Origin of the sequence: Tsukamurella paurometabola DSM 20162 (genome assembly GCF_000092225.1) — a bacterium.
Lineage (GTDB): Bacteria > Actinomycetota > Actinomycetes > Mycobacteriales > Mycobacteriaceae > Tsukamurella > Tsukamurella paurometabola.
Genome location: NC_014158.1, coordinates 3,870,746 through 3,927,789, shown reverse-complemented (window position 1 = coordinate 3,927,789; position 57,044 = coordinate 3,870,746). Strand labels below are relative to the sequence as shown.

Here is a 57,044-nt window from a genome sequence, read left to right as displayed (position 1 = left end):
CTGTGGTCGGCGGCCCAGGCGATCTTCCAGTTCCGCAGCTTCAGGTATTGGGCATGCGCGTAGACCCGGGCGAGGTGCGTCTGCACCCACTCGGCGTCGATCACGCGGGAGCCGTCGGCCAGCTTGGTGTTCTGCGCCCAGTGCCGTACCTGACGCTCGGAGTCCAGCAGTGGCGCCGCGGAGGTGAGCGCGACGCGCTCGTGGTTGAGCTGATTGGTGATCAGCTTCCAGCCGCCGTGCAACTCGCCGACCAGCGACGCCGCGGGGACGCGCACGTCCTCGTAGTAGGTGGCCGAGGTACCCGGGCCTGCGACCGTATGCACCTTGGTCCAGGAGAATCCCTCGGAGGCAGTGGGCACGATGAGGATCGACAGGCCCTTGTGTCGCGCGGCCTCCGGGTCGGTACGAGCGGCCAGCCAAATGTAGTCCGCGTACTCGATCAGCGAGGTCCACATCTTCTGGCCGTTGATCACGTAGTCGTCGCCATCACGCACCGCGCGGGTCCGCAGCGCGGCGAGATCGGTGCCCGCCTCGGGTTCGGAGTAGCCGATGGAGAAATGCGTTTCGCCCGCCGCGATGCCCGGCAGCAGCTTCGCCTTCTGTTCGTCGGTACCGCCGGTCATGATCGCGGGGCCCACGGTGTTCACGGTGAGAAAGGGAACCGGTACCCCGGCGATCGCCGCCTCGTCGGTGAAGATCAGCTGGTCGAGCATAGGGCGGTTCTGCCCGCCGTACTCCTCGGGCCAACCGATCGCGAGCCACCCGTCGTGCCCCAGCTTGCGCGTGATCTCCTTGTAGACCTCGCCGTCGCCGTATTCTCCAGAAGGGCCGCCGATGATCGCCTCGCGCCGCTCGGGCGTCATGAGCTGCTCGAAGTAGCTGCGCAGTGTCGCACGCAACTCCCGCTGCTCCGGGGTGTGATCGATCCGCATGGCGTCACTGTAGAACAAGTTCTAGAAATGCGGAGCGAATCGGTGTCTATCGCGGTAACTTTCCCGGTGTAAGCGAGTTGTGAACACGTTCTCTTGAGAGGTGGCGCGATGACACAGGGCGGGCTGGCCGGCCTCGATGGCAAGGTGGCGATCGTGACCGGCGCGGGTGCCGGGCTCGGCCGCGCGGAGGCCCTCGCCCTGGCCCGCGGCGGCGCCGCCGTCGTGGTGGGCGATGTCGCTCCGTCAGCCACGGAGGTGGTCGAACAGATCCGGGCGGACGGTGGCCGTGCCGAACTCGTGCTCGGGGACTCCGGTGACCGCGAGACCGCGGATGCCCTCATGGCTGCCGCCGAGAGGTTCGGAGGCCTGCACATCGTGGTCAACAACGCCGGCTTCTGTCGCGACAAGATGCTCTTCTCCATGTCTGACGATGAGTTCGACTCCGTGGTCCGCGTGCACCTGCGGGGACACTTCCTGCTCTCCCGCAACGCCTGTGCGTATTGGCGGGCGAAGGCGAAGGCCTCCGGTGAGTCGGTCTACGGACGGGTCGTCAACACCTCATCCGAAGCCTTCCTGTTCGGCTCCGTCGGGCAGCCGAACTACGCCGCCGCGAAAGCCGGCATCGCCGCGCTCACCATCGCCACCGCCCGCGGTCTAGGCCGATACGGTGTGCGCGCCAACGCGATCTGCCCGCGCGCCCGCACCGCCATGACCGAGGGTGTGTTCGGGGACGCGCCCGACGGCACCGTCGACCCGCTCTCGGTGGATCACGTCGCCCGCTTCGTGCGCTTCCTCGCCGGGCCCGAATCGGACGAGATCAACGGCCAGGTCTTCGTGGTGCACGGCGGGATGGTCGCGCTGATGGCGCCGCCCAGCCTGGAACAGCGCTTCGACGCCCCGTCCGGACAATGGGACGAGGCCGACCTCGCCGCCGCAGTGGGTGGCTATTTCGCGGACCGCGACGACCGCATGTTCGTCGCGGCACAGTTGGAAGGATGACAGCGATGACGCGATTGGCGGGCAAGCGGGCGCTGGTGACGGGCGGCGCCCGCGGGCAGGGCGCCGCAGTGGTGCGGCGCTTCGTGGCCGAGGGAGCGCAGGTGTTGTTCGGCGATGTGCTCGACGAACAGGGGCAGGCGCTGGCCGATGAGCTCGGCGAGGCGGCGATCTACCGCCACCTGGACGTGACCTCCGAGGACGACTGGGGGACCGCCGTCGCCGCGGTCCGGGAATCCTTCGGCGGCCTCGACGTGCTCGTCAACAACGCCGGCGTCCTGTTCTTCTCGGCGTTGGAGCAGACCGCGCTGGCCGACTACGAACGGGTGATTCGGATCAACCAGTTCGGCTGCTTCCTCGGCATGCGTGCCGCGGTCGAACCGATGAGGGCCGCGGGCGGTGGGTCCATCGTGAACACCTCGTCGGTCGAGGGCCTCGGCGGCATGCCCTACCTCACCGCGTACACCGCGAGTAAGTTCGCCATCCGCGGGATGACCAAGGCGGCGGCCATGGAGCTCGGGCAGTATGGAATCCGCGTGAATTCGGTGCATCCCGGGATGATCGACACCGCCATGGTGGCCGATGCCCTGGGCGGTAACGAGCCGCCGACGGACTGGCTCAAGCAGCGCCTACCGATCGGCCGGCAGGGCACCGCCGACGAGATCGCCGCCATGGTGCTGTTCCTGGCCTCCGATGAGAGCAGCTACAGCACCGGCGCCGAATTCGTCGCAGACGGCGGTGCTACGGCGACGCATGCGCTGAAGCTGTAAATGCCGACCGCCGAAGCGATCCGCACAGTGGTGGAGGCGTCGCCGGCCGCCGTTGCTGCGCACGACAAGCAGGCGTGGACGGCCCTGTTCGCCGCCGGTGGTGCTGTGCATGATCCGGTCGGGTCGCGTCCGCAGACCACTCCCGAGGCGATCTCGCGGTTCTACGACATGTTCATCGCGCCCAACCGGATCGTTTTCGATGTGGAGCACGATATTGTCGACCAGGACACGATGATCCGTGACCTGACCGTGCATACGACCATGAATCCCGGTGTCACCCTCCATATCCCGATGCATCTGCGCTATACCATCGTCGATGGTCCCGACGGTGCACGCATCAGCGCACTGTACGCACATTGGGAACTGCGCGGCATGATCGCTCAGCTCCTGCGCTCCGGTGCCAGTGGGATGGTAGCCGGGAGCATGGTGGGGCCCAGGTTGTTCCGCATCCTCGGCCGCGAGGCCGCCCTCGGCTTCCTCGCAGGACTCCGCGGTGTCGGCGCCGCCGGGCGTGATCGCGCTGTGCGCCTCTTACGCGGCCGGGGCCTGCGGGTCGAGAAGGTGCTCGCGGCCGGCGCTACCGTGACTGCCACGGTCTACGACGGTGCGCGCCGTGGTGTTGCCGTGGTGGACTTCAGCGACCCCGCGGAACCGGAGGTGGCCCTGCACTTCTGAGTGCGGTGGCCGATCATCCGGGCTATCCCCGTGAGCCGGCGACGCGGGACAGGGTGAGCGCCGCAGCGCGGACCGCCGGAGCCACGCGCTCGGGACGCATCCGGTTGCTCCAGCCCGCCACGGAGACGGCAGCGACCGGCGCGCCGTTGCCGTCGAGGATCGGGCACGCCACACACACCGTCCCGTTCCCGGATTCCTCGCGCTCGTACGCCACCCCGTCGTCGCGGATCCGCTGCAGCTGCCTCCTGAGCAGGGCGGGGGAGGTGATGGTGCGCGTGCTCAGCCGCGGCAGTCCGGCGGCGAGAACCGGACCGAGGGCATCGTCGCCCGCGAACGCCAGGATCGCCTTGCCCACGCCGGTGGCGTGGGCGGGCATCCTTCCGCCCACCCGGGATCGCAGGTTCGGGGCGTCCGGACCCGGAAGCACCTCGAAATACACGACTTCGGCGCCTTCGAGCCGAGCCAGGTGCACGGTGCTGCGGGTGGCGGAGCGGAGGTCTGCGAGGACGGGCCGAGCGGCGTCCACGAGGTCGCGGTGTCCGGTGGCCAGCTGCCCGATTTCGAAGAGTCGAAGCCCCAGGCGCAGCGCGGTGCCCGAACGTTCGAGGAGCCCGGCATCGACGAGGTTGCCGGAGAGCCGGTGAACGGTGGACTTCGGTAGGCCGGTGCGGCGAGCGAGTTCGGAGACCCCGAGCGCGCCGTCACCCGGACGGTACGCGCAGAGCAGTGCGGCGGCTCGAATGACCACCGCACCGTCGTTCCGCTCAGCGGGACACATGCGTTGAGTCTGGCAGCCGTCCGGCCGCATCGTGGGCATATGACGGAGAAAGTGACCGCGGCGATCGTCGGCCCGGGGAACATAGGCACGGACCTACTGGCCAAGCTGCGGCGCAGCGAGCACGTGGACGTGAAATACATGGTGGGCGTCGACCCGGGATCGGATGGTCTGAAGCGGGCCGCCGAATGGGGTCTGCGTACCTCGGCGGATGGCGTGGATTGGCTGCTGGCGCAGTCGGAACCCCCGCAGATCGTGTTCGAGGCGACCTCGGCGAAGGCGCACCGCGCCCACGCACCCCGGTACAAGGAGGCGGGCATCGTGGCCGTCGACCTGACGCCGGCGGCGGTCGGACCACTGGCCTGTCCGGTAGTGAACCTCGAGTCGCAGCTGGATGTGCCGAACATCAACATGATCACCTGCGGTGGGCAAGCCACGATCCCGATCGTGCATGCGGTCAGCCGGGTCACGCCGGTGAGCTATGCGGAGATCGTCGCATCGGTGTCGTCCCGTTCCGCAGGGCCCGGGACGCGCGCCAACATCGATGAGTTCACCGAGACCACCGCGCGTGCGATCGAGGAGGTCGGCGGCGCCGCCAAGGGTAAGGCGATCATCATCATCAATCCGGTCGAGCCGCCGATGATCATGCGCGACACCGTGTTCTGTGCCATTGATCCCGAGGCCGACCGCGACGCGATCACCGCCTCGATCGAGAAGATGGTGGCCGACGTCCAGGTGTACGTCCCGGGTTACACGCTCAAGGCCCCGCCGCAGTACGACGAGGCCCGCCCGGGCTGGGAGGGTAAGGCGCGCGTCGCGGTCTTCCTGGAGGTCGCGGGCAACGGCGACTACTTGCCCACCTACGCGGGCAACCTCGACATCATGACCGCCGCCGCCGCGCGCGCCGGCGAGCTGCTCGCGCAGCGCATCCTGGCAGGAGTGAACGCATGACCGGCATCAACGGCGACCTCTGGAACGACCCCGACCGGGACGTGCGCATCGTGGACACGTCGTTGCGTGACGGCAGCCACGCGATGGCCCACCAGTTCACCGAGCAGAACGTGCGCGACACGGTCCGCGCGCTCGACGACGCCGGCGTCTCGCTCATCGAGGTGACCCACGGAGACGGCCTCGGCGGCAGCACCTTCAACTACGGATTCTCCCTGGTCGACGAGCGCAAGCTCATCGCCGCCGCCGTCGACGAGGCGCAGCAGGCCAAGATCGCCGTGCTCATGCTCCCGGGGCTCGGCACCGTCGAGGACATCCGCGTGGCCGCCGACCTCGGCGCCGGTGCCCTGCGCATCGCGACGCATTGCACCGAGGCCGATGTGTCCATCCAGCACTTCGGTGCCGCACGGGAACTCGGGCTGGAGACGGTGGGCTTCCTCATGCTCTCGCACATGTCCGCACCCGAGGCGCTGGCGAAGCAGGCCCGCATCATGGCCGATGCAGGCTGCCAATGCGTCTACGTTGTGGATTCCGCGGGTGCGCTGATCCTCGAAGACGCCGCTGATCGCGTGGCGGCGCTGGTCGCGGAGCTGGGTGCGGATGCCCACGTGGGCTACCACGGGCACCAGAATCTCAGCTTCGGCGTGGCGAATTCGGTTCTGGCGTACCGCGCGGGAGCGAAGCAGATCGATGGCTCACTGCTGGCACTGGGCGCGGGAGCGGGCAATTCGCCGACCGAGGTACTCGCCGCCACGTTCGAGCGTCTCGGCGTGCGCACCGGCACTGACAAGGATGCACTCATGGCCGCCGCGGAGGACGTGGTCAAGCCGTACATCACCCGGCTGCCGGTGATGGATCGAAGCTCGATCGTGCAGGGTTACGCCGGCGTGTACTCCAGCTTCCTGCTGCACGCCGAGCGCGCCGCGGCTCGCTACGGGGTCCCCGCGCACGAGATCCTCTACGAGTGCGGTCGCCGCGGATACGTCGGCGGGCAGGAGGACATGATCATCGCCATCGCCGTCGAGATGTCGGCGGCGCAGACGGCGTGAGAGCTGGGGCCCGGCGTGCGCACCGTCGGACTACCGCCCTTGACGTAACAGCGTTAGCCCATACCGTCACCTGCGGGTTCGGTAGGGGCTAACGCTGTTAAGGCGGGAGTGGCTCAGTTCTCGATGCGGATCGCCTGGGTGGGGCATTGGGAGGCGGCGTACTCGATGTCCTCGCGGTCGGCGTCGGTGAGGCCCTCGTCGGTGGCCTCGGCGAATCCCTCGTCGTTGACCTCGAAGACGTCCGGACGGATACCCTCGCAGACACCGAATCCGGTGCAGGCGTCGCCGATGATGATCTTCATGTTTTCTCCGTTCGTGGGACTCAGGGGGCCAGGACCGCGGTCACGGAACCCAGCGGCCCCATGTCGGCGATGATCGTGTCGCCCGGCCGGACCGATTCGGCCCTGGTCATGGAGCCGGGCAGGACGACGTGCCCGGGTTCGAGCGTCGTTCCCAGCGGGCCGACCGTGTTGGCGAGCCACACCAGGGCATTGATCGGCGAACCGAGCACGGCGCCACCGGTTCCGGTACCGACCTGTTGCCCCCCGATCCAGAACGTGCAGCCCACGTCGATGAGGTCGAGGGCGTCGATTCTGGTGGGCTTGCTGCCCAGCACCACCCCGCCTGACGAGGCGTTGTCGGCGACCGTGTCGACGATGGAGATGTTCCAGTCGCGGATCCGGGAATCGACCACCTCGAGTGCCGGGACCACGTAGTCGATCGCGCGGATCGCGTCGGCGACGGTGACGCCCGGACCTGTCAACTCGCGGCCCAGGATGAAGCCGATCTCCGGTTCGATCCGCGGCTGCAGCCATCCGGATGCGTCGATCGGGAGATGCTCCAGGTGGAACATCGAGGCCGTGAGATGGCCGAAGTCGGGTTCGTAGACGTTCATCTGGCGCTGCATGGCGAGTGAAGCGAGGCCCACCTTGTGGCCTTTGACGTGGTCGCCGGCAGCCTCCCAGCGACGCACCTGCTCCTGTTGGATCCGGTAGGCGTCGGTGATCGTGGCGTCCGGGTAGGTACCGATGATCGGGTCGATCGGCGCCCCGGCGGAGTAGGCGCCCAGCAGGGCGTCGGCCGCGGCGGCGACGGCGGAGTCATCCATGGCGCCATACTAGAACACGTTCCAGTGGATGTGGGGTGGATCCGGCGAGCTTGGTAGCACTCGTCGCAGACGAACTCGCTGGTCGGCGAATGGGCTAACGCTGTTATGTCGGAAGTGGTTAGGAGCGGGGGAGGCCGAGCAGGTGTTCCGCGGCCACGTTGCGGAGGATTTGGGAGGTGCCGCCGGCGATCGACAGGCAGCGAGTGAGGAGGAACTCGTAGCGCTCGTCCTCGGGGTCCTCCGGGCCGGCGACCGCCCCGTCGGGGCCGAGGCACAGCAGGGCGGCCTCGGCCACGGACTGACGGTGCTGCACGCCCACCAGCTTGCGCACGCTGGACGATGGTCCCGGATCCTGGCCGCCGACGCTGGCGATCACCGCGCGCAGGTCCAGCAGTGCACACGATGCGGCCTCGGTGATCAGCTCGCCCAAGTCGGCGTCGTCGATCTCCGGCCGCCCGATCAGCGCCTCGAGCCGCGCGCCGAGCCCGTTGCCGCTCATCGCGACCCGCTCGTTGGCGAGCGTGGTGCGTGCCAGACGCCAGCCGCCGTCGACATCGCCGACCACGCACTCGTCGGGTACGAAGACCTCCTCGAGGAAGACCTCGTTGAACCGTTCATCACCGGTGATCTCGCGCAGCGGCCGGATATCGATTCCGGGGGAGCGCATATCGACCAGGAAGTACGTGATGCCCTTGTGCTTCGGCGCCTCCGGGTTCGTGCGGGCCAGGCAGATGGCCCAATCGGCCGAGTGCGCCAGTGAGGTCCACACCTTCTGCCCGGTGAGCCGCCATCCGCCCTCGGCCCGGACGGCCCGGGTGCGCAGCGCCGCCAGATCGGAACCCGCCTCCGGTTCGCTGAACAGCTGGCACCAACTGATCTCGCCCAGCAGAGTGGGCCAGACGAAACGTTGCGCCTGGTCGGCAGTGCCGTGCTCCAGGATCGTCGGAGCCGCCCACGCCCCGATCACCAGCGGCGGACGCTCCACGCCCGCGGCGTCGAGCGCGGTATCGAGCACGATCTGCTCCGCCGGTCCCGCTCCGCGGCCGTACGGCGGATCCCAGTGGGGCACCAGCAGTCCGGATTCGGCCAGTGCGCGACGGCGGTCCGCCTCGGGGAGCGCGGCGATCGCCTTCGCTTCCGCGGCCGCCCCGTCGTGGTCGCCCTCGACGGACACGTCGTACCGGCGCCGCACCCCACTCCGGGCCAACTCCGCGGCGCGGCGCCGCAGCCCGTGGGTGCCACCCGCGAGCTGCCGCAGAGCGAGGGCTCGGCGCAGATAGAGGTGCGCGTCGTGTTCCCACGTGAAGCCGATACCCCCGAGTACCTGGATCACGTCCTTGGCGTTGGCGACCGCGGCTTCCAGTGCCCCGGCCGCGCCGACGGCCGCCGCCAGCCGATGCTCCTCGCCGCCCCCAGCGCTGCGCGCGGCGTCCCAGGCCAGCGCGGCCGCCTGCTCGGACCGGCACAACATGTCGGCGGCGATCTGTTTGATCGCCTGGAACGAACCGATCGGCTTGCCGAACTGCACCCGGACCCGGGAGTACTCCGCTGCGGTGCGCAGCGCCCAGGCCGCCACCGCGGAGGCCTCAGCGGCGACGAAGGTCGCGACCCACGCCTCGGCGTCGGCGAACGTGAGTCCGGGAACGGCGGTGGCGTCGTGGAAGACGACCTCTGTCAGGTGAACCCGGCCGAGCGGGCGTGAACCGTCCAGACCCGTCTGCGGTTCCACGCGGACTCCGGGGTGGCCGGGCGGCAGGAGGTGCCACATGCCGCCGGGGGCCTCGATCAGCAGATGCGATGCGGACTCCGCATCGGCGACGAGGGTCCCGTCCCCGCCGAGTACCACCGCGGCGCGGGCGTCGCCGGCGGCCAGGGCCGCTCGGGTCGCGGCCAGGTGGTCGTCATCGCGCAGGAAGTGTTCGAGCAGCGCCGCGACCGTGACGGTGCCACCCACCGGGCCCGGTGCCAGCACCAGCGCCGCCGCCTCGACCGCCGCAGCGGCATCCTCGGCGGAACCACCCATGCCGCCCAGCTCCTCGGACAACGTGATCCCGAAGACGCCGATATCGGCGAGCCCGCGCCACGCCTTCTCGGTGGCGCCCGGGTCGCCGGAACGGGCGGCGTCGATCGGATGGGCGCGTTCGGCCCAGTCGCGGATCGACTCGGCCAGGGCGAGCTGGACGTCGGTGACGGCGAGTGCCACGGTTCTCCTTCGGCTCTGGTCAGCGAGGTTTGGTGGGCGAGGACGAGGTGGCGGTCCGTTCCGCCGGCCGCGGACCGGACGACGATGCCGCGGAGGTATTCCCAGACGGCACGGGCGTCGCGGACGGGGCCGGTCCGGGTGCCGCGTCCCGCGGAGCCAGGCGCAGCGTGACGCCGTCACGGCCGCGCACTGACCCCAGTGCGGTGTCGAGGAGCGCGCCGGCGTTGATCGTGGACAGTGGTTCGGCGATCGCCCGCGCCGACGGTAGGACGAGCTCCGAGAGGTACTTCACGCTGGGCGCCGCATCGTCCTCGAACTTCTGGATCACCTTGAACAGCTCCAGCATTCCGTTCTTGATGACGTTCGGGTAGTCGCCCTCCATGATGTACGACACCGCGAACGGCGCCATCTCGCCGTAGCCTTTGCCGAACGTGCGCAGCGGTGCGTCGAGCGAGAGCAGCAGTGGGCCGATCTGCTCCGCGCGCGGGGTGATCGAGTTGAAGGACTTGAGGATGTCGCCGATATCGGGCAATTGCCTCAGGATCGACGTTGCGGTCAGTACCGCGCCGGCATCGATCGTGGGCACCGTCTGCTGTTGCGCGGGCAGGGCGGCATCGGCGCGCGTGAGCAACCGCTGCACCGTGCCCGGATCGAGCTGGCTCATCAGCCGTGACAGCGAGCTCGACAGCGCGCCGATGGTGGAGTCGGAAGTGTCGACGACCCCGGTCAGCCGAGCACCGTCGGGCAACGGCGCACCGTCGCCCTGGGACAGCGTGAGATACGTCTCGCCCAGGCCCGATAGATTCTGCACCCTGACCTTCGCCCCGGACCTGATCCGCGTGTCCCGGTCGTAACCGACCTCGACCTCGACCCGCTCGGCGTCGACTCGCAGCGCCCGCACAGTGCCCACCTCCACACCGCGGTCGAGGACGCGAGACCCCTGCATCAGCCCGTTGGCGTCGGTCAGCTGGATGTATGCGGTGCGCTGATCGGACGGCAAGAGCCATTGCACACCTTGCTGTCCCAGCAGCAGCACCGATACCACGACCAGTGCCACCAGTCCCAGTGCGGAGGCGATACCCGAGCGCGTCATCGTGCCTGTCCGATCATCCGCAGCAGCTTCACCGCAGCGGGCGAGAGGTCCTGGCCGCCGGGCCCGGTCACTGACTCCACCTTCACCGTGGGCTTGGCGAGGAATGGGGCGAGGTTCTTGTTCACCAGGATCGAACCGCCGTGGATCGCGCTGCCCAGCGAGACCATATCGGCGGTGAGCAACTCGAACAGGTCCGATGAGGAGTTCATCAGGGGGATCAGCCAGTAGCCCTGCTGCAGCATGCCGCCGACGGCGGGGAGCAGCACACCGATGTTCGACATCAGCTTGCCCTGGTTCTTCCAGTACTTCATGTTGTACGGGTTGAGCGTGTATGTGAAGTTGGCTTCCTGCTTGGCCGTTCGGTCCGCCATATCGGAGACCGAATCGAGCAGGCGGTTCACCTCGGCGGTCGACGCACCGATCCCTGTGACATCGCGGCTGAGCTGTGTCGAGAGCTGATCGAACTGTGGGCGCTCCTTGGGGAGCGAGGTGTTGAGCTTGGTGATGGTGCGGCTGATGTCCTGGACGGAGCCGCTACCGAAGTAATCGGCCAAGATGGTGAGCGTGCTCTCCACCGACCGCGGCGGACTGGTCTGCGCGAGCGGCAGCGTCGCGCCCGCCCGCAGCGAGGTGGACGACGGTGACGGCTGTTCGGGCGCCTCCAGCCGGACGTACGCCTCGCCGAGCAGGGTGTCCTGCAGCACCGAGGCATGGATGTCGGTGGGGAGGGTGACGGTCTTGTCCACGCGCGCCGTGACAGTGGCCGCGGTCTCCGACAGTGACACCGCTTTGACGCGGCCCACTGTGAGCCCGCCGAGCGCGAGACGCGCGCCGACGGGCAGGTTGAGCACATCGGCGAACTCCATCGTGAGTTCGTACTGGTCGCCGTCGGCGAGCGGATTGCGTAGATCCATGTTGGCCGGGCTCACCGTGCACCCCGCAAGCGTGACCGCGCCGATCACGGCCAGCGCCGCCGACGCGGGACGAGGTAGCCAGCGCACCGTACGCGTCATCATCGGCCTCCCCCGAGAGGGAGTTGGAGCAGGTTCACGGTGGCCACCTGGGCCGAGCCGCCGGTCACCGCGCACGCACCGGGCACCTCGGCATTGACCCGGGCGCACAGCGCCTCCGGATCCCGTGTGGCCACCGTGGTGACCGGCACGCCCGCGACGGTGGTCTCGGCGCCATCGCCGCGCGGCAGGTAGGGCGCGATCTGCGCGCCGAACACCGGGAGCATCTTCGCGAGCGCCTCGTTCGAGCGGACCGAGGTGGCGGCGAGCTTCACCGCATCGGCGGCGACGGTGCCGCCCGGGCGCAGGATGTCGCCGTACCGACGCATCATGTCGTCGCCCACGAGGAAGAAGACCGGTAGCGTCTGGAAGATTTCCGATACCGCGGGGAAGGTGACACGGCCGTACTGCTCCATCACGTTGCCCGCGTGCTGCAGGGTGAGCAGCATCTCGCCCCACTGGCCGTCGAAGCTCTGCATCAGCGGCCGGACGTTGCCGACCACCGTGGTCACGTCGCCGAGGAAGCCTGCGGGATCACTGAGCAACGTGGACAGGTTGGTGAGGCTCCGCGCGGCCTGCGGCGGGACGCTGGGGCCGACCTGGGTATCGAGCGTGGTCAGCAGCTTGCCGAGATCCGCGGACGCGCCGCCCTCGGTGACCGAATCCACCAGCCGGGTAGCCGATTCCGTGGTCTCCGAGATCGACTTCGGGGTGGCCGTGTTGGCGCGGCCGATGCACGTCTCCGGTCCGAGCGTGGGGCCGGATGCGTAGTTCCCGACGAGTTCGAGCGTGCGGTCGGCCAGGATCGAGGTGGAGCGGGTGACTGCCTTGACGGATGCCGGAAGCGTGCGACCGGACACCTCGAAGGTGACCTTGACCCCGTCGTCCTGCGGCTCGACCGTGCGCACCGAGCCGATCTTCACGCCCATTTGCGTGACATCGTTGTCGGGGTACAGGCCGATACCGTCCGCGAGGTAGGCGCACAGCGTGCTGGACGAGGCCGCCTGCGCCGTTCCGGCGGTGAACGGGACCGCCGTCAACGCGAGCATCGTGACCACCGTGAGCAGGCCGATCCTTCCGGGCCGCATCAGCAGCTCACCGTCGCGCTCGGGAAGCACAGCTTGCTGGCCAGCACGGTGTCGGGAGCCATCGGCGTGCCCTGCTTAGCCAATCCCTGCTGCATCGCATCGATCGACTTCTGCAGTTCGCCGATCATCGCGGGGATGGTGACGTTCGTGGTCTTGAGTGCGGATTCGACGGTGGTGAAGGCGTTTCCGAGCTGCTCGCGGTACTTCCAATACAGATCGAGGAAGGGTTTGATCTTGCCGAACATCCCCGCGAGACCCTCGTACGCCTTGCCGAAGTTGACCGCGGTCTGATCCAGCGTCACGATCGCCAGGGAGGCCTTGCGAATCATGGCCATGATGGTCTCGCGCTGATCGGCGAAGGCGGTGGCGTACTGGGTGCTCACGTTGATGATCCGGCCCACCTGGTCGCGTTGCTCGGTGAGCTGGCCGATCAGCGCATTGACGCCCTCGACGATGTTGTCCACGGAGCCGGGATTGGCGTCGAGCCCGGTGCTGAGTGCCTTGATCGACGAGGCCAACTGGGTGCGGTCGATCGGCACCAGCTTCTCCGGGACGTCCTGCAGCAGGTCGCCGATGCTGTACGGCAGATTCACCCGTGAACTCGGAATAGGCTTGTCTCCCAACGCCGCCTTTCCCGCGGAGGTGACGGCGACGTAGAAGCCGCCCGCCACCGTGAGCATGCGGACCGCGACCGAGGTCTGATCGCCGACGAAGACCCCGTCGTCGATCCGTGCGGTCACCTTGACCGAATCACGATCCAGTTCCACGGATTTGATAGTGCCGATGCGTACCCCGGAGGCGCGGACCTCCACGCCGGACTTGATCAGCGCCGCGTCCTGGGTGGTGAAGGTCAGTTCCTTCTGGCCCGGCGGACGCAGGTAGACGTACGCCAGGCCGGCGGTGATGAGCAGCGCTACGGCGACCGCGATCGCACCCAGCTTGACGCTGCGGGTCATGAGTCCCCGGAACGGGGGACGGCCGGTGAAGATCATTTCAGGCACACCGTCACATTCGTGCCGCCGAGCAGCACCGTGGTCGACTTCGGAAGCTTCGCCTCGCCCTTGGAGCACGAGGTGGGGGGAGTGCCGAGCAGTGCGGCGACGCCGGTGAACAGGCCGGGGAGCTTGCTCATCGCTTGCACCGCCGCCTGCGGATCTCGGAAGGCGGTGGTGAACAGCCGTTCCACGTCGAGCTCCTTGGACAGGCCGAGTGCCGTGAGCGTGCGGTTGGTGGCGGCGCCGAAGCCGGGCCCGTAGGTGGCGGTGCGGCGGAACTCGTCCAGATTCTCCAGCACCTTGGTCAACAGCAGGTCGAAGTTGGTGACGAATTCGACCACCTGGGGCGAGTAGTCGTTGATCATGTTCGCCACGCGGGTCACGTTGTCGATCAGCGTCTTGATCACCGTCTGCCGGTCGGCGAGGTTCGCGGTGATCTTGTCGATGGCGCTGAAAGTCTCGGCGGCCGTGGTGTCGTCGCCCTGGAGCAGTCCCAGCAGGTTGCGCGTCAGTTCGTTCACATCGTCGGGACTGAGCGTGCGGAGCACCGGCGCGAGCCCGTTGAACAGCGTGGTGATGTCGAACGACGGCGTGGTCCGCGCCATGGGGATCGAGGTCGTGGGGATGCCGCCGCCCGAGGTGCCGGGCTGCACCTCGATGAACCGCTCACCGGTGAGGTTGCGGTACTTGACCGCGACCTGCGTCGTGGACGTGACCGGATGCTGGTTCTGCGCGGTGAATCCGACCACCGCCTCGTTACCTGTGTCCGTGCCGCGCACGTCCACCGACGTGACCTTGCCGATGAGCACGCCGCGCAGGCGCACATCGCTGCCCACCCGGAGCCCGGAGGCGTCCGAGAGGTGCGCCTCGTAGCCGCGGGTGTCGCCGTCGACGGGGTTGCGGAGGGCGGCGTAGATGCCCGCCGCGACCAGAAGGGTGATCACGAGGGCGACCGCGAGCCAGATCGCGGCGCGAGTGTTTTTGGCGCGCATGGGCTCAGCGACCTCCCTTCGGGAGGACGGAGGCGGCGGCCGGGAAGCGGTCGGCGACGATGTTCATACGCAGCGCGGTGCCCTCCGGGACGGTGACGAAGGCCGAGTTGAGACCCGAGATGACGGGCACGACCTGTCGCGGGATGCTCACCGTGCGCATCACCTTGGTGGTGGCGTCCATGACCACCTGGAGCAGAACGGTGCCGGGTTTGAAATCGGCCTCGTGCGAACCGAACATGTCGGCCAGCGGGGTGAAGAAGCCGGTACCGAGCAGGGTGGTGGTGGCGTCGACCTTATCGTAGGAATTCACCACGAAATCCAGTGTTCCGGCCTTCTCGCCGCCGCGCAGCTGAGGCACGAACCATCCCTCGAACGCTGCCTCGATCACGCCGGGCACACCGTCGACGGTGCTGCGCACGGTGCGCAGGGTGGTGCCGATCGGCACCGTGGTCGACTGCGCGTTCTGCCGCTCGACGGCGAACGCCACCTCGAGGAGAGGCGTGATGGCCTGGGTGTACTTGGTGGCCTTCGTGGTGACGTCGATCAATTTCGGCGTCATCACGCCGCTCACCGAAACCGAACTGCGCGTGAGCAGATCGGAGATGGTGTCGTTGCTGGACGAGGGACGCAGCACCCCACCGGAGCGCAACGCGGCGCCGCCGGTGCGGGGGAGCAGTGCCATCTCGGTGACGCCGAAGTAGTTGCCGGGCTGGTACCGGACCGCGAGTGCGTCGGTGAGACCGCGGATCCCGCCCTGTTCGAGCCGGATCGCGACGCGAGCCTGGCCGGGCCGGGGGATCTCGACGGATTTCACCTCGCCGACCGGGACGCCCCGCAGTGTGACCCGGGTTCCCGCCTTCACCCCCGGTCCGACGTCCGCGGATTCGACGGTCAGCGCGAGCCGGTCGTCCGAGTCCGGCAGGCGGGACGACAGGACGGCCACGAGAACCCCGATCACGACCACCGCGACGGCGGCGGCGCCGATCGTGAGAAAGATCCGTTGTTGACGCTGGGGGGTACCCCCGAGCAGTTCGTACATCGGTCCCCCTATCCCTTGAAGATGATCGTGGGGGTGACGCCCCACATCACGATGGTCAGGATGAAATCGAGCGTCAGTACCGTTACCAGGCTGGCCCGGACCGCGCGTCCACTGGCCAGGCCGACACCCTCGGGGCCGCCTTTGGCGAAATACCCGTAGTAGCAGTGGATGATCGTGACCGCGGCGCAGAACACCACGGCCTTGACCGTGGACAGCAGGATGTCGCCCGGGCTGAGGAACTGCTCGAAGTAGTGGTTGTAGGTGCCCTGGGCCTGACCGTGGAAGACCACCACGATCAGCTTGCAGGTGAGGAAGGCGAGCAGCAGGGTGAGCAGGTAGGCCGGAATCACGACGACGATGCCCGCGATCAACCGGGTGCTCACCACGTAGGGGATGGACCGGATGCCGAGCGCCTCGACCGCATCGATCTCCTCGGCGATCCGCATGGAGCCGATCTGGGCGGTCATCCGGCAGCCGGCCTGGGCGGCGAAGCCGATACCCGCCGAGATCGGAATCATCTCCCGGATGTTCGCGAGACCGCCGATGACGCCGGTGAGGGGCCCGAAACCGATCAGGTTCAGGCCCGCGTACGCCTCGATCGCGACGGCCGCGCCACTCGCCGCGCCGAGGATCACCATCATCACCACGACGCCACCGTCGACGATCACCGAGCCGCGGCCCCAGGCCAGAGTCTTGAGCACGCTGGAGGTTTCGCCCCGGTACTTCCGCAGGGCCACCGGGATCAGGTAGATCGACTGCGCGACGAACAGGACGGCCTCGCCGATCCGGGCGACGGCGCCGACCGCGCGGGGGGCGCGCGGTTTCGGGGGCGCGGCGGGCTTGGGAGCGGACTCGGTGGTCATCACGCCACCTGGCTCGGGAAGAACATCGTCTGGATCTGGGTGAGCCCCAGGAAGGCGAGGAAGATCAGCGTGATCGAGAGCACCACCGACGAGTTCACGCCGTCCGCGACGCCGCGCGGGCCGCCGCTGGCCTCGAGCCCGCGCAAGCCGGCGACCAGGCCGACGATCATGGCGCCGGTCTCGGCCTTGAGCACCGCGAAGGCGAGGTCGGACGGGGCGGAGAACGCTCCGAAGGACGACCAGAAGCCGCCCGAGCTGAGGCCGAACTGCCACACCGAGACGGTGAGCGCGACCATCATCGCGACCGCGACGATGGCGACCAGCAGCATCGGCGCGATGATCATCAGTGCGAGCATCCGGGGAGCGATCAGACGCGCGATCGGATCCACGCCCATCACCTGCATCGCCTGCAGTTCCTCGCGGACGGTGCGCGAACCGAGATCGGCGGCGATCGCGGAGGCGCAGACCCCGCCGAGCAGGACGCCGGTCGCCAGCGGTGCGCCCTGACGGATGATGCCGATGCCGCTGGCCGCGCCGACCAGCGAGTTCGCCCCGACGGTATCGACGAGCGCACCCACCTGGACCGAGACGACCGCGCCGAACGGGACGGCGACGAGGATCGCGGGCAGGGTGGTGACCCGGAGCAGCGTCACGGCCTGCGTGATGGTCTCGGCGACGGCGAAGTTCCCCTTGACGATGCCGCGCACCGTCCAGGTGACGATCGAGCGCGCCAGCACCACGGACTTGCCGATCGTGGCCAGGCTGCGGGTGAAGATCGCGACGAGCTGGTACAGCCGGTACAGCGCCGCGGCCCTCACGCCACGTCTCCGAACTCCAGCATCGCGCTCCTCTTCCGCTAGGTGCGAAACGGAGCGTAGCAAGCGCCGGGCAAAACTAGTACGTGTTTCAGTTGTTTACCCGGTGAGCTGCAGTTATGGGGTGTCTTTCTCAGTCTTTTATCAGCAATTTGACCGCGACGCCGAGCCGCTTCTGCACTTCGGAAGCCGAGGCGCGATGGGTCACCCAGGCGACCAGATTGGCCATCCACACATCGGCGATCAGGTGGAAGGTATCGCGCTGCTCGTCGGTGGGGTCCTCGACTCCGAGGGCGTGCGCGAACATACCCTCCAGCAACCGGCCGACGCGCTCGACCTCGGCGGCGGCGGTGGCATCGGCGAACATGAAGGCGCGCACCATGGCCTCGGTCAGCAGTGGCGCGCGTTGCAGTGCTTGCGTGTTGCGTTCGAGAACGAACATGAGCCGCTCGGCGGCGGTATCACCGGGCACCGTCGCCTTGCCGATCCGCTCGCCGGCCCGCTCGAACTGGCTCACCAGACCCGCGACCAACAGGTGCACCTTGGAGGGGAAGTAGCGGTACAGGGTGCCCAGAGCCACGTCGGCCTTCTTGGCGACGGCGCGCATCTGCACCGCGTCGTAGCCGCCCTTGCGAGCCAGTGCCAGCGTGGCGTCGATGATCCGCTTGCGGCGTTCCCGCTGTCCCGCGGTATCCAGTTCGTCGCGGGCGGGCGCGGCGGGAGCTACCGGTGCGGCTGCGGTTGTGCCTTCGGGCGGCATGGAGAGTCACCTCTGTTTCGATCGACATCGTGCCCGGGCTGCCTGATCGAGGCGCCCGGCGGTTTTGACAATTGAAACAGGTTATCGTCCGATACCTGTGGTTTCCGAGCCCTATCGGACGAAAATCACACCCCGGTGCCCTCGCGGCGCGCGTATCCGGCCTCGACCCCATCCTTGGCCTGCTCCCACCACGACCGGTTCGCGGCGTACCACTCGACAGTCGCGGCGAGGCCTGCCGCGAAATCGGCGTGCACCGGTTCCCAGTCCAGCTCGCGACGGATCTTCGCGGAGTCGATGGCGTACCGCAGGTCGTGCCCGGCGCGGTCGGTGACGTGGTCGAAGTCGTCCGTGGGCCGCCCCATGACCTCCAGGATCAGAGCGAGCACGTCGCGGTTGGATCGTTCGCCGTCGGCGCCGATGAGATAGGTCTCGCCGATCGCGCCCCGGTCGAGGATCGCCCAGACCGCGTCATTGTGGTCGTCGACGTGAATCCAGTCCCGGACATTGACCCCGGTGCCGTACAGCTTCGGCCGGATACCGCTGAGGATGTTGGTGATCTGCCGGGGGATGAACTTCTCGATGTGCTGATACGGACCGTAGTTGTTGGAGCAGTTGGAGATGGTTGCCCGCACGCCGAAGCTGCGGACCCAGGCGCGCACCAGGTGATCCGAGGACGCCTTCGACGCGGAGTACGGGCTCGACGGACGGTAGGGGGTGTCCTCGGTGAACCGTTCGGGGCTGTCGAGGGGCAGGTCGCCGAAGACCTCGTCGGTGGAGATGTGGTGCAGTCGCACGTCGTGCCGGCGCACGGCATCGAGCAGCACTGCGGTGCCGCGGATATTGGTGTCGAGGAACGGCCATGGATCCGACAGCGAGTTGTCGTTGTGGGTATCGGCGGCGAAATTGATCACCGCATCCGCGCTCGAGACCAACTCATCGACCACGGCGGGGTCCACGATCGAGCCCTTGACGAAGTCGACCCGGTCGCGCACGTCGTCGAGCGAGGACTCGTTGGCGGCATAGGTGAGCGCGTCGAGCACGGTGACGGCCACATCGGGCCGGGTGGCGACGGTGCGGCGGACGAAGTTGGCGCCGATGAAACCGGCACCGCCGGTGACCACGATCTGCATGCGTCCAGGGTAGTGCGGCTGCAAGCGCGGCGCGCCCGCTACCCGGTAGCCGACCGCGACCGTGCCGCCCGGTCCGACAACAGCACGCGCTCGCCGGCGTTGCGGGTGCGGCCGGCCGCCTCCTCGAACGCGATGGCGGCCTCCTCGTGCCGCCCGGCGCGTTCGAGCAGATCGCCGCGGACGCCGGGAACCAGCGGGGAATCGCCGAGCGCTGCCGGATCGACGGCGTCGAGCACCGCGAGGCCGGCCTCGGGCCCGTGCGCCCGGCCGTGCGCGACCGCGCGATTGACCTCCACGACCGGTCCGGGCGCGGCGAGCGCGAGCGCGTCGTACAGGGCGGCGATGCGCCGCCAGTCGGTATCGGCCGCCGAAGCGGCTCGGGCGTGCTGTGCGGCAATGGCCGCCTGCAGGTAGTAGCGGCCGACGGGACGGCCCGTGGCGGCGAGCTCCTCGGCGCGGTTCAGTGCGCAGAGGCCGCGGTGGATCAGTAGCCGGTCCCACCGACCGCGGTCCTGATCGTCGAGCAGTACGGACGCGCCGTCGGCATCGGTGCGTGCATCCATCCGCGAACCCTGAATCTCGAGCAGGGCCTGTAGTCCGTGCGTCTCCGGTTCCTCGGGTGCGAGGTGGGAGAGCATGCGGGCCAGACGCATCGCCTCGCGAGCGAGTTCGGGACGCATCCAGTCGTCGCCGGTGGTGGCGGTGTAGCCCTCGTTGAAGATCAGGTAGATCACCGCCATCACATCGTCGAGACGGCGTATTCGTTCCTCGCCGGTGGGCACCTCGAACTCGGCGCGGGCGCTGGCGAGAGTCTTCTTGGCGCGCGAAATCCGTTGTCCCATTGTCGCTTCGGCGATGAGAAACCCTCGCGCGATCTCGGCGGTGGTGAGACCGCCGACCACCCGCAGCGTCAGTGCCGCCCGCGACTGCGGGGTCAGTGAGGGGTGGCAGGCGAGGAAGATCAGGCGCAGGGCGTCGTCCTCGATGAAGTCGACCTGGGCGTCGAGGCCGGGCATGCCGTCCTCCTCCCGCAGGTCGCGGCCGAGCTCTTCGGTCTTGCGGCGCAAGGTCTCCGCGCGCCGGATCTGATCGATCCCACGGCGCTTCGCGGTGGTCATCAACCATGCCGCAGGGTTATCCGGAATTCCCGTCTCCGGCCATCGCTCGAGCGCTGCGACGAGTGCGTCCTGGGCCAGGTCCTCCGCGAATTGCAGGTCCCGGGTCATCCGGGTGAGCGCGCCGACGAGGCGGACCGATTCGGCCCGCCACGTGGCGGTGATGGCGGCGGCGGTGGTCCCGGCTGGCACGGACTCCAGCCTAGGACCACCGCGGCCGCGTCAGGCGTCGGACGGTGTGGGCGGCTCGTCCGAGATCTGCCGCAACGTGGCCACCATGGAGACCTCCGGCCAGTACTTGGCGTGCAGGTCCGCGAAGTCCTGCTGCCCGGCCACGGCTTCTTCGACGGTGTCGTACTGGAGCAGGGCCCAGCCGCCCACCACCTCCTTGGCCTCGGCGTAGGGGCCGTCGACCCGGGTTACCTCACCCTGGCGAACCACGAAGTTCACCGCGTCCTCGGTGCCGAACAGGCCGCCGCCGTCGAGGAACACGCCTTTGGCGGCCTGCTCGCCGATGTAGGCGTCCATCGCGTCGAACAGGGCCTGCGGCGGAGTTCCTACCGCGGCGCCCTCTTCCATCCGTACCAAACCCATGAAACGTGGCATGTCGATCAGTCCTTCTGTGAGCGGTGAATTGCACTGTCGCACGGACGTCGAACGGGACACCGTCATTTCGACATCAGCCGGAGAATTTCTTCGTCGGTCGCGGCGAAGAGCGGTTCGGTCAGTCGGCCGGGGCGTCGAACCAGCGCAGCAGCCGCAGGTCGGAGTCGGGTTCGGCAGCCGCCAGCGCCCTCCACGCCTGATCTGCGAGCGCGCGGGCCCGAGTCCCCGCCCAGTCCGGGGGGAGTAGCTCCGGCGGCAGGAGTGGATCGGCCTCGTGGGCACGGGCGAACTCGGTCACCAGGGTCACCGTCATCGCGAGGCGATCGGCGTGATCGGCGCCGCCGACCCGGGCGAGCACATCCCGGGCCTGCGCGGCGAGCCGCCGGTGTCCGTCGGTGAGCTCGTTCAGCGGCCACAGCCGGGCTGCGGCCGCGGGGCCTCGGGCGTCGCCCACGTCGAGGTCGGTGGTGCTGAGCGTGGTGAGGTAGAGACCGGCGCCGAGCTCCTCGGCGACGGCGCGTATCGCGCCCTCCCATGGGTGCGCGGACGCGTACAGGCCGCCCTGCACCGGGGCGCCGCCGAGCGCGAGTATCGCGTCGCGAAGGCCCGTGCGAGCCTCGCGAGCCGATTCGGGGACCCCGAAACCGGCGAGGTGCCACACTCCGTCCCAGGGCGCTCGCCCGCGGTCCTGCGCGTACATCAGCCGTACGTGGTCGCGGTCGGGCTCGATGGTGGCTCGCGTGCTGTCGGTGGCCGAGAGTACGGCACTGCGGCCGCGTCCGGACTGGGTGAACCGGCCCTCGGTGACCAGCCGCTTGATCGCAAGCCGCACTTGCTGATCGCTCATTCCCAGTAGTGCGGCCACATCGAACAGCTCGCCGGCGTCGATCGTGGCATCGGCGCGCAGCATCGCCTCGATCAGCGCGCGGGTTCCGATCACAGTGTCAGGCATCGGGTTCCTCCTGGATTCTCCGTGCAGCCCTCATCGGTCGTCCCGAGCCTTGGTGTACTCGGTCAACAGGTCCAGATAGCCGGGGGCGTAGATCGAGCGAGGCGCGGCGACGGCGCGGACGATCACGCCGAGGTCGCCGGACCGGTACTCGATGTCGTCCCTGGTGAGACTGTGCGTGGCACCGGGGAACCGGCGCTCGGTGAGCAGCCCCGGACGCATACCGTGCGCGTAGGCGCGGGCCGACTCGTCGACGTCGACATTGCGGTCGGAGTCACCGAGGATCAGCAGGGTGGGAACGGTGATCTTCGGGATCGTCGGGGTGACGTCGGCGCGATAGTTGCGTTCGACGAATCCCCAGCGATCCGCGGCCATCGGCGGATCATCGAGCGTGGCGGCCAGGTATGCGGTGTAGCCGGCGCCCTGCTCGAGCAGCGCGATGTCCTTCGCGCGCGCGTCGAGTGCGCGTGCACGCGCGGTGTCGGAGGCCTGTTCGGCCCGCAGGGTCGCGAGGGTGTTGTACTCGCCCTGCCGGAGCCAGTTGATCGCGGCGCCGACCAGAATAAGGAATCGAATGTCGGGGCGACGCACCGAGATCTCCGGAAGCACCCAGCCCGCCTGGCTGACGCCCCAGGCGCCTATTCGGCTGCGGTCCACGTCCGGTCGCTGCTTCGTCCAGTCAAGGGCGGCTGCCACTTCGGCACCGCGATCGGCGAGTGACTGGTCGAGCCAATTGCCGGGCGACCCGTCGACCCCCGGCTTGTTCGAGGCGAGGGTGGCATAGCCCGCCTTGGCGAACGCTTCGGACAGGGGTTTGTAGTTGTCGTCGCGGGTGGCGCCCGCGGCACCGTCGCCGTGCACCATGATCACGAGGCCGTACGGTCCATCGCCGTCCTGAGGAGTGGTGAGCAGCCCGTCGAGGCGGCCGCCGGTGTGCGCATCGGGTGCGGACCCGCCCGATGCCAGGGCATCGGTGACGGGAATGCTGACGCGCTGTTCGTGGTAGCCGAAAGTGTTGGCCGTGATCACCCAGGCACCGCCGCCGAGCACTACGACGACCACGAGGAGCGCGCTGAGCGCGGAGTACCGTTTCACCACATAGTGATCGTATCAATAACGATCGAATTGAAAAAGATAGTTCTAGACGTGATGCTCCAGCAGTGCGACCATCAGTGCCTCACAGTCGGCGAGCACTGTCCCTTCCTGATCGCTGAGTGTGGCCGCGACGTAGATCTTGCGGCCCTCCACGCGGTCGACCCAGCCATCGACGATCAGCTCGGGTCCCACCGGTGCCACCTGCTTGTACGAGACGTTGAGATACGCCGTGCGAGCCAGTGGGTGTCCGCCGCTATAGACGATCCATCCGAGATGCTCATCGAAGACGTTCGCGATCATGCCGCCGTGCGCCGCGTTGTTGCCGCCCACGTGGGCGCGTCGGAAGCGCAGCACGGAGCGGACCCCGGTTTCGTCGAATTTCACCATCCGCCAGGGCGTCTGCATGGCACTGCCGCGACCGGGTAGGTCAGAGACGCGATTGGCGGGACCGTCGCCCTCGTTGACCTCCCGGTAGGGCTCCAAGGTCGCCACCGCGTTGCGGATCTGTTCGGTAGCGGCGGCGTAGGCGTCGTCGTCGGCGTCCGCGGCGACGGACAGATCGAGCAGATCACGCACCGATTCGACGAACCCGCCGAAGGAGGGCGGTGCCTCCCGCGGATTGAACTTCGGGAACTCGGAGCGGCGATCGACGCGGTGGGGGCTGTCGGAGTTGCTCACCCGTCAGAGGTTATCGCAGAGAAAACGGTCCGCGACTCAGAGGGATTCGAGCGTCGGCAACGGCGGCAGCCCGGTCTCGTACAGCCAGGTTCGCCACAGGTCGCGCAGCGGTTCGGGACTGTGCTTGGCCGCGAGCGTCACCAGGTTCTCCGTGGTCACCGACTCGTGGGCGTACTCCGAGGTCCACTCGTGCAGCAGCGTGAAGAAGACCGGGTCCCCCAATGCCACACGCAGGGCGTGCACGGTCATCGCGCCCCGCTTGTACACCCGGTCATCGAACATGTCCTTGGGACCGGGATCGCCCACCACGATGTCCTGGGGCGAAGCCGCGAGCTTCGCGTAGTACCGTGCCACCATCTGCTGCGTGGTGGCCTCACCGCACTCCTGTGCCCACAGCCACTCGGCGTAACACGCGAAGCCTTCGTGCAGCCAGATGTCCTTCCATCGGGTGAGCGTCAACGAGTTGCCGAACCACTGGTGCGCGAGCTCGTGCGCCACGAGCCGTTCCGCGTGACGAGTGCCGTCGCAGTGATTGGCTCCGAAGATCGACACGGTCTGCGCCTCGACCGGAATCTCCAGCGTGTCGTCGGTGATCACCACGGTGTACTCGGGGAACGGGTACGGGCCGAACCAGCGGGTGAAGGCGCGCATGATGCGCTCCTGGTTGCCGAAGCTGCGCTGGAAATCGCGCTTGAGGCGGGGCGGTAACGCGGCGCGGATGGGAACCGGCTTCTCGGCGACCTTCACCGATTCGTAGGCGCCGATCTGGATCGTCGCGAGGTAGGTCGCCATCGGCGCGGCCTGCTCGAACACCCATGTGGTGTGGCCGGCGGCGACCTTCCGGGAGGTGAGTACCCCGTTGGACACCACGCGGTAGGGGGAGTCGGTCGTGATCGCGATGCGATACGAGGCTTTCGACCCAGGATGGTCGTCGCAGGGGAACCACGACGGTGCGCCGCTCGGTTGCGAGGCCACGATCACGCCCTCGGTGAGTTCCTCCCATCCCACCTCGCCCCAGTTGGAGCGCACTGGGCGCGGTGTCCCGGCGTACCGGATCGAGACCGTCATCGCCGCGCCCGCGGGGATCTCGCCCGGCAGTGTGATGTCGAGCTTGCCGCCGCGTTGGGCGTAGCGCGCGGGACGGCGGCCGTTCACCGAGACCTTGGACGCGGCAAGCGCATCGGACAGGTCGAGGGAGAACCGGCGCAGCGGCTCGTTCGCCGTCGCGGTGATCTCGGCCCGGCCCGCCAGGCGGTTACTGGCCACCTTGTATTCGAGTTCGAGGTCGTACCGGGAAATCCGGTAGCCGGGATTACCGTGCCCCGGGATGTATGGATCGACCGCGCGGGCATGCTGCGGATTCGGTGCGGCACCGAGCTTCGGCCTCGCCGACTTGCGCACCACGAATCGCACCTGCCTTTCGTCCTGGGTTCGGATGATCACCTTACCGGCGGGGTAGCCGCATCGTTGACCGGCGACCCGGCCGCACGTCGCTGCGAATCCGGTGGGCTGCGCCGGCCCGAGAAGATCGTGAACGAATGCATCACGATAGCAAGGGTCCGTCAGGTGCGCGGCTTGCGCAGGGTGACGGTGGCGACGCCGTGGCCCGGCGGTGGGACCTCGGGAGCGGAGGCGCGATAGCCGGCACGTTCATACGTGCGGATGTTCCGCGTGCTGCCTGCACCGGTGAACATGAGGAACTCGCGGGTGCCCTCGGGGGCCAGGGCCTCCATCAGCGCGATGAGTTGGGTGCCGAGTCCCCGGCCCGCTAGATCCGGCGCGACCATGAGGCGGCCGATGTGCCACGTCCCGTCCGCCTCGGCGCGCCCGCGCCCGGCGCCGACGAGCCGCCCGTCGAACCGCATCACCACCGTGGTCCATTCGCTCGCCCACGCCAGGATGTCGTCGTGGGTCTCGTGGAGCGGCGGGATCTGCAGGCTGTTGTTGGCGAGCGCCTCCTGCACCCAGCAGCAGCGCTGCAGGACCAGCAGCTCCGCCACATCGTCGGGCGTGAACGGCGCGATCTGCAGTCCCTCGGTCACCCCCTCACCGTAGCGGCGAGCGCGGGATCGGTGAGTACAGCGGGGATCACGAACCGCCGCAGCAACTCCTCCTCGGCGCTGGCATCGGGTTCGGGGTGCGAGAGCAGTGAGACCACCACGCGCACCAGCCAGCGCGCCGCTGCGGGCGCAGATTCCGGGGCGTCGGCGCCCGTGATCTCGGTGAGCAGGCCGAAAGCCACCGCCTCGATGCCGGCCGATCGCGACGCGATGCCGCCGGCCGGGGGCTCGTCGACCGCGAACCAGGCGGCCAGCGGCGGTGCCCCGCGGACCTCCTCGACGGCGATCTGCAGCGCCCGCAGCAGGCGTTCGCCTGGATCGGCGATACCGGACGTCCGGTCGCGGACCGCGACTGCCACGGCTCGGGCTTCGCGCTGGATGAATGCGGCGTGCAGTGCCTGCCGGTTCGGAAAGTAGCGATACAGCGTGGCCCGGGAACAGCCTGCGGCTTGCGCGAGCTCCGCCATCCCCACCGCGGCCACGCCGTCCCGTGCGAACAACTCGGCCGCAGACGCGAGAATCCGATCCGCGGCGTCGCGCTCGCGCGCCGCCTGCCAGTTCACGTGCGCACCTGAAGCGACAGTGGTCGCCGCACGTAATTGCCGGGTGCCCAGGTGATCGAATCGGGGTCAACGTCGAGATCGGGCAACCGGGTGAGCAGTTCGTGCAACGCCACCCGCGACTGCATCCGCGCCGCCGCGGCACCGAGACAGTGGTGGTTGCCCTGGGCGAAGGTGAGGATCTCGCGGGGCCGGCGGGTCACGTCCAATTCTTCGGAGCGGGTACCGAATACGCGCTCATCTCGATTCGCGCTCGCGTACAGCAAGAGCGCTTTGCGGCCGGCGGGGATGCACACGCCCTCGATCGTGGTATCGCGGGTGACAGTGCGCGCGAGACCCTGAACCGGCGATGTGAGGCGCAGGAACTCCTCGACCGCATCGGGTATGAGGCCGGGGTCGCCGGCGAGCAGGCGCCACTGATCGCGGTGCCGAGCGAGCAGCTCGGTCGCGCCGCCGAGCATGCCGGTGGTGGTGTCGTTGCCGCCGGTGACCATGGTGAACGCGAAACCCAGAATGGATAGCAGACCCGCGGTGTCGCCGTCTGCGCCGTAGCCTGCCGCCACCAGATGACTCACGGTGTCGTCACCGGGCTCGCGACGGCGGCGCTGGACGAGTTCTCCGAAATAGCCCATGAGTTCACCGATCGCGGTGGCGACCTCGGGGCCCATGGCCGCGATATCGGTGCCGGCCTCCGCCGCCGCCCCGACGATGCGCTCGGTCCAGTCGTCGAACCGGGGGCGATCCTCCTCGGGGACACCCAGGTAGTGCGCCACCACCATGCTGGGCAGCGGTTTGAACAGCGACGCGACGATGTCGCCTCCGCCCTCGGCGCGCAGTCGTTCGATCCGTGTGACGACGAAGTCGCGGACCGCGGGCTCGATCGCGGACACTTGTCGCGGAGTGAAACCGCGCGAGACCAGTCGTCGGAACTGCGTATGGTTCGGCGGATCCTGCATGACCATCGGTGGATTATCTTGCAGTCCGGTGCGTTCCAGCTCGCCATACACCGTGGTGAGTCCGGTTGCGGAGGAGAAGGTAGCGGGCTCGCGTAAGGCGGCCGCCACATCGGCATGGCGGGAGAGCACGTAGTAGTCCGCCCCATCGCCGTTGTCGACGTGGTGCACCGGGGAGTGCGTGCGAAGCGCGCGGTACATCGGCCAGGGGTTCCGCCAGGACTGCGCAGAGCACGGCGCGAAGACGGGGTGAGACATATCAATGCTCATGTCTCGATCTTTGGATCAATTCCCTATGTTGTCAAGGCCTCGACGTAGTGGCTGATCCGGCCGCGCGTGATCACGGGCTGGAACCGGTCACGCGCCTCGCGGTGCGGTACGAGCGCGGGGCGTCCGTCGCTGCGATAGACGAGTACCGCATGCCAGGGCGTCGCCCACGAGCCGTCCGCGGCGTCGATGAGCCGGATGCCGAACTTCTCCGCACCGGGCGGCTGCGGATGGATGGACAGTCGCACGGCATCGGGATTCTCGTGGGCCAGGAGGTCGCCCCAAGCGCGACTCAGGCGCAGGAGGTCGTAGGCCTTCCGCTTGGCCGTGCGCTGCAATTGCGCCCGTGATCCCGACCATTGCGCGGTGTCGCCCACCATGAACCTCGTCATCCCTCGGAGCATGCGCGCGGTCTGGGGCTCGGCGAGTACATCGGCGCGCACGTCGACGAGCGGCGGCGCCCACTCCTGCTCCAGTCGCTCGCGTTTAGCTGCGAAATCGTCATTCTCCCAGATGGAATCGAGGCCGAACGTCGTGAGCCGGGTGAGCCCCTCGGCCTCGATCATGTCGCGAAGTGCTGCGTTGTACGCGGTGACCACGCTGTCCGAGACGCCGATCACCTCGGTGAAAACGTGGCCGTCGGAGCACACGATGACGCGAGCCCCCGGCGGATGGATGCGGCCGATAGCCTCGCACCAGGCGTTCAGGTTGCGCAGCGCGAGACGCTCGCCCTCGTCGGGCAGGTGTCCCGCCACCTTGTCGGGGTTCGGCGACTTGCACGGAAAGGCGGGGAGCACGAAATCGATCGGCTCGTTCCGCTCGATCCGGTGCCCGATCGCTGCCAGCTGCACCGGTCAGTCCTGCGGCCGCTCACCCCCGTCGCCGGCGACCCGCCGCCAGGGCAGCAGCACCGCGAGCACGCGTTCCGCGGCGGTCATTCGACGATCCGGTCGTAGGACACCGGCAGGCACCGGACGCCCCGCGCCAAAGGGGCGTGGAAGAACTCGAGATCCGCGTCGGTACAGGCGAGACGGAGACCGTCGAGGCGGCGGAGCACGGCCCCGAGTGCCTCCTGCAACTCGATGCGTGCGAGCGCAGCGGCGGGACAGTAGTGCGCTCCGTGCCCGAAGGCCAGGTGCGGATTCGGTGAGCGCTGCAGGTCGACCGCGTGCGGGCAGTCGAATCGCGCCGGGTCGCGGTTGGCGGCCATCAGGGAGACGATCACCGAATCACCCGCGGGTACAGTGTGTCCCCCGAACTCGGTGTCGCGGTCGAAGAACCGCCAGGTGGTCAGCACGAAGGCGCTTTCACGGCGCAACAGCTCTTCGACGGCGGCGTCGATCCGATCGGGGTGGGTGCGCAGCTCGTCGAGCTGCGCGGGATGCTCCAGGAGAGCGAGTATCGACAGGGCGAGCTGATTGGTGACGGGATCCTGCCCCGCCGCAAGCAACTGAAAGATCATCGATCGCAACTCGTCTCGATCGATCTCACCTGACTCCTCCGCCGCGACGAGCTTTCCCAGCAGGCAGTCGGGATCGCCCCCGCCGCTGGCGAACCGGTCCATCACCTCCGCGATGTAACCCTCCAGACCGAGCAGCAGTTCCTCGTATCGAGGGCGCCGTGGATCGTCAGGGCCCACGGGTGCGACTACACCGCCCCATGCCGGATCGAACCGCGCGACCAGGTCCGCGGGCAGACCGATCGCATCGGCGAGGGCGCGCAGCGGTAGCTGCGCCGCGAACGCCGAGACCAGATCGACGGTGCCGGATGCGGGCAGTGCATCGATCAGCTCGGCCACGTGCCGGGTGATGGACGGACGCTGCTGTTCGGTCCGGCGCGCGGTGAACGCCCCGGTCACGAGCGCACGCATCACGGTGTGCCGCGGCGGATCCTGGTGCAGCAGATGGGCCTGCAGACGGCTGTGTTGCGGCTCCGCCATCACCGACGCCCGGGCCCGCCACCGCGCGTTCCCTCGTGAATGATCCTTGCCGAGTCGCTCGTCGGTGAGTGCACTCACGGCCGCGTCGTAGCCCGTGACCAGCCAAGCGGGCACCGCGGGGAAGTCCACCGGGTGCACCGGTCCTGCGGCGGTCAGGGTGTCGAAAACGGTGTGCGGGGCGCGGTAGTAGGCGTCACCGTGCAGCGGGAAGCGGGCCGGAGCGGCTGAAGGGTGCATGCACTAGGAGTCGGATCCCGGGACCGGAAAGTTCCCGTGCCTTCACGACGGCGGGCTGCCGCCGGGCATGTCGCGGAGATAGTCCACGGCCACCAGCAACCGGCCGGTGACGGGGTGCTCGATCACCTCGGCGTGAACGGAGAAGACATCGTCGAGCAGGTCGCGGGTCAGTACCTCGGCCGGGGTGCCGCCGGCGACGATCCGCCCTGCGGACAGTACGAACAGTCGATCACACACCGCGGCAGCGGTATTGAGGTCGTGCACGGTGATCAGCGTGGTCGCCGATCGCCGTTTCAGCAGCGTGAGCAACTGCGCCTGATGGGCGAGATCGAGATGGTTGGTGGGCTCGTCGAGCACCAGCACCTCGCCGCCCTGGGCGAAACACCGTGCGAGCAGCGTCCGTTGCCGCTCGCCGCCGGACAGCGACGCGAAGCTCCGGTGCGCCAGGGCGGTGAGCTCGGCATCGGCGAGGGCCGTCGTGATCCGATCGCGGTCCACGGCTGACTCGCGGCCGAACCCGCCCTGGTGCGGGATCCGGCCGAGCGCGACCACATCGCGGACCGTCACGTCGAAATCGGAGCCGCGCTCCTGGGGCATCGCGGCGATCCGCCGGGCGGCGGCGGCGGGCGAGAGATCGCGCAGATCGTCGTCACCGATCAGCACCCCGCCGGCCACAGGTTTGAGGTGTCGGTAGACGGTGCGCAGCAGCGTGGATTTGCCGCTGCCGTTCGGACCGATCACCCCGGTGATCTCACCGGGCCGGGCGACCACGGAGACCCCGTCGATGATGGTGGTGCCATCGAGCACGACGGTGACCGCGCGGACGTCGATGCCGCTCATGCGATCCCCCGCCGGGACCGTGACACCAGGTACAGCAGCACCGGGGCGCCGATCAGTGCGGAGACCACGTTGATCGGTAGCTCCTGGTCGATGACCTGCGTGGCCAGCCGGCACAGCAGGTCGACCGCGGACAGCAGGATCGCTCCGCATACCGCGGCCGCCGGGATCACCCGGCGGTGATCAGCACCCACGAGGAACCGGGCGATATGCGGAATCAGCAGGCCCACGAAGCCGATCGCGCCGGAGAAGGCCACCATCACCCCGGTCATCAGGCTGGTCAGTACGAAGACGACGCCGCGCACGCGACCCGCCCGGACGCCGAGTCCATGTGCCGTCTCATCGCCCATCGTGAGGGCGTTGAGCGACCGGGCCAGACCGAACAGAGCGACGGTCCCGAGCAGAACCGCCGCCCCGACGATCGGTACCGCCGGGCCGATCGCCCCCGCCAGACTGCCCATGAGCCAATGCAGGATTCCCTGAGTCTGGGTGATGTCCTTCGACTGGAGCACCAGGAAGCTGGTGAACGACGAGAGGATCTGACCGATGGCGACGCCCGCCAGCACCAGCCGTAGCGGGGCGATGCCCGGCCCACGGGCACCGACCAGCCACACCGCGGCGAAGGCGACCATCGCACCGGCGAAGGCGGCGACGGGGAGCGAGAACATCGGGGGCAGAAGTGCCCCGAGCGCGCCCCCACCGGACACCAGAGCCGCGACGGCGCCGAGTGAGGCTCCGGAGGAGATGCCGAGCAGGTACGGATCGGCGAGTGGATTGCGCACGATGGCCTGGACGGCGGTCCCGACCACGCCCAGCCCGGCGCCGATCAGCGCCGCCAGCACGGGCCGGGGGAAGCGCACCCGCCAGACGATGATCTCCGTGCTGCCCTCCGCCATGGGACGGCCCGTGACCTGGTGCCACAGGATCCGCCAGACGTCGCCGAGTGCGATGTCGGTGGATCCGTAGCTGACCCCGAGTGCGATGAGTACGGCGACCAGAGCGAGCCCGGCGACGAACAGCACCGGGAGGCGCGCGGAGCGGATCACCGAATCCCGTTGAGGGCGCTCGACAACGTGCTCACCATCGTCGCGTTCTCTACGCCGGGCAGTGACATGTCCTCGGCGAAGGCGCGCACGAACCGGTTCTCCCGCACCGCCGTCAGGCCCGCCGTCCGCGGATCCGCGCGCAACGTGGTGACCGCGGCTTCGTAGGCGGCGTCTACCTTCGCCTGGGTGTCCTGCCGTGTCACGGCCACGACGATCACCTCGGGAGCGGTGGCCACCACTGTTTCCCAGGGCGCGGCGAACTGCGCCTTGTCGGTGCGGTCGAAGACATTCCGCCCGCCCGCCATCGAGATGATCGCGTTGGCGATCTGACGATTGCCCACGGTGGTGGCCTGGGCATCGTCGCGGCCCGGCGTCAGGTAGAGCACCGACGGGCGGTGCGAGGGCGCCTTCGGTGCGCCGTCGACCGTGGTGCGCATCGTCGCGATCAGCCGGTCACCGTCTGGCTTTCGGTCGACCAGGGCGGCGAGCGAGCGGATATCGTCCTCCACCCCGCCGAGATCGGTGACGGGCCTGTCCTGGGTCGCCGCGCAGGCGGACGAGCGCAGCACCACTCGCTGCATCTTCGCCGCCGCGAAATCAGCTGCGGAGGGGCCCGGGACGCCCATCATCACCATGCCGTCGTACGGGTCCACGTACACCTGCGCGCCCGAGGTGAGCAGCTTCTCCTTGTCGGCGGTGCGGGCGCCGAGAGACGGTACGCGCGCGGCCTGGTCACGGATATCGTCCGGTAGGGTCTTCGCACCGTCCGACCAGGCGGTCCCGATCACCCTGTCACCGGCGCCGAGTCGGAGGAGGAGTTCGAGGGCGGCGGTGTTGCCGGTGGCTATCGCATCGGGTGTGCGGTCGATCGTCACCGTGCTGCCATCGCACAGCGTGAATGCGGCCCCCTTCGACTCGGTCGCCGGCGCGGATTCGACGGGGGAACAACCGGCGGCGATCGATCCCGCTGCCAGCGTGGCGATCAGGGCCCGAATCGTGGTGATCGGCATGGAGTCTCCTCGGTCAGCCCGCGGCGCGGGTCGGGTCGGCGGCTTCGCCGTGAACCAGGGTGTGGAGGTCGGTGCGAGCTCGTGCCACCCGCGAGCGGATGGTGCCGATGGCGCACCCCACGATCTGCGCGGTTTCGGCGTAGCTGAATCCGATCACCTGGGTCAGCACCAGGGCCTCGCGGCGGTCGTCATCGATCCGTTCGAGCAGGTCGCGTAGTTCGACGCGAGCGTGTTCGGGCAGGTCGCGATGCGGCGCGGCGGCGAGACCATCCAGATCGGTCCCGTCGCCGACGGGTGTGCTGGGGCGGGCGGTGCGGTGGCGTATCGCGTCGATCACCACATGTCGGGCGATGCTGGTGAGCCAGGTCCGGGCCGAGGATCGGCCCTCGAAGCGATGCAGCGAGCCGAAGGCGCGCAGGTAGGTCTCCTGCACCAGATCGTCCGCCTCGTCGGCCCCGGCGACCAGCGCCACGAACCGTCGCACATCGTGCTGGGTCAGGGCGACGAACTCCGCGAGGGCGGTTCCGTCGCCCCGGCCGGCACGCAGTGCGGCGGCGGTCGCCGCACTGACATCGGCATCCGGATTCGGCATAGGGGCATTGAACGCGACTCCGGGAACCGGTCATACCCGCTGAGGGTATGGTCGCGAAAATGCTTCTGTGACTGAATGTCCCCAGGTGAGAAAGGGTGCGATTCGCGGGAACCATCCCGCACTCTGGTACGACTAATACCGTAGGGCAGGGTGTGCGCCAGAGCCGGAAGGGGGCGATATGCACTGTGCGAGGTGGCGCGGCGCGCTCTCCGCCGAGCTCGACGGTGAGCTCGACGCTGCCGAGCGCGCCGGACTGGTGCGCCATCTGGGCGCATGTCCTGCGTGCGCGGTGTGGCTGGAGGAGAACCGGCGTATCGGCCGCCGTCTCGCCCTGCGCTCCGTCGAACCCGCGGAGGACCTGCACGCCCGCCTGCTACCGCTGGTCGACCTGCGCACCATCTGCGGCTGCGGCGACGTCTGCCGCTGCGAACCCGAGTGCACGTGCGGCGACCTCTGCGCCTGTCGCGCGGCGCACTGAGACCGGTCGCCGCTCAATCACGTTTGCGCTTGCCCTCGTTGAACACCCACGGCGAGATCGGGTTGCCCTGCCACTTGGTGTTCGCGGGCACCGAATCGCCCCGCATCACCAGCGACGCGGGGCCCACCGTGGCGCCGTCACCCACCGACGAGGCGGGCAGCGCGACGCAATGCGGTCCCAATGTGGCGCCCTTGCCGAGCACGACGGTGTCCATCGCCATGATGCGGTCGTGGAACAGGTGCGTTTGCACCACGCATCCGCGGGAGACGGTCGCCGCGTCGCCGAGCGTCACCAGATCGGCTTCGGGCAGCCAATAGGTCTCGCACCACACACCGCGGCCGATCTTCGCGCCCAGCATCCGCAGCCACAGGTTGAGGATCGGGGTACCGGTGGCGGCGTGGGCGAACCACGGCGCGGCCACGCACTCGACGAAGGCGTCGGACAGCTCGTTGCGCCACACGAACGACGACCACAGCGGATGTTCTTCGCGCCCGATCCGGCCCACCACCAACCATTTCGCCGCTGCGGCGATGCAGCAGGCGGCGGCGCCGGCGACCAGCAGCGTGACGCCGGATAGCACAGCCGCGAGCCACCAGCCGACGTTGATCACGAAGTAGTTCAGGGCCACCAGCACGCCCAGCCCCAGCCCGAAACTGACGAACACGGCGAGCAGGCGGGCCGTCTCCACCGCGCCGCGGGCCATGCGCAGCGCCAGTGAGGGGTTGTAGGTGAAGGTGGAATCGGTGTTGCCTGCGGTGCGGCGCAAGCGGACCGGCGGGCTGCCGAGCCACGAACTGCCGGACTTCGCCTTCGACGGCGTCGCGCTGAGCACGGCGACGAGGCCGTCCTTCGGGACGCGGCGGCCCGGACCCGTCATTCCCGAATTGCCGAGGAAGGCTCGCTTGCCGATCTTCGCCTCGTCGATCCGCATCCAACCGCCGCCCAGCTCGTAACTGCCGACCATGGTGTCGTCGGCCAGGAACGACCCGTCGCCGATGGAGGTGAACTTGGGAATCACCATCGCCGTGGAGATCTCGGCGTCCTTGCCGACCTTGGTGCCCAGCATCCGGAACCACAGCGGGGTGAGCAGTGACGCGTACAGCGGGAACAGGAAGGTGCGTGCGGCGTCCATCAGCCGCTCGGTGGCCCACACCTGCCAGCCCACCCGGCTGCGTACCGCGTGATAGCCCGGCTTGAGGCCGATCGAGAGCAGTCGCACCGCGATCAACGTGAGCAACGCGTAGACGGCGAGCGAGACGATCACCGCGATCGGCAGGGCCGGAAGGGACTGCAGCGTCGCCTCTTCGAGGTTCGATGCGTCCTTCACGACCCAACCCAGCAGGGCCAGGCCCGCGGCGATCGCCACCATCGGCAGGCCGGCGAGCAGGATCGAGCTGACACCGTAGATCCATACCCAGTAGGGCTTGCGGGGCGGCCGTTCGGACGGCCACGGGTGTTCGGCCTTACCGATCTTCTCGGCGGGCGAGCCCGCCCAGTGCTGCTTCGCCTTCACCTTGCCGAACACCGCGGAACCCGGGCCGATCTCGGCGCGGCGGCCCACCTTCGCGCCCGGCAGCAACGTGGAGCGCGCGCCGATCGAGGCTTCCTCGCCGATGCTGATCGCGCCGATGTGCAGTTCGTCGCCGTCGAGGTAGTGACCGGCGAGGTCGACCTCGGGCTCCACCGAGCACTGGTCGCCCAGCTCCAACATGCCGGTCACCGGCGGGAGCGTGTGCAGGTCGACGCCGCGGCCGATCTTCGCGCCGAGCGCGCGAGCGTAGTAGATCATCCACGGTGCGCCCGACAGATTCTCCGCACCCGACGCTGCGGTGAACCGCTCGGCGATCCACAGCCTCAGATGCTCCGGGCCACCGCGCCGGTACACGCCGGGTTCGAGTCCGGAGAGCAGCAGGCGGCACGCGATCACCGACATCGTCATGCGGCCGATGGGGGTGATGAACACCAGGAACAGCGCCAGTACCACCCACCAGCTCAGCGTGGGCAGCAGCGTGGAACCGGTGGCCCAGGCGAAGACGTTGTTGGCGATGGCCATCCAGGTCAACCACTGCAGGCCGGTCAGCGTGGTGAGCGGCACCGACAGCAGGATCTGGGCCAGACCCGTCGACCGCGGCGTGGGGCGTACCTCGCGGGGCTCGGCCACCTGGGCCGGGTTCAGAGAGTCCAGATACCCGGCGAGCGAGCCGAGCCGCGGATGGTCGTAGAGGTCGGCGACGGTGACCGACGGGTACTGCTCGCGCAGTGCCGTCACCAGCTGGGCGGCGCTCAGCGAACCGCCGCCCTCGGCGAAGAAGTCGGCATCCTCGCTGGTGATCGGGGCGCCGAGGATGCCGGACCAGCGCTCGGCGACCCACTCGGCGGTGCCGGTCAGATCGCCGGTGTCGGCGTCGTCGGCACCGGGTAGCGGCCAGGGCAGGGCGTTGCGGTCGACCTTGCCCGAGGTGCGGGTGGGCAGCTCGTCCATCAGGGCGAGCCGTGGCACCAACGCAGCGGGCAGCTGCTCGGCGAGGATCTCGCGGGCGGCCTTGATATCGAAATCGGGGTCGGTGGAGGCGAGGTAGCCGACCAGCATCGACGTACCGGCCGAGTTCTTCCGGACCGCCGCGGCGGCGCCCGAGACACCGGGCAGGTTCTGCAGCGCATTGTCGACCTCGCCGAGTTCGATACGCCGCCCACCCACTTTGACCTGATCGTCGGCGCGGCCCTCGAACAGCAGCCCTTCCGGATCGAGTCGCACCAGATCTCCGGAGCGGTAGGCACGGTCCCAACCGAGCGTCTCCATCGGCGCGTACTTCTCGGCGTCCTTCGCGGGATCGAGGTATCGGGCCAGGCCCACCCCGCCGATCACCAATTCGCCGGATTCACCCTCCGCCACCGGCAGTGAGGTGGCCGGGTCGACGACTGCTAGGTCCCAGCCTTGCAACGGCAGGCCGATGCGCACCGGGCCCTGACCGTCGAGGGGCGCTGCGCAGGCGACGACGGTGGCCTCGGTGGGACCGTAGGTGTTCCACACCTCACGGCCGTCCACGGCCAGTCGCTGCGCCAACTCCGGCGGGCACGCCTCGCCGCCGAAGATCAACAGCCGAACCGCTTCCAGGGCTTCCGCCGGCCACATGGATGCGAGGGTCGGCACCGTCGACACCACGGAAATGTCGCGGGACACCAGCCACGGTCCCAGGTCCATGCCCGAGCGCACCAGCGAACGCGGTGCGGGTACGAGGCAGGCACCGTGCCGCCACGCCAGCCACATCTCCTCGCAGGAGGCGTCGAAGGCCACCGAAAGGCCGGCGAGCACGCGATCGCCCGGCCTGAGTGGTTCCTGCTGGAGGAACAGACGGGCCTCGGCGTCGACGAAGGCGGCCGAATTGCGGTTCGTCACGGCGACGCCCTTGGGGGTGCCGGTGGACCCGGAGGTGAAGATGATCCAGGAATCGTCGTCGGGGGTGGGGAGACGGTTGCCCGGGCCCGCGGTGCCGGCCGCGATGGCCGCCGCGCGATCCTTGGTCGCCGGTGCGCGCCACAGTCCGTCGCCGGTGAAGATCGCGGCGGCGTCGGCCTCACCGAAGACCAGGTCGGCGCGCTCCTGGGGATCGTCGGCGTCGACGGGAGCGTACGCCGCCCCGGCGGCCAGGGTGGAGAGGATCGCCACGTACAGCGAGCGGTGTCCCGACGGCATCCGCACGCCCACCCGGTCGCCCGCCTGTACGCCGCTGCGGCCCAGGAAGTCGGCGCCCTCCATCACCTCCTCCCACAGCTCGGAGTAGGTCAGCACGCTGTCGCCGTCGTCGATCGCGGGCTCTTCGGGGTACGCCTCGACGGTGGCTTCGAGGATGTCGATCAAGGTCCGCGGCTCGGGGGCCAGCGCGGACAGCAGATATTGCGGGGGGATCTCGTTCGGGACCACGGTGGCCGACTTCCTCCGGTGATTACAGCGCGGACGACAGAGAACACATCACTTCGCGACGATTGTGTCAGGTCACATCCGGACCGCAGCACGGACCGGCGGAGCTACGCTGTTCTCAGCATTACTGATCGGTAACCAAGGAGTAGTCGAGATGGCGGTCATCGCCCATCGGGGCCGCAGCGCGCGCTCGCGCGTGGTGTTGTGGTTCGTGCGGATCGTGATGAAGACGATCTTCCGGTTGTTCCCGCTGAGCGACCGCACCCTGCCGCTGCTGCGGGCAGTCGAGCCATACCTGAGCCGGGTGCCGCAGTCGGTGCGCGGAGTACGGATCGAGAAGGTGACCCTCGGCGGAGTGCCGACCGAGCGCATCGTCCCCGACGGTGACGCGGACCCGCATCCGCGCGCCGCCCTGATCTACTACCACGGCGGTGCGTTCATCGGATGCAACCTCGACACGCATCGGCGGATCGCCGTGCTGCTGGCCCGCGGCCTGCGAGTTCCCGTGTACAACGTGGAGTACCGCCAGTACCCCGACGGCGGCGTGGGCACCTCCGTGGCCGACGGTTTCGCGGCGTACCGCGAACTCCTCGACTCCGGTGATGTGGACCGGATCCTGGTTGCGGGCGACTCGGCCGGCGGGTTCGTGTGCGCGAAGGTCATTCAGTACGCCGCCGAGGCGGGCGTTCAGCGGCCCACCGCGTTCGCCGGTTTCTCACCCTTCCTCGACATCAGCGCCACGCTGCCGCGGAGCTCGCGGCACGATGCGATGCTGCCGCTGGCCAAGATCCGCAAGCTGCGGACAGTGCTCGGACGCGGCCCCGAGGACCTGCGCGGTCCCGAGGACATGACCACCGACGCCACCGCGGCGTACTTCCCGCCGACCATTCTGTTCGCCGCCGATCGCGAGGCGCTGATGGTGGACTCCTTGGAGTTGCACGGCTCTCTGGACCGGGCGGGCGTACCCAATGAGGTGCACATCTACGACGGCCAGGTGCACGCCTTCGTGGTGGGGGCCGGGATCACTCCGGAGTCCTGGAACGCCTACAAGGTGACGGTGGCCTTCCTTTCCGACCGGCTGACCGAGGCCGAGTCGCAGGAGGTGGATGCCCGGGTCAGTCCGGAGCATCACCTCGCGTCCTAGCCTTGCCGCCTAGCGAACTTCGGTGCGGAACTGCTGTGATTCCGTCGGTGTGACCGCATTTTGGCACCGCAACCCAGGATCAAGACCGTAAACTCGCATCGTGACTATTCGTCATCGGGGGCGGTCGGCGTGCGGCGCGTGATCTCGGTGCTCGCCGCCGTCGTCGCGGTCCTGGGCATCGGCGTCGTGATACCGGGCGTCGCGGGTTCGGCGTCGGCCTGCAGTTGCGTGGCGCAGGAGGCCCCGCCGGATCTCGTCGTGATCCGGGGCGTCGTGCAGGCACAGCGCGTCGGATACCGCGATACCGACGTCCAGGTGCGGGTCACTACGATGTACGGGGCTCCGCCGGAGAAGGTGACGGTGGTCCGGGTGCAATCCGGCAGCTACACCTCCTGCGGCAGTTCCTTCCGGAACGCGGAAGAAGTGGCGCTGGCGGTGAAGCGGGAAGGCCCGCGATGGGTCAATCCGGTGTGCGCCAACGCCGTGCTCCGCGACTCGCAGGGCAATCCCCGCGACTTCGCGGGGGTACGGCCCGGAGCAAACGCGCCGGAGAATCCGCTCCCCGGGGCGCCGCAGTCGTGGCTGTTCTACCTCCAGCAGCCCGTCTACCTGCAATACCCCGTGCTCGTTGTGGCAGCAGGAGTCGCTTGCGTCCTGCTCGTCGGCCTGATCGTTGCGGCGCGGGCGAGGCGGTGACGGGTTCCACCGCGCCCGGTCGAACTCGGTGATCGGACAGTGGCGGGCTTGACCCTCCCGGCAGGGGGAGCCTCCATACTCGATCCGTGAACGCAACCGGACTGATGTCGATCGGCATGTTCTCGCGCGCCACGCTGCTGTCGGTCAAGCAATTGCGGCGGTACCACGAACAGGGGGTACTGGTGCCCGCCGCGGTGGACCCGGATTCGGGCTACCGCCTCTACGATGCGGCGCAGGTCCACGACGCCGCCGTGCTCTCCCGGCTCCGTGATCTGGATCTACCGCTCGCCGAGGTGGCACGGGTCCTCGAGGCCCGTGATCCGGAGGTGACCCGCACCGTGCTCGCCCAGCACGAGCGAACCCTCCGTGAGCGCCGCGCCGATCTGGAACGCGCCATCGTCGCCCTGCAGGACGCGACGGCGCCGCTGGTCCACACGCCTACGCACCTGCGCGAGTTCGAGGCGGTCGACGTCCTGGAGATCCGCGGCACCGTGGAGCACACTCGGCTGCCCGAGTTCCTCGGCGCAGCCTACCCGGAGCTCGAAACCTGCGCCGCGGCGGCCGGACTCACCGTGTCAGGGCCGTCGATGGCCGAGTATCCGGCGCAGTTCTCCGATGTGGAGGAGGTGTCGGCGCTGCTGCCGGTATCCGGGCCCGGTGCGGTCTCCGGACGGGTGCGTAACCGTCGGCTGGGCCGTGTGCACTGCGCGGTCGCCGTGCACCACGGTGCCTACGACACATTCGACGAGACCTATGGCCAACTGGGCGCGTGGATCGCTCGCAATGCCACCGACGCGCAAGCCCCCATCATCGAGCGCTACCTCGTCGATCCCCTCGCAGCTGCGACCCCCGCGGACCTGCGTACCGAGATCTGGTGGCCGGTCGTGGCCGCCGCACCGAAGGAGAACTGACATGACACTGACCCTGCAGATGATCAACCTGGACTGTGCGAACGTGGCCGGCCAGGCGGAATTCTGGTCGCGAGCACTCGGATTGGAGGTGGACCCCAACGACGGCAATGCCTTCATGCGCACCGTGGGCTACGCCAATCCGGCGCTGCCCCGGATGATGTTCCTCGCGGTCCCCGAGGGGAAGACGGTCAAGAACCGGATGCATCTGGATCTGCACGCCGACGACCGCCCTGCCGAGGTGGCACGCCTGGTTGCGCTGGGGGCCAGCCATGTTCGCGACCACGACGAGTGGGGCGTGCAATGGTCCGTGCTCACCGACCCCGAGGGCAACGAGTTCTGCATCGCGCAGGGCTGACGCGTATCGCGGCTATGCCGCCTGGTCGGCGAACTGGGTGCGATAGAGCTCGGCGTACCGGCCGCCCTGTGCGAGCAGAGCCTCGTGCGTGCCGCGCTCGACGACGTGGCCCGCCTCGAGGACGAGGATGAGGTCGGCCGAGCGGATCGTCGACAACCGGTGCGCGATCACCAGCGACGTGCGGTCCGCGAGTGCCTCACCCAGCGCTGCCTGCACGGCCGCCTCGGATGTCGAATCCAGGTGGGCCGTGGCCTCATCGAGGATGACGACCGAAGGCTGCGCCAGGAGCAGGCGGGCGATGGTCAGGCGCTGGCGCTCGCCGCCGGAGAGCCGGTATCCGCGTTCGCCCACTACAGTGTCGAGCCCGTCGGGTAGGTGCGCGATCAGATCCGTCAGCCGGGCGCGACGCAGCGCGTCCGCGATCTCCGCCTCGGTGGCGTCGGGATTGGCGAGCACCAGGTTCGACCGGATGCTGTCATGGAACAGGTGTCCGTCCTGGGTGACCAGACCTACTGCCGAGTGCAACGATTGTGCGGTGATATCGCGAAGATCGGTGCCGTTGAGGGTGATCGACCCCGCATCGGGGTCGTACAGCCGCGTGGCGAGCTGCGCGATCGTCGACTTGCCCGCCCCGGAGCTGCCGACCAGGGCCACCATGGATCCCGGTGCAGCGGTGAAGGAGACGTCGTGCAGGACGGTCTCGCCGCCGCGGGTGTCGAGCTGCGCCACCTCCTCCAGTGAGGCGAGTGAGACCTTCTCCGCCGACGGATACGCGAAGCTCACACCGTCGAAACGCAGTTCGGTGGGGGACTTGTCGATGGTGATCGCGTTCGGTGCATCGCGCACCATCGGCACCAGGTCGAGCACTTCGAAGACCCGCTCGAAGGAGACGAGCGCGGTCATCACCTCGACCCGGGCGTTCGCCAGTGCCGTCAGCGGCGCGTACAGCCGGGTGAGCAGCAGTGCCAGCGCGACCACCGCGCCGGCCTGCAGATCGCCGCGCAGGGCGTAGAAGCCGCCGACGCCGTAGACCAGGGCCAGGGCGAGCGAGCTGACCAACGTCAGCAGGGTGACGAACAGCATTCGCGCCATCGCCGTGCTCACACCGATGTCGCGGACCGCCGCTGCGCGCGCGGCGAACTCATGCGATTCCAGGTCGGGGCGGCCGTACAGCTTGACCAGCGTGGCGCCCGGGGCCGAGAAGCGCTCGGTCATCTGGTCGCTCATGGTGGCGTTGTGCCGCGCAGCGCGGCGCGACATCCCCGCGATCTTCCGGCCCATCGGTCGTGACGGCAGGATGAAGATGGGCAGCAGGATCAGTGCCAAGAGCGTGATCTGCCACGAGATACTGAGCATGACGCCCAGCGTGAGCAGCAGCGTCACCACGTTCGTGACCACGCCCGCAAGGGTGTCGGAGAAGGCGCGCTGCGCGCCGAGCACGTCATTGTTGAGTCGGGAGACGAGCGCGCCCGTGCGCGTGCGGGTGAAGAAGGCCACCGGCATCGTCTGGACGTGATCGAAGACGGCGGTACGCAGCTGGAAGATCAGGCCTTCGCCGATACGCGAGGAGTACCAGCGGGAGAGCAGATCTACGCCGGCACCGACGATCGCGATCACGGCGATGAGGATCGCGAGCTCGACCACCACACTCACCGGTCCGCCGCCGACGATCCGGTCGACCACCCGTCCGGCCAGCAGGGGAGTGGCCACCGCGAGGAGGGCGGAGATCACGGAGAGTGCGAGAAATGCGGTGAGTCGCCACCGGTGCGGACGGGCGAACGGACCCATGCGCCGCAGCGTCTCGATCGGGCGCTTCGACGGTGCGTCGAGGGCGCGCGATCCGCGGTACAGGGTGTCCCAGGCGACCGATTCCATGCTCATGCATACAAGGCTAGGACCTCAAGTTAACTTCATATCCAGGACGTTCGCCGACGGCGGAACCGTGGACTCGAGCGATGCCGCGCGAATCGCCGGGGGTAGGCGAAACGCAACCCTCAATGGTAACTTGAGCCTCAACAGTCTCAATAATCACGTTAGCCCCTTATGTAATCGCCGCGTGCGAACTGCGGCCCCGTCGCAGGCGTGACGGGTGCCGACCACAGACCGAAGGAGACCCGATGCCCGTCTGGATCGACGGCGGACCTCGTCGTTCTCGGCGCTCGCGGGCCGTCCGGGCCGCGCTCGTCACCGTCCTGCCAGCGCTCGTGATCGGCGGCGTGCTGACCGGGTACGAAGCCGTCTCCGACCCCGCACTGGTCGACGATTCGGCCCCCGGAGATGCGGTCGCGCCGGGAAGTGCCGGCGGCCACGGCCGCGGTATGAGCCAGCTCGGCGCCTTCGGATACGCGAAACAGGGCTGGAACGTGCAGCAGATCCTGGATCGCTACTACCCGGGTACCACCATCGGTGCCGTGCACACCGGGCTCCCGATCACGGTGCGCCTCACGGACCAGAACCGGCTCGACGTGCTCGCGCCCGCGGGCGGCCTCATTGCCGGCAAGTCGCTCGCGCCCGGCCAGGCGGTCAGCATCGAGGGCACCACGGCGACGGTGCGTGCCGGCTGCGGCGGCCAAGTGCTCGGCACGCTCGAGGTTCCGGACGGCACCGTCAACCCGCCCTCGCCCAATCAATCGCTCCCCGCGGACCAGGTGCTCCGCTTCTGCGGTAGCAACGCCGGCTATCGCGGCAGCCTTCTGGTGCGCGACGGCAAGGTGCTCAACGTCGTCGGCATCGAGGACTACGTGCGCAGTGTGGTCCCCGTGGAGAGCTCGCCCGGTTGGGCCGACCAGGGCGGCAGCGCGGCACTGCAGGCGCAGGCGATCGCCGCGCGGTCCTACGCGCTGGTCCGCGGTGCCGAACGCGGCGATACCTTCGACGACACCCAGGCCTCGCAGGTGTACGGCGGCCTCGACCGGGAGGACCCGCGCACCGACGCCGCCGTCGCGAGCACCACCGGACTCGTCATGGCGAAGGAGGGCCGGGTTTACGAGACCGAGTACGGCGCCTCCCGCATCGACGATCCGTCCGGCCCCTAACGAACCGGCCGCTCAGGCCCGGACGCCGGGTACGTGCGGGTGCGATGTCGGGCCCGGCCAGTAGGGTGAATCCCATGGCGAAGTTGCAGCTGGGGTACAAGGCATCGGCGGAGCAGTTCGGGCCCCGCGAGTTGGTGGAGATCGCGGTCGCGGCGGAGGCCGCGGGTATGGATTCGGTCGCCGTGAGCGACCATTTCCAGCCGTGGCGGGTGAACGGCGGCCACGCCCCGTTCTCCCTGGCGTGGATGGCCGCGGTGGGCGAGCGTACCGAGCGGGTGAAGATCGGTACCTCGGTGATGACGCCCACCTTCCGCTACAACCCCGCGGTGATCGCGCAGGCATTCGCGTCGATGGCGTGCATGTACCCCGATCGGATCTTCCTCGGTGTGGGCAGCGGTGAGGCGCTCAACGAGTACGCCACCGGCTTCCAGGGCGAGTGGCCCGAATTCAAGGAGCGATTCGCGCGCCTGCGGGAATCAGTGCGACTCATGCGCGAACTCTGGTCCGGCGAGATCTCCAACTTCGACGGCGATTACTACCACACCAAGGACGCGGTCCTGTTCGACATCCCGGAGCGCCCGGTGCCGGTGTACATCGCCGCGGGCGGGCCGGTGGTGGCCAAGTACGCCGGCCGCGCGGGCGACGGCATGATCTGCACCTCCGGTAAGGGCATGGACCTCTACACCGAGAAGCTGATCCCGGCCGCGAAGGAGGGCGCCGAGCTCGGCGGCCGCGACTTCGACGCGCTCGACAAGATGATCGAGATCAAGATCAGTTACGACCCGGACCCCGAACTCGCGCTGGAGAACACCCGGTTCTGGGCGCCGCTCTCGCTCACCGCGGAGCAGAAGCACAGCGTGAACAGCTCGGCCGAGATGGAACGCCTCGCCGATGAGTTGCCGATCGAGCAGGTCGCCAAGCGGTGGATCGTCGCCTCCGATCCCGACGAGGCCGTCGCGGCGGTCAAGCAGTACACCGATGCGGGCCTGAACCACCTCGTCTTCCATGCCCCGGGTCACGATCAGCGCCGGTTCCTGGACAACTTCCAGCGCGATCTGGAACCCCGGCTGCGCGCGCTCGGCTGAGTCGGCTGGGATAGTAGGGGTATGGTCGCGAGCCCGAAAACGAGCAGCATCTACATAGCCTCCCCCGAGGGAGATACCGGGAAGTCGACCATCGCGCTCGGCGCGATGAATCTGCTCACCTCCACGGGGTGGACGATCGGCGTCTTCCGCCCGATCCCCCGCACCTGGGGTGAGCAGCGCGATTACATTCTGGAACTGCTCATCGAGCAGGCCACCGCGGATCTCGACTACGACGACTGCGTGGGCGTCTCCTACGAGAAGGTGCACGAGGACCCCGACGCCGCGATCGCCGAGATCGTCAGCCGGTATCACGCCGTGGCCGACAAGTGCGATTTCGTGTTGATCCTGGGCTCCGATTACACGGACGTCAGTTCGCCCACCGAGCTGTCGTTCAACGCACGGATCGCCGCCAACCTGGGCGCGTCGATCCTGCTCGCGGTCAAGGCCCTCGACCGCACGCCCGAGCAGGTGGTCTCCGTCGCCGAGCAGTCGATGGCCGAGATCCGGGCGAACCACGCGCACACCTCGTCGGTGATCGCCAACCGCTGCGACCCCGGCCAGCTCGACGCGGTGCGCCAGGCACTCGCGACGGCCACCGGGCTGCCGGTGTGGGTGCTTCCCGAGGAGCCCGTGCTCACCGCGCCCACCGTCGGCGAACTGATGGAGGCCATGGACGGCAAGTTGCTCTGGGGTGATCCGGAGTTGCTCTCCCGCGAGGCGATGGACGTGCTCGTGGCCGGGATGACCGCCGAGCACAGCCTGGAGCGAGTCACCGAGGGCGTCGCGGTGATCGCGCCCGGTGACCGGTCCGAGGTGTTGCTCGCCATGGTGAACGCGCACCGCGCCAACGGCTTCCCGTCACTGGCCGGGATCATCCTCAACGGTGGGTACGCGCCGCACCCGATGACCGCGGCGCTGGTCGATGGTTTGAAGCCGACACTGCCGATCGTCGCCGTGCAGCAGGGCACCTACGAATCCGCGCGGATCGCGGCCAAGACCCGCGGCCGGGTGGGCCCCGGATCGGCCCGCAAGGTGGACCTCGCCGTCGCCCTCACCGAGCGGTACGTGGTCTCCGAGGATCTGATGGAGGCGCTGCAGGTCTCCAACCCCGGTGTAGTCACCCCGCAGATGTTCGAGTACCACCTGATCGCCCGCGCCCGGGCGGACCGCAAACGGATCGTGCTCCCCGAGGGCGACGACGACCGGATCCTCCGCGCCGCCGGCCGGCTGCTCCAGCGCGAGGTGGCCGATCTGACCATCCTCGGTCAGGAATCCCGCGTGCGCGCCCGAGCCGCCGAACTGGGGGTGGATCTGGGCGACACCGATGTGATCGATCCGAAACGGGCCACCGACCTCATCGACAAGTTCGCGCAGACCTACTACGAACTGCGCAAGCACAAGGGCATGACGCTGGAGCGCGCCGCCGAGACCGTGGTCGATGTGAGCTATTTCGGCACCATGATGGTGTACCTCGGTATGGCCGACGGCATGGTCTCCGGTGCCGCGCACACCACGGCCCACACCATCCGCCCCTCGTTCGAGATCATCAAGACCAAGCCCGGCGTCTCGACGGTCTCGTCGATCTTCCTGATGTGCCTGGCCGACAAGGTGCTCGCCTACGGCGACTGCGCCGTTGTGCCCGATCCCACCGAGACCCAGTTGGCCGATATCGCGATCTCCTCGGCGCAGACGGCGTCCCAGTTCGGGATCGACCCGAGGGTGGCGATGCTGTCCTACTCGACCGGCGAATCCGGCACCGGCGCCGATGTCGATAAGGTACGTGCCGCCACCGGACTGGTCCGCGAGCGTGCCCCGAAACTACTGGTGGAGGGGCCGATTCAGTACGACGCCGCCGTCGACCCGGGCGTCGCGGCCTCGAAGATGCCCGACTCCGCAGTGGCGGGCAAGGCGACGGTGCTCGTGTTCCCCGACCTCAACACGGGCAACAACACCTACAAGGCCGTGCAGCGATCGGCGGGCGCCGTCGCCATCGGTCCGGTGCTGCAGGGGCTCAACGCTCCGATCAACGACCTGTCCCGCGGCGCCCTGGTGGAGGACATCGTGAACACCGTGGCGATCACCGCGATCCAGGCACAGGCCTTCGCGGCGGAGAAGGCGGGGAAGGCCGACGCGAAGGAGACGCAGGCATGACCGGTACGGTGGCGGGCGCGGTCCTCGTCCTGAATTCGGGCTCCTCGTCTCTGAAGTACCAACTGCTGCATCCTGATTCTGGTGAGGTGGTGCACGGCGGCATCGTCGAGCGGATCGGCGAGACAGAGGTGCCCGACCACAAAGCGGCCCTGCGCCTGGTGTTCGAGGAGTTCGCCGATCGCGGGCTCGATCTGACCGCTGGGGCGGGCACCCCCGAGGGCATCGCCGCCGTCGGGCATCGCGTGGTGCACGGGGGGCGCACCTTCCACTCGCCCACGATCATCGACGACCTGGTGCTCGCGGAAATCCGCCGGCTCAGTTCCCTGGCGCCGCTGCATAATCCGGCCAATGCGCAGGGGATCGAGGTCGCACGCGAGCTGCTTCCGAACGTCAAGCAGGTCGCGGTGTTCGACACCGCCTTCTTCTTCGACCTCCCCGCCGCTGCGGCGACCTACGCGATCGACCGCGAGCTCGCGAAGGAACACGCGCTGCGCCGCTACGGATTCCACGGCACCTCGCACGAGTACGTCTCGAAGCAGGTCGCGGCGTTCCTCGGCAAGCCGGACGTCGAGGTCGACCAGATCGTGCTGCACCTGGGTAACGGTGCCTCTGCCTCCGCGATTCGAGGTGGCCGCGCCGTGGACACCTCGATGGGACTGACCCCGCTGGAGGGTCTGGTCATGGGCACCCGGTCGGGCGACATCGACCCCGGGCTCGTGCTGCACCTGGGCCGCAGTCTCGGCATGGACATCGACCAGATCGATGACCTGCTCAACCGCCGCTCCGGGCTCAAGGGGTTGGCCGGCGAGAACGATTTCCGGGCGCTGGGCACACTGATCGAATCCGGTGACCAGGATGCGAAACTCGCCTACGACGTGTACATCCACCGGCTGCGCCGCTACATCGGCGCGTACCTGGTGGACCTCGGTGGGGTCGACGCGATCACCTTCACCGCCGGCGTCGGCGAGAACGCCGCCGGTGTCCGTGCCGACGCCCTCGCCGGGCTCGAGCGGTTCGGCATCGTCGTCGATCCGGAGCGCAACGCGGTGCGCTCGTCCGAACCCCGGCGGATCTCGCCCGACGACGCACCGGTGGCCGTGCTGGTGGTGCCGACCAACGAGGAGTTGGCGATCGCCCGGGACGCGGCGGCCCTCTGATGCCACTGGGGCACTCGGCCCCGGGGGACGCCGGAACCGACGACGGAGGAGGGGACTACGGTTCCCCGCTGCTGGGGACGGTCGGCGAGAGCGCGCAATCACGGCGGCTGCGTACCGTGATCCTGCTGTCGGTCTCGATCGCGGTCTGCACACTGCTCGGCGCGGGGTTCGCGGCGATGCTGATCCTGGTGGGTATTCCTGAGCCATCCGTGCGCCAACCCGAGCTCAATGACATCAACACCGTGATTCTCCCGGCCTACGTCGCGATCGGCCTGGTGTTCGGCATCTGCTACGGCACCTGGCACGTGTTCACCACGTTGCGGTGGGTGGGGAGCGGAGCGCCTCCCACCGAGGAACAAGCGAAGGAGACCCTGGCGCTGCCCCGCCGGATCTACGTCTTCGAACTGATCAACTGGCTCGTCGCCGCCATCCTGTTCGGCTTCCTCTACGGTCTCTACGATCCGCAACTGGTGCCGAAGGTGTCGCTGGTGATCCTGGGCGCGGGCCTGGTGACCGCCGGCATCACCATGCTGCTGGTCGAGTTCAGCCTGCGTCCGGTCACCGCGATCGTGCTGCGGACCTACCAGCAGGAGCCGCGGCACCAGAGTCTTGAGGCCCGGTCGCTGGGGCTGTGGGTACTGGGTTCCGGCCTGCCGATGGCCGGTGTGGTGCTGGTGGGAGTGTTCGCGTTCTTCGAGCCGACCACGGTGAGCGGGATCGCGATCAGCGTGTGTGCTCTCGGCGCCGGCGGCCTGGTGTCGGGAACGGTACTCAATCAGCTCGGCGTCGCCCGGATCACCGCGCCCGTGCGCAGCGTGACCGCCGCCATGCGCCGGGTGAGCGAGGGTCGCTACGACACCGAAGTAGTGGTGTACGACGGCACCACTCTGGGCAATCTGCAGTCCGGCTTCAACGAGATGGCGGCCGGCCTGCGGGAGCGGGAGCGGGTACGGGACCTGTACGCCCGGCAGGTGGGCGAGCAGGTGGCCACCGCGACCATCGAGTCCGAACCGGAGCTCGGCGGTGTCGAGCAGCGGGTGGCGGTGATCTTCATCGACCTGGTCGGATCCACCGAGCTCGCCGCCGAGCGCCCGGCTTCCGAGGTGGTGCAGATCCTCAATCGATTCTGCGGTGTGGTGGTGGCCGAGGTGAACAGTCGCGGCGGGCTGGTGAACAAGTTCGAGGGCGACGCGGTACTCGCCATCTTCGGCGCTCCCGCGGCACTCAGTGATCCCGCGGGTGCCGCCCTCGCGGCGTCCCGCGCGATGATGACCCGGTTGCGCCGCGAGGTTCCCGAGGTCCGCGCGGGGTGCGGTGTCACCTACGGCGTGGTCGTGGCCGGGTACGTCGGTGCCGCTGATCGGTTCGAGTACACGGTGATCGGCGATCCGGTCAACGAGGCCTCGCGCCTGTCGACGGCGGCGAAGGCCGATCCGCTGGTGCCGTGGGCATCGGCCCCGGCGGTGGCGGCCGCCGACGCCAGCGAGTGCCGGCACTGGAGTCCGGGGCCGGTCGAGGTGTTGCGCGGCCGCAGCCAGCCCACCCGCATGTACCTCGCGGTGGGATGAGCGCGGTTCACGCGAAGTCCGGCAGCTTCGGCGGGAGGGTCTTCAATACCCACTCCAGGGTCACCGGATTGGGCATCGACATCGCGTTGCCGAGGTTACGGTCGATCCGCGCCACCCGGTTCTCGCCGACCACCTTCAGGGATCGGAACGCCGTCTCCTCGCTCTGCTTAGTGCCGTAGTCCAAGTACACCAGGGTGTCCAGATCGAGGATCTTCAGGTTCTCGGCGGAGACGTCCGCGTAGAACTTCCCCGCCGGCACCAGTCGCGAAACCGATTCGGGCAGGCTGAATCCCAGCATGGTGAGCACCTGGCCGCGACCGTCGGTGTTCGCGTAGGCGTAGAGGCCGCCGTCGGACTTCGGCAGTACGGTGGCGGCCGTCTTCCCCTGATACCGGGGGTGATCGGCCTTCGCCTGGGCGATCCGGTCGTTGGTCTTGGCGATGAGGGCATCGCCCTCGGCGGTGCGGCCCACTCCCGCCGCGATCGCACGCACCTGCGCCTCCCACGGGACGCCCCACGCGGCGAACTGCGCGGGGCGCCGGATCACCGGCGCGATCGACTGGAGCCGCTCGAAGGTGGCGTCGTCGAAGCCTGAGTTCACGGCCACGATCAGATCGGGTTTGGCGGTAGCGATGGTCTCGATCGCCTTACCGTCCACGGCGTTGCCGGTACCCAGCACCATCGCCGGGGTCTGGCCCTGCAACAGCGGCTTCGACCATTCCCCCACCGGCTCGGTGGCGTCCTGGGCCCAGGGGGCCACGAGCACCGGCACCACACCGAGCGCGAGCAGAGTGTCCACATCTCCCAAGCCGAGCGAGGCGACCCGCTTCACCGAGGCCGGCTGGGAGCTCGCCGGGGCCGACTCCGGACTGGAGCCGCACGCGGTGAGCGCGGCGACGAGTAGTGTGACGAAGGCGATGGCGACGACCCTGACCAGGGCGCGCGGCGACGAAATCATGGGCGGGTCCTTCCAAGAAATGAAGGGCAGCCTACCATTAGCAGGGTGACCGTAGATCTCTCGACGACACGCGACGAACCGTCGGCACCCGCGCCCCCCAGCGCAGGTGCCGCGCGGCGGCGCAAACGTCTCCTCGGGCTCCTGCTCCTGGCGATCCTGCTCGTCGTGACCGTGGTGGCCTCGCTGGCGATCGGCTCGCGCGACCTCGCGCCGTCGGCGGTCTGGGACGGACTGTTGTACCGCTACACCACCGGCCCGAATCCGGGCGACCCGCAGCTCAACGAAGCCGCGATCATCGTCCAGACGCTCCGCGTGCCGCGCACCATCCTGGCGTTGCTGGCCGGGGCGGCACTCGCGCTTGCGGGCGCCCTGCTCCAGGGGCACACCCGGAATCCGATCGCCGATCCCGGAATCCTCGGAATCACTCAGGGCGCCGCGTTCGCCGTGGTCTGCGCGATCTTCCTCGGTGGCCTTACCCAGCCGCTGCAATACGTGTGGTTCGCCTTCCTCGGTGCCGCGGTCGCGGCCTTCGTCGTGTTCGGGCTCTCCAGCCTCGGTGGCGGCGCCGCATCGCCTCTGACTCTGGTTCTCGCAGGTACCGGCGTCGGCCTCTTCCTCAGCTCGATGACCTCGGCCATCGCGCTCAGCGATAACGCCTCGCTCGATGCCCTGCGGTTCTGGAACGCGGGTGCCGTGGTGGGCCGCGGCTACGACGTGATCGGTGCGGTCACCCCGTTCCTGGTGATCGGCGCGCTGCTCGCGCTGGCCAACGGACCGGCGGTGAACCTACTCAACCTGGGCGACGATGTGGCCCGGGGGCTCGGGCTCAACGTGAACCTCTCGCGCACCGTCGGCGTGATCGCCGTGACCCTCCTGGCCGGCGGTGCCACCGCCGCGTGCGGAAGCATCGCCTTCCTCGGCCTCATGGTCCCGCACATCACCCGCTACTTCACCGGTCCCGACTATCGCTGGTTGCTGCCCTATTCGGCGCTGCTGGGCGCCTGGCTGCTGCTCGCCGCCGACATCGTGGGACGCGTGGTCGCGCGCCCCGGAGAACTGGAGGTGGGCATCGTGGTGGCGATGGTCGGTGCGCCCTTCTTCGTGGCCCTCGTGTGGTGGCGGAAGGCGGTGAAGGTATGACCGGCGTTCAGGAGCGCACGCCCGCGGACGCGGCGCACGATCTCCCCCCGATCCGGCGGGGCCTGCGCTTCGGCTCCGTGGTCTCCATGGTCTGGCGACCCTGGCCGGTGATCGTCACCGCGGTGCTGCTCGCCGTGGCCTTCCTCGCGTTCTGCCTCAGTATTCGGATGGGTGAGTTCCCGCTCACCCTCGGCGAGGTGCTCCGAGCCCTGATCGGCCGGGGCGATGCGATGACCACCTTCATCGTCACCGACCTACGGTTACCGCGCGCGCTGGTCGGCCTCACGGTCGGCGCGGCGCTCGGCATGTCGGGCGCGATCGTTCAGTCGATCGCGCGCAATCCGCTCGCCAGCCCGGACCTCCTCGGCATTACCGCCGGCGCCGGTGTGGCGGCCGTCTTCCTGGTGACCTCCACCAGCACCCTGGCCGCGACGCTGAACACCGATGTGGGGCTCCCGCTGTTCGCACTCGGCGGAGGCCTCGCCACGGGCGCGCTGGTCTACCTGCTCGCGGTGCGCGGTGGGGTCGACGGTATGCGGCTGATCCTGGTGGGTATCGCCATCACCGCGCTCATGCGCGCCCTCATCGACTGGATGCTGGTGCGTGCCGATATCCGCGATGTGGCGCGCGCCCAGGCCTGGCTGGTCGGCTCGCTCGACGGCCGCGACTGGAGCGATGTCTGGGCCGCGATCGGTCTCGGCGTTCCGGCGGCGATCATCGCCGTGGGCGCGGCGTTCCCACTGCGTGCCGTGCAACTCGGCGACGATGTGGCCCGCGGCCTCGGCGTCCGTCTCGGCCGCAACCGCGCGACCCTGCTCATCGCTTCGGTACTGCTCGCATCCGCAGGCGTGGCCGCCGCCGGGCCCATCGCCTTCGTCGCCTTCGTGGCGCCGCAGGTCGCGATGCGCCTGACCCGGCTGCCCACGCCGCCGCTGCTGCCGGCCGCCGCAATGGGTGCGGCGCTGCTGCTCTGCGCCGACCTGGTGGCCCGCACCGTGTTCCCGGTACCGATGCCGGTGGGGATCGTCACCGCCGCAGCCGGCGGCCCCTTCCTCGTGTACCTCCTCGTCCGACAGAACATCAAGGGAGCCAAGAAATGAGCGCGATCGATATCCGGCGGGCCGCGCCGTCACGCTTGGGTGCCCGGAACGTCTCGTCGGGTTACGGCCAGGTCACCGTGCTCGACGATCTGACGCTGGATGTGCCCACCGGCCAGGTGACCACGATCATCGGTCCCAACGGTTGCGGCAAATCGACACTGCTGCGAACGCTGGCCCGCCTGATCAAACCGTCCGGTGGGCAGGTGCTGCTCGACGGCACCGACATCGCCACCATGAAGACCAAGCAGGTGGCCACCACCATGGGGCTGCTGCCGCAGAGCCCGCAGGCACCCGAGGGGCTCACCGTGGCCGATCTCGTTGCCCGCGGCCGGCATCCCCACCAGAGCTGGCTGCGCCAATGGTCCTCCGATGACGCCGATGTGGTCGACGCCGCGCTGTCGCAGACCGGTGTCCGCGATCTGGCCGACCGCCCCGTCGACTCGCTGTCCGGCGGTCAGCGCCAACGGGTCTGGATCTCGATGACCCTCGCGCAGGGCACCGAGCTGTTGCTCCTCGACGAGCCCACCACCTTCCTCGACCTCTCGCACGCGCTGGACGTACTGGACCTGGTGGACGAGCTCAGCAGTCAGGGGCGCACCGTGGTCATGGTGCTCCACGACCTGAACCTCGCCATCCGGTACAGCGACCACCTGGTGGCCATGCGCGACGGCGCGATCGTGGCACAGGGCACACCTGCGGACATCATCAGCGAGGAGATGCTGCACGAGGTGTTCGGCCTGCGGTCCAAGGTGATCGACGATCCGGTGAGTCCCGGCCGCCCGCTGATCGTGCCGATCGGCGAACGTCGCGCGGGCACCTAGCGGAGTCTCAGAACACCGTCGTGGGGCGGATCGCGTTGGCCAGATCGACCAGCGCGTGCCGCTGCCGCTTGCGTTCGGCGAGCGCGGCCAGATCGCGGAGCGCCTTCTCGGTGGCCTTGCGCAGACCCCGCTCGGTGAGCGCGTGGTCGAGCAGTGTCGCGGTGCCATCCAGGCGGCCGTGCTGATTGCGGTGCTGCACCCAGCCGAGCGCCACCCCGAGCACCAGCGCGCGCAACTGCAGCCGGCGCCACTCGGACTTCGGCAGGGTTCGCACCCGGCGCGCGGCCTCGTGCAGCTGCGCCTCGGTGACCTGCGCCAGATCCCGACCGTGCACCAGCGCCACCACCGAGGAGCAGAGCGCGTTGTGATAATGCCGGCTCGTGGAGGGAACCTGGTCGAGGATCTCGACGGTGCCCACGATATCGCTGGCGGCGCGGCGCATCCGGGCCGCCCCGAAGGCCGCCGAGATGATGCCGCGGTCGGTGCGCCACACGCTCTCGTAGCGCTCGCGGGCCCGGTCGCGCCATCCGTCCGGATCGGATTCACCGGACAGGAAACAGAACTCGGCGGCGACGGCGGCCGCCAGTTTGGGGGCGGCCTCGCCCGGAGCCTGGTCGGTGACGGCCTCGAAGTGGTCGTACGCGGTGGCGTAGTCGCCCTGCATCAGCGCGGTCTCGGCGCGGTACCAGGTGACCTGCCAGCGGTGCGGTTCTCGGGCGGCCAGCGAATCCAACAGTGTGGTCGCAGCATCCACCTCACCGAGTTCCAGGTGGGCGCGGGCTTCGGCGAGGTCGATCTCGACGGTGCCGGCCATCGTCTCGCGCAGTTCGGCGAGTGAGTCCAACACCTGTGTGGGATCGCTCCGCATGGTCAGTGCCAGCACACCTGCTGCGGGATCCGCCGGGTTCGCGATCGGGATGGGCAGCGCCGCGAGTACTTCCGGGGCACGGAGCATGTCGTCGTGAACCTCGGGATCGGGGTCGACGGCGCGCAGCATGAGCTCGACACCGAAGGTGGAGCGCTGCGGAGTGAACACCATCGACAACCCGGGCCGTGGCTCTCCGGACTTGGTGGACAGGCATTCCCGGAGCACGCCCAGTAGTTGATCGGTCAGCTCGGCCGCGGAGGAGAACCGCTCCTCGGGATCCTCGGCGGTGGCCTTGACCAGCAGCCGATACAGCGAGTTGTACGTGGCGAGGGTGGCGTCGTCCACGGGCGTGGGCAGTCCGTCGACGTACCGCCCCTTATCCATCGCGATCTTGGCCACCAGCACCGCCAGCGTCCGCCCCACGGTGTAGACATCGGAGGCCACCGTCGGCCCGGTCTTGGCGATCTCCGGGGCCTGGAAACCCGGTGTGCCGTAGATGTATCCGTATCCGCCGAGCGGGGCAACGGCGCCCAGGTCTATGAGCTTGACGTCCTCCTCGCTGATCATGATGTTGTCCGGTTTGAGGTCGTTGTAGGCCAGGCCCAGGCTGTGCAGATACCCGAGCGCGGGCAGCACCTCGAGGATGTAGGCGATCGCCTGCTCCACCTCCACCTTCGATTCGGCCTCGGCGAGGATCTCCTTGACCGTCTTGCCCGGCACGTACTCCATCACGATGTATCCGATCCGGGTACCGTCCGGATCGGGGTGCTCGACGAAGTTGTAGATCTTCACGATGGACGGGTGCGTCATCTCGGCCAGGAAGCGTCGCTCCGAGACCGCGACCGCCTGCGCCTGGGCATCGCCGGAGTTGAGCAGGCCCTTGAGCACCACCGGCCGGTCGACCACGTTGATGTCGGTGGCCAGATAGATCCAGCCCATGCCGCCGTGCGCGATGGCGCCCTTGATCTCGTACTGATCCGCCACGATGTCGCCTGCCTTGAGGGCGGGCTCGAAGGAGAACCTGGCACCGCAGTGCGGGCAGGTGCCGATCAGGGGGCCGGGCTCACCGTCGTGCGCGCGGCCGACCGGCTTGCGACAGTTCCAGCAGTACCGCTTGCCCTCGGCGATGATCGGATTGGTGGTGATCGCTTCGGACGGGTCGACCTCGGTGATCCGCGGGATCTCGACGAGGCCGCCGCCCACTCGGCGCCGGCCCGCGACGCGAGTGGTCACGGCACGCGGCATCGGATTGTGCTGGAACCGGGGCGTCGCGGCAGTCTCCACCGCCTGATCGGGCGGCGGGACGGCGGTCACCTGGGTGCCCACGGGCGGCGGCTCAGTGTCGTCGAACAGGTCGTCCACGGGAGTGCCGACGGTGCCGGAGTGCACCTCGGTCGCGTCGGCCTCGGTTTCGTCGAAGACGACCACCTGCGCCTGGGTGTGCTCCTGTTCGTCACTCATGGAATCCACCTCCTACCCCGTGTACTGCGCCGCGGGTGCCGACCACACCTGCCCGAGGGTAGGCGCGAACCACTGGTTGTACAGCCGCATCCAGGTTCCGTCGAAGGCCATGCGCAGCAGCACCCCATTGATGAAACGCACCAGGTCGGGCCGATTCTTCCCGATACCGACCGCGTAGTACTCCAGTCCCATCGACGGCCCGGTCACCGTCAGGTTCGGATCCTGGTCTTCGAGCCCCGCGAGGATCGCGTCGTCGGTCGAGACGGCGTCCACCTGCTGCTGCTGGAGCATCACCAGACAATCCGACCAGGAGTCGGCGGCGATCACGGTGGCACTGGGTACGAGCCGCCGCACCCGGTCGAGCGAGGTGGTGCCGCGAACCTCGCACACCCGGCGGCCGGACAGGTCGCCGACGGTGTTGATCGGTGCGCCGCGCGGCGCCAGGATGCGCTGTTGCGCGATGAAATAGGTGGCCGAGAAGTCCACCTGCTTGGCCCGGTCGCAGGTGGCGCTCATCGTCTTGACCACCACATCGACGGTGCCGTCGATCAGCGCCTGCTGCCGTTCGGCGGTGGAGAGGATGCGGAAGTGCACACGGTTCGGGTCGCCGAAGATCGCGGCGGCGATCTGATGTGCGATATCGGCGTCGAAACCCTTGATCTCACCGGTGATCGGGTCGCGGAAGGACAGCAGGTTCGAGCCGATGTCGATACCCACCACGAGCCGGCCGCGGTCGAAGATCTCCGCCATCGTGGTGCCGGGGGCCATCTGGCCCGCCGGCGGCAGGGACGACGGCGACAGGGTGCCCGGGCACATCGACACCTCCGTCGGCAGCGGTGTGTCCGCCGGGACGACGGTGCCGGACCCGGGCATCGGCTGGGGGAAGGAGGTCACCGCGTCACCCGGTGCCTCGGGGGCGGAGACCACGCAGGCCGAGGTGGTGAGGGCGACGCTGAGCGCGAGGGCGATCCCGCTCAGGCTTCGGCGCATCATCGGTACTCCCGCACTCGCG

54 protein-coding genes (2 of these 54 running past the window's edge) are annotated in these 57,044 nt (G+C 68.8%); 18 read left to right on the top strand and 36 right to left on the bottom strand.

The features are described 5' to 3' along the window. A protein-coding gene (locus TPAU_RS19035; protein WP_013128380.1) for an acyl-CoA dehydrogenase family protein crosses the window boundary here: on the bottom strand, nt 1-932 show its 5' portion. Its footprint begins 253 nt before the window's first position; only the first 932 of its 1,185 coding nucleotides appear in the window; it begins with the start codon at nt 930-932; its stop codon lies beyond the left edge, outside the window. 108 nt (nt 933-1,040) lie between these two features. On the opposite strand from TPAU_RS19035, the gene TPAU_RS19030 reads away from it, so the two are divergent. From TPAU_RS19030 to TPAU_RS19020, 3 genes are read left to right on the top strand one after another with little or no spacing between them, the layout of a single operon-like run. Next, nucleotides 1,041-1,931 carry a 3-oxoacyl-ACP reductase gene (locus tag TPAU_RS19030; protein WP_013128379.1) on the top strand — a complete coding sequence of 297 codons (891 nt, stop codon included), beginning with the start codon at nt 1,041-1,043 and terminating at the stop codon, nt 1,929-1,931. 5 nt (nt 1,932-1,936) lie between these two features. Further along, on the top strand, nt 1,937-2,698 hold the full coding sequence (locus tag TPAU_RS19025) for a glucose 1-dehydrogenase (RefSeq protein ID WP_013128378.1): 762 nt from the start codon (nt 1,937-1,939) through the stop codon (nt 2,696-2,698). Next, nucleotides 2,699-3,373 (top strand): nuclear transport factor 2 family protein, encoded by a 675-nt coding sequence (locus tag TPAU_RS19020; RefSeq protein WP_013128377.1) that lies wholly within the window; start codon nt 2,699-2,701, stop codon nt 3,371-3,373. Between the two features lie 22 nt (nt 3,374-3,395). Here TPAU_RS19020 and TPAU_RS19015 read toward each other — a convergent pair whose 3' ends face one another. Continuing rightward, nucleotides 3,396-4,151 (bottom strand): IclR family transcriptional regulator, encoded by a 756-nt coding sequence (locus TPAU_RS19015; protein ID WP_041945280.1) that lies wholly within the window; start codon nt 4,149-4,151, stop codon nt 3,396-3,398. A 39-nt stretch (nt 4,152-4,190) separates the two neighbouring features. Here TPAU_RS19015 and TPAU_RS19010 point away from each other — a divergent pair, with 39 nt between their 5' ends. Both TPAU_RS19010 and dmpG read left to right on the top strand, forming a co-directional pair. Then, entirely contained in the window at nt 4,191-5,099 is a 909-nt protein-coding gene (locus TPAU_RS19010; protein WP_013128375.1) for an acetaldehyde dehydrogenase (acetylating), read from the top strand. Next, nucleotides 5,096-6,145 carry a 4-hydroxy-2-oxovalerate aldolase gene (gene dmpG / locus TPAU_RS19005; protein WP_013128374.1) on the top strand — a complete coding sequence of 350 codons (1,050 nt, stop codon included), beginning with the start codon at nt 5,096-5,098 and terminating at the stop codon, nt 6,143-6,145. The genes TPAU_RS19010 and dmpG overlap by 4 nt, the downstream gene beginning before the upstream one ends. A 113-nt stretch (nt 6,146-6,258) precedes the next feature. Here the strand turns inward: dmpG and TPAU_RS19000 are convergent, their stop codons facing one another. The 28 genes from TPAU_RS19000 to TPAU_RS18865 all read right to left on the bottom strand — a co-directional run bounded on the left by TPAU_RS19000 (nt 6,259) and on the right by TPAU_RS18865 (nt 33,185). After that, the gene (locus TPAU_RS19000; protein WP_013128373.1) at nt 6,259-6,447 is read right to left on the bottom strand and encodes a ferredoxin; all 189 of its coding nucleotides are present in this window, start codon (nt 6,445-6,447) and stop codon (nt 6,259-6,261) included. Between the two features lie 20 nt (nt 6,448-6,467). Continuing rightward, the gene (locus tag TPAU_RS18995) at nt 6,468-7,253 is read right to left on the bottom strand and encodes a 2-keto-4-pentenoate hydratase (RefSeq protein ID WP_013128372.1); all 786 of its coding nucleotides are present in this window, start codon (nt 7,251-7,253) and stop codon (nt 6,468-6,470) included. A gap of 118 nt (nt 7,254-7,371) precedes the next feature. Then, nucleotides 7,372-9,456 (bottom strand): acyl-CoA dehydrogenase family protein, encoded by a 2,085-nt coding sequence (locus TPAU_RS18990; RefSeq protein WP_013128371.1) that lies wholly within the window; start codon nt 9,454-9,456, stop codon nt 7,372-7,374. Between the two features lie 19 nt (nt 9,457-9,475). Beyond that, nucleotides 9,476-10,549, bottom strand: coding sequence for an MlaD family protein (locus TPAU_RS22060; RefSeq protein WP_013128370.1), 1,074 nt, complete (start codon nt 10,547-10,549; stop codon nt 9,476-9,478). Further along, entirely contained in the window at nt 10,546-11,565 is a 1,020-nt protein-coding gene (locus tag TPAU_RS18980; RefSeq protein ID WP_083773893.1) for an MlaD family protein, read from the bottom strand. Before TPAU_RS18980 ends, TPAU_RS22060 begins: the two co-directional genes overlap by 4 nt. Further along, nucleotides 11,562-12,677 carry an MlaD family protein gene (locus TPAU_RS22055; RefSeq protein ID WP_013128368.1) on the bottom strand — a complete coding sequence of 372 codons (1,116 nt, stop codon included), beginning with the start codon at nt 12,675-12,677 and terminating at the stop codon, nt 11,562-11,564. Before TPAU_RS22055 ends, TPAU_RS18980 begins: the two co-directional genes overlap by 4 nt. Continuing rightward, complete coding sequence (locus tag TPAU_RS22050; protein ID WP_013128367.1) at nt 12,647-13,639, bottom strand: MlaD family protein; 993 nt, start codon at nt 13,637-13,639, stop codon at nt 12,647-12,649. Before TPAU_RS22050 ends, TPAU_RS22055 begins: the two co-directional genes overlap by 31 nt. Beyond that, nucleotides 13,636-14,634, bottom strand: coding sequence for an MlaD family protein (locus TPAU_RS18965; protein WP_013128366.1), 999 nt, complete (start codon nt 14,632-14,634; stop codon nt 13,636-13,638). Before TPAU_RS18965 ends, TPAU_RS22050 begins: the two co-directional genes overlap by 4 nt. Nucleotides 14,635-14,638: 4 nt before the next feature. Next, the gene (locus tag TPAU_RS18960; protein ID WP_013128365.1) at nt 14,639-15,673 is read right to left on the bottom strand and encodes an MlaD family protein; all 1,035 of its coding nucleotides are present in this window, start codon (nt 15,671-15,673) and stop codon (nt 14,639-14,641) included. Between the two features lie 8 nt (nt 15,674-15,681). Next, nucleotides 15,682-16,536 carry an MlaE family ABC transporter permease gene (locus TPAU_RS18955; protein WP_013128364.1) on the bottom strand — a complete coding sequence of 285 codons (855 nt, stop codon included), beginning with the start codon at nt 16,534-16,536 and terminating at the stop codon, nt 15,682-15,684. Next, entirely contained in the window at nt 16,536-17,354 is an 819-nt protein-coding gene (locus tag TPAU_RS18950) for an ABC transporter permease (protein WP_013128363.1), read from the bottom strand. Before TPAU_RS18950 ends, TPAU_RS18955 begins: the two co-directional genes overlap by 1 nt. Nucleotides 17,355-17,484: 130 nt before the next feature. Continuing rightward, nucleotides 17,485-18,111, bottom strand: coding sequence for a cholesterol catabolism transcriptional regulator KstR (gene kstR, locus TPAU_RS18945; RefSeq protein ID WP_013128362.1), 627 nt, complete (start codon nt 18,109-18,111; stop codon nt 17,485-17,487). 125 nt (nt 18,112-18,236) lie between these two features. Continuing rightward, a complete protein-coding gene (rfbB, locus tag TPAU_RS18940) occupies nt 18,237-19,241 on the bottom strand; it encodes a dTDP-glucose 4,6-dehydratase (RefSeq protein ID WP_013128361.1) in 1,005 nt (334 codons plus the stop codon). Between the two features lie 38 nt (nt 19,242-19,279). Next, complete coding sequence (locus TPAU_RS18935; RefSeq protein ID WP_013128360.1) at nt 19,280-20,548, bottom strand: RNA polymerase sigma factor; 1,269 nt, start codon at nt 20,546-20,548, stop codon at nt 19,280-19,282. Nucleotides 20,549-20,578: 30 nt separating this feature from the next. Beyond that, nucleotides 20,579-20,962, bottom strand: coding sequence for a YciI family protein (locus TPAU_RS18930; RefSeq protein WP_013128359.1), 384 nt, complete (start codon nt 20,960-20,962; stop codon nt 20,579-20,581). Between the two features lie 118 nt (nt 20,963-21,080). Further along, entirely contained in the window at nt 21,081-21,914 is an 834-nt protein-coding gene (locus tag TPAU_RS18925) for a PaaX family transcriptional regulator C-terminal domain-containing protein (RefSeq protein ID WP_013128358.1), read from the bottom strand. Between the two features lie 30 nt (nt 21,915-21,944). After that, the gene (locus tag TPAU_RS18920; RefSeq protein ID WP_013128357.1) at nt 21,945-23,009 is read right to left on the bottom strand and encodes an alpha/beta hydrolase family protein; all 1,065 of its coding nucleotides are present in this window, start codon (nt 23,007-23,009) and stop codon (nt 21,945-21,947) included. 42 nt (nt 23,010-23,051) lie between these two features. After that, nucleotides 23,052-23,684, bottom strand: a complete 633-nt coding sequence (locus TPAU_RS18915) for a PaaI family thioesterase (RefSeq protein WP_013128356.1) — start codon at nt 23,682-23,684, stop codon at nt 23,052-23,054. 36 nt (nt 23,685-23,720) lie between these two features. Beyond that, nucleotides 23,721-25,097, bottom strand: coding sequence for a M1 family metallopeptidase (locus TPAU_RS18910; protein WP_013128355.1), 1,377 nt, complete (start codon nt 25,095-25,097; stop codon nt 23,721-23,723). A 149-nt stretch (nt 25,098-25,246) separates the two neighbouring features. Further along, nucleotides 25,247-25,726 (bottom strand): GNAT family N-acetyltransferase, encoded by a 480-nt coding sequence (locus TPAU_RS18905; RefSeq protein ID WP_013128354.1) that lies wholly within the window; start codon nt 25,724-25,726, stop codon nt 25,247-25,249. Next, nucleotides 25,723-26,307, bottom strand: a complete 585-nt coding sequence (locus TPAU_RS18900) for a TetR/AcrR family transcriptional regulator (protein ID WP_013128353.1) — start codon at nt 26,305-26,307, stop codon at nt 25,723-25,725. Before TPAU_RS18900 ends, TPAU_RS18905 begins: the two co-directional genes overlap by 4 nt. Beyond that, on the bottom strand, nt 26,304-27,527 hold the full coding sequence (locus tag TPAU_RS18895; protein WP_041944500.1) for a cytochrome P450: 1,224 nt from the start codon (nt 27,525-27,527) through the stop codon (nt 26,304-26,306). Before TPAU_RS18895 ends, TPAU_RS18900 begins: the two co-directional genes overlap by 4 nt. Nucleotides 27,528-27,550: 23 nt before the next feature. Beyond that, on the bottom strand, nt 27,551-28,375 hold the full coding sequence (locus TPAU_RS18890; RefSeq protein WP_013128351.1) for an isocyanide synthase family protein: 825 nt from the start codon (nt 28,373-28,375) through the stop codon (nt 27,551-27,553). Between the two features lie 83 nt (nt 28,376-28,458). After that, a complete protein-coding gene (locus TPAU_RS18885; protein WP_013128350.1) occupies nt 28,459-29,700 on the bottom strand; it encodes a cytochrome P450 family protein in 1,242 nt (413 codons plus the stop codon). A 42-nt stretch (nt 29,701-29,742) separates the two neighbouring features. Further along, nucleotides 29,743-30,540 (bottom strand): ABC transporter ATP-binding protein, encoded by a 798-nt coding sequence (locus TPAU_RS18880; RefSeq protein ID WP_013128349.1) that lies wholly within the window; start codon nt 30,538-30,540, stop codon nt 29,743-29,745. Further along, nucleotides 30,537-31,583 carry a FecCD family ABC transporter permease gene (locus TPAU_RS18875; protein ID WP_013128348.1) on the bottom strand — a complete coding sequence of 349 codons (1,047 nt, stop codon included), beginning with the start codon at nt 31,581-31,583 and terminating at the stop codon, nt 30,537-30,539. Before TPAU_RS18875 ends, TPAU_RS18880 begins: the two co-directional genes overlap by 4 nt. Further along, on the bottom strand, nt 31,580-32,593 hold the full coding sequence (locus tag TPAU_RS18870; protein WP_013128347.1) for an ABC transporter substrate-binding protein: 1,014 nt from the start codon (nt 32,591-32,593) through the stop codon (nt 31,580-31,582). The genes TPAU_RS18875 and TPAU_RS18870 overlap by 4 nt, the downstream gene beginning before the upstream one ends. A gap of 13 nt (nt 32,594-32,606) precedes the next feature. Next, complete coding sequence (locus TPAU_RS18865) at nt 32,607-33,185, bottom strand: sigma-70 family RNA polymerase sigma factor (protein WP_013128346.1); 579 nt, start codon at nt 33,183-33,185, stop codon at nt 32,607-32,609. 178 nt (nt 33,186-33,363) lie between these two features. Between TPAU_RS18865 and TPAU_RS18860 the strand changes: the two genes are divergently transcribed. Then, nucleotides 33,364-33,663, top strand: coding sequence for a zf-HC2 domain-containing protein (locus tag TPAU_RS18860; RefSeq protein ID WP_013128345.1), 300 nt, complete (start codon nt 33,364-33,366; stop codon nt 33,661-33,663). Nucleotides 33,664-33,676: 13 nt separating this feature from the next. Here the strand turns inward: TPAU_RS18860 and TPAU_RS18855 are convergent, their stop codons facing one another. Further along, on the bottom strand, nt 33,677-37,585 hold the full coding sequence (locus TPAU_RS18855; protein WP_013128344.1) for a Pls/PosA family non-ribosomal peptide synthetase: 3,909 nt from the start codon (nt 37,583-37,585) through the stop codon (nt 33,677-33,679). 151 nt (nt 37,586-37,736) lie between these two features. Between TPAU_RS18855 and TPAU_RS18850 the strand changes: the two genes are divergently transcribed. From TPAU_RS18850 to TPAU_RS18835, 4 genes are all read left to right on the top strand, one after another. Further along, nucleotides 37,737-38,726: an alpha/beta hydrolase gene (locus tag TPAU_RS18850; RefSeq protein WP_013128343.1), complete on the top strand. Its 990-nt coding sequence runs from the start codon at nt 37,737-37,739 to the stop codon at nt 38,724-38,726. 129 nt (nt 38,727-38,855) lie between these two features. Continuing rightward, complete coding sequence (locus tag TPAU_RS18845; protein ID WP_013128342.1) at nt 38,856-39,422, top strand: hypothetical protein; 567 nt, start codon at nt 38,856-38,858, stop codon at nt 39,420-39,422. 86 nt (nt 39,423-39,508) lie between these two features. Then, nucleotides 39,509-40,333: a MerR family transcriptional regulator gene (locus TPAU_RS18840; RefSeq protein ID WP_049825900.1), complete on the top strand. Its 825-nt coding sequence runs from the start codon at nt 39,509-39,511 to the stop codon at nt 40,331-40,333. 1 nt (nt 40,334) lies between these two features. After that, nucleotides 40,335-40,688: a VOC family protein gene (locus TPAU_RS18835; RefSeq protein ID WP_013128340.1), complete on the top strand. Its 354-nt coding sequence runs from the start codon at nt 40,335-40,337 to the stop codon at nt 40,686-40,688. A gap of 12 nt (nt 40,689-40,700) precedes the next feature. On the opposite strand, the gene TPAU_RS18830 is transcribed toward TPAU_RS18835, so the two are convergent. After that, nucleotides 40,701-42,569: an ABC transporter ATP-binding protein gene (locus TPAU_RS18830; RefSeq protein WP_013128339.1), complete on the bottom strand. Its 1,869-nt coding sequence runs from the start codon at nt 42,567-42,569 to the stop codon at nt 40,701-40,703. Between the two features lie 236 nt (nt 42,570-42,805). Between TPAU_RS18830 and TPAU_RS18825 the strand changes: the two genes are divergently transcribed. The 5 genes from TPAU_RS18825 to TPAU_RS18805 all read left to right on the top strand — a co-directional run bounded on the left by TPAU_RS18825 (nt 42,806) and on the right by TPAU_RS18805 (nt 49,684). Further along, nucleotides 42,806-43,723, top strand: a complete 918-nt coding sequence (locus tag TPAU_RS18825; protein ID WP_013128338.1) for a SpoIID/LytB domain-containing protein — start codon at nt 42,806-42,808, stop codon at nt 43,721-43,723. Between the two features lie 74 nt (nt 43,724-43,797). Beyond that, on the top strand, nt 43,798-44,808 hold the full coding sequence (fgd, locus tag TPAU_RS18820) for a glucose-6-phosphate dehydrogenase (coenzyme-F420) (protein WP_013128337.1): 1,011 nt from the start codon (nt 43,798-43,800) through the stop codon (nt 44,806-44,808). A 21-nt stretch (nt 44,809-44,829) separates the two neighbouring features. Further along, nucleotides 44,830-46,959 (top strand): phosphate acetyltransferase, encoded by a 2,130-nt coding sequence (pta, locus tag TPAU_RS18815; protein WP_013128336.1) that lies wholly within the window; start codon nt 44,830-44,832, stop codon nt 46,957-46,959. Continuing rightward, nucleotides 46,956-48,116, top strand: coding sequence for an acetate kinase (locus tag TPAU_RS18810; RefSeq protein WP_013128335.1), 1,161 nt, complete (start codon nt 46,956-46,958; stop codon nt 48,114-48,116). Before pta ends, TPAU_RS18810 begins: the two co-directional genes overlap by 4 nt. Continuing rightward, nucleotides 48,116-49,684: an adenylate/guanylate cyclase domain-containing protein gene (locus TPAU_RS18805; RefSeq protein ID WP_013128334.1), complete on the top strand. Its 1,569-nt coding sequence runs from the start codon at nt 48,116-48,118 to the stop codon at nt 49,682-49,684. The genes TPAU_RS18810 and TPAU_RS18805 overlap by 1 nt, the downstream gene beginning before the upstream one ends. A 7-nt stretch (nt 49,685-49,691) precedes the next feature. On the opposite strand, the gene TPAU_RS18800 is transcribed toward TPAU_RS18805, so the two are convergent. Continuing rightward, a complete protein-coding gene (locus TPAU_RS18800) occupies nt 49,692-50,642 on the bottom strand; it encodes an iron-siderophore ABC transporter substrate-binding protein (RefSeq protein ID WP_013128333.1) in 951 nt (316 codons plus the stop codon). Between the two features lie 45 nt (nt 50,643-50,687). On the opposite strand from TPAU_RS18800, the gene TPAU_RS18795 reads away from it, so the two are divergent. The 3 genes from TPAU_RS18795 to TPAU_RS18785 are packed head-to-tail and all read left to right on the top strand — an operon-like array spanning nt 50,688 to nt 53,703. Continuing rightward, entirely contained in the window at nt 50,688-51,782 is a 1,095-nt protein-coding gene (locus tag TPAU_RS18795; RefSeq protein ID WP_013128332.1) for a FecCD family ABC transporter permease, read from the top strand. Continuing rightward, nucleotides 51,779-52,882 carry a FecCD family ABC transporter permease gene (locus TPAU_RS18790; RefSeq protein ID WP_013128331.1) on the top strand — a complete coding sequence of 368 codons (1,104 nt, stop codon included), beginning with the start codon at nt 51,779-51,781 and terminating at the stop codon, nt 52,880-52,882. Before TPAU_RS18795 ends, TPAU_RS18790 begins: the two co-directional genes overlap by 4 nt. Continuing rightward, the gene (locus TPAU_RS18785) at nt 52,879-53,703 is read left to right on the top strand and encodes an ABC transporter ATP-binding protein (RefSeq protein WP_013128330.1); all 825 of its coding nucleotides are present in this window, start codon (nt 52,879-52,881) and stop codon (nt 53,701-53,703) included. The genes TPAU_RS18790 and TPAU_RS18785 overlap by 4 nt, the downstream gene beginning before the upstream one ends. Before the next feature lie 7 nt (nt 53,704-53,710). On the opposite strand, the gene TPAU_RS18780 is transcribed toward TPAU_RS18785, so the two are convergent. The 3 genes in view from TPAU_RS18780 to TPAU_RS18770 are tightly spaced (at most 12 nt apart) and all read right to left on the bottom strand, a layout consistent with a single transcriptional unit that may run on beyond the window. Beyond that, entirely contained in the window at nt 53,711-56,032 is a 2,322-nt protein-coding gene (locus TPAU_RS18780) for a serine/threonine-protein kinase (protein ID WP_013128329.1), read from the bottom strand. 12 nt (nt 56,033-56,044) lie between these two features. Further along, nucleotides 56,045-57,025: a glutamate ABC transporter substrate-binding protein gene (locus TPAU_RS18775; protein WP_013128328.1), complete on the bottom strand. Its 981-nt coding sequence runs from the start codon at nt 57,023-57,025 to the stop codon at nt 56,045-56,047. Further along, nucleotides 57,022-57,044: the 3' end of a hypothetical protein gene (locus TPAU_RS18770; RefSeq protein WP_013128327.1), read on the bottom strand. The gene runs 1,315 nt beyond the window's last position; the window shows 23 of its 1,338 coding nt (coding positions 1,316-1,338); its start codon lies off the right edge, out of view; its stop codon occupies nt 57,022-57,024. The genes TPAU_RS18775 and TPAU_RS18770 overlap by 4 nt, the downstream gene beginning before the upstream one ends.

Bases quoted from the DNA above. Each gene is read 5' to 3' on its own strand.
- TPAU_RS19030 (WP_013128379.1), top strand. From the start codon at position 1,041: ATGACACAGGGCGGGCTGGCCGGCCTCGATGGCAAGGTGGCGATCGTG.
- TPAU_RS19025 (WP_013128378.1), top strand. From the start codon at position 1,937: ATGACGCGATTGGCGGGCAAGCGGGCGCTGGTGACGGGCGGCGCCCGC.
- TPAU_RS19020 (WP_013128377.1), top strand. From the start codon at position 2,699: ATGCCGACCGCCGAAGCGATCCGCACAGTGGTGGAGGCGTCGCCGGCC.
- TPAU_RS19015 (WP_041945280.1), bottom strand. From the start codon at position 4,151: ATGTGTCCCGCTGAGCGGAACGACGGTGCGGTGGTCATTCGAGCCGCC.
- TPAU_RS19010 (WP_013128375.1), top strand. From the start codon at position 4,191: ATGACGGAGAAAGTGACCGCGGCGATCGTCGGCCCGGGGAACATAGGC.
- dmpG (WP_013128374.1), top strand. From the start codon at position 5,096: ATGACCGGCATCAACGGCGACCTCTGGAACGACCCCGACCGGGACGTG.
- TPAU_RS19000 (WP_013128373.1), bottom strand. From the start codon at position 6,447: ATGAAGATCATCATCGGCGACGCCTGCACCGGATTCGGTGTCTGCGAG.
- TPAU_RS18995 (WP_013128372.1), bottom strand. From the start codon at position 7,253: ATGGATGACTCCGCCGTCGCCGCCGCGGCCGACGCCCTGCTGGGCGCC.
- TPAU_RS22060 (WP_013128370.1), bottom strand. From the start codon at position 10,549: ATGACGCGCTCGGGTATCGCCTCCGCACTGGGACTGGTGGCACTGGTC.
- TPAU_RS18980 (WP_083773893.1), bottom strand. From the start codon at position 11,565: ATGATGACGCGTACGGTGCGCTGGCTACCTCGTCCCGCGTCGGCGGCG.
- TPAU_RS22050 (WP_013128367.1), bottom strand. From the start codon at position 13,639: ATGATCTTCACCGGCCGTCCCCCGTTCCGGGGACTCATGACCCGCAGC.
- TPAU_RS18965 (WP_013128366.1), bottom strand. From the start codon at position 14,634: ATGCGCGCCAAAAACACTCGCGCCGCGATCTGGCTCGCGGTCGCCCTC.
- TPAU_RS18960 (WP_013128365.1), bottom strand. From the start codon at position 15,673: ATGTACGAACTGCTCGGGGGTACCCCCCAGCGTCAACAACGGATCTTT.
- TPAU_RS18955 (WP_013128364.1), bottom strand. From the start codon at position 16,536: ATGACCACCGAGTCCGCTCCCAAGCCCGCCGCGCCCCCGAAACCGCGC.
- kstR (WP_013128362.1), bottom strand. From the start codon at position 18,111: ATGCCGCCCGAAGGCACAACCGCAGCCGCACCGGTAGCTCCCGCCGCG.
- rfbB (WP_013128361.1), bottom strand. From the start codon at position 19,241: ATGCAGATCGTGGTCACCGGCGGTGCCGGTTTCATCGGCGCCAACTTC.
- TPAU_RS18930 (WP_013128359.1), bottom strand. From the start codon at position 20,962: ATGCCACGTTTCATGGGTTTGGTACGGATGGAAGAGGGCGCCGCGGTA.
- TPAU_RS18925 (WP_013128358.1), bottom strand. From the start codon at position 21,914: ATGCCTGACACTGTGATCGGAACCCGCGCGCTGATCGAGGCGATGCTG.
- TPAU_RS18895 (WP_041944500.1), bottom strand. From the start codon at position 27,527: ATGAGCATTGATATGTCTCACCCCGTCTTCGCGCCGTGCTCTGCGCAG.
- TPAU_RS18885 (WP_013128350.1), bottom strand. From the start codon at position 29,700: ATGCACCCTTCAGCCGCTCCGGCCCGCTTCCCGCTGCACGGTGACGCC.
- TPAU_RS18880 (WP_013128349.1), bottom strand. From the start codon at position 30,540: ATGAGCGGCATCGACGTCCGCGCGGTCACCGTCGTGCTCGATGGCACC.
- TPAU_RS18870 (WP_013128347.1), bottom strand. From the start codon at position 32,593: ATGCCGATCACCACGATTCGGGCCCTGATCGCCACGCTGGCAGCGGGA.
- TPAU_RS18865 (WP_013128346.1), bottom strand. From the start codon at position 33,185: ATGCCGAATCCGGATGCCGATGTCAGTGCGGCGACCGCCGCCGCACTG.
- TPAU_RS18860 (WP_013128345.1), top strand. From the start codon at position 33,364: ATGCACTGTGCGAGGTGGCGCGGCGCGCTCTCCGCCGAGCTCGACGGT.
- TPAU_RS18850 (WP_013128343.1), top strand. From the start codon at position 37,737: ATGGCGGTCATCGCCCATCGGGGCCGCAGCGCGCGCTCGCGCGTGGTG.
- TPAU_RS18835 (WP_013128340.1), top strand. From the start codon at position 40,335: ATGACACTGACCCTGCAGATGATCAACCTGGACTGTGCGAACGTGGCC.
- TPAU_RS18830 (WP_013128339.1), bottom strand. From the start codon at position 42,569: ATGAGCATGGAATCGGTCGCCTGGGACACCCTGTACCGCGGATCGCGC.
- TPAU_RS18825 (WP_013128338.1), top strand. From the start codon at position 42,806: ATGCCCGTCTGGATCGACGGCGGACCTCGTCGTTCTCGGCGCTCGCGG.
- fgd (WP_013128337.1), top strand. From the start codon at position 43,798: ATGGCGAAGTTGCAGCTGGGGTACAAGGCATCGGCGGAGCAGTTCGGG.
- pta (WP_013128336.1), top strand. From the start codon at position 44,830: ATGGTCGCGAGCCCGAAAACGAGCAGCATCTACATAGCCTCCCCCGAG.
- TPAU_RS18810 (WP_013128335.1), top strand. From the start codon at position 46,956: ATGACCGGTACGGTGGCGGGCGCGGTCCTCGTCCTGAATTCGGGCTCC.
- TPAU_RS18805 (WP_013128334.1), top strand. From the start codon at position 48,116: ATGCCACTGGGGCACTCGGCCCCGGGGGACGCCGGAACCGACGACGGA.
- TPAU_RS18800 (WP_013128333.1), bottom strand. From the start codon at position 50,642: ATGATTTCGTCGCCGCGCGCCCTGGTCAGGGTCGTCGCCATCGCCTTC.
- TPAU_RS18790 (WP_013128331.1), top strand. From the start codon at position 51,779: ATGACCGGCGTTCAGGAGCGCACGCCCGCGGACGCGGCGCACGATCTC.
- TPAU_RS18785 (WP_013128330.1), top strand. From the start codon at position 52,879: ATGAGCGCGATCGATATCCGGCGGGCCGCGCCGTCACGCTTGGGTGCC.
- TPAU_RS18780 (WP_013128329.1), bottom strand. From the start codon at position 56,032: ATGAGTGACGAACAGGAGCACACCCAGGCGCAGGTGGTCGTCTTCGAC.
- TPAU_RS18775 (WP_013128328.1), bottom strand. From the start codon at position 57,025: ATGATGCGCCGAAGCCTGAGCGGGATCGCCCTCGCGCTCAGCGTCGCC.